Source organism: Flavobacterium chungangense LMG 26729, from assembly GCF_000735715.2.
Taxonomy (GTDB): Bacteria; Bacteroidota; Bacteroidia; order Flavobacteriales; family Flavobacteriaceae; genus Flavobacterium; species Flavobacterium chungangense.
On sequence record NZ_JASY01000023.1, the window covers coordinates 1 to 57,513 of the forward strand.

Sequence of the window (57,513 nt, forward strand, 5' to 3'; positions counted from 1 at the left end):
GAGTACAGCAAAGAAAATGCGATGACCATTTATATTATAGGGGAGTTATTATCCAAACGTTTTTTACAGACCATTCGCGAAGAAGAAGGCGGAAGTTATGGCGTAAGTGTTGGCGGTACCCTCGAACAGATTCCAGCACCGGCTTTCAGTCTTGCTTTGACATTTGACTGCAACCCTGAAAAACAGGAAAAATTAATGCAGATTGTATGGAAAGAATTAAATGATTTGAAAACGGTTCCGGTAAATGCCAATGATTTGGAAGACATCAAAAAAGCACTTTTAAAAAACAGGGAAGAGTCGCTTAAAACCAATTCATTCTGGAACAGTACCCTTTATAACAACAGCTTAAATGAGATTCCGTTTTTGCAGGATGAAGAATATAAAAATTTAATTTCTAAAATTAATCAAAAAACTATTCAGCAGTTTAGTAAGCACGTTTTGGATAGTTCTAGTAGTGTTGAGGTAATTATGAACCCTGAAAACACATCAGGAAAGTAAGAGCTTTAACATACATTTTTTTTTATTTTAATTAGTTTTAAAGGCTGTCTGATAAAGACAGCCTTTTTAGTTATACTCAATATATCTTTAAATAGGTGAAAATAATTCATCTTTTTATTAAATTTATAGAACTAACTCACCATGACCAAGAGAGTGTATGCAGAAAAATTCTTTTCCATATCGTATCCTTAATAGTCCTAAGAGCTGAACTATTAGAGCATCTTTTTACATCTTGTAACCAACTTGATGAAAAAATTTCAGAAGTTGTAGAAAAAAGTACTCCATATCCTCTTCCTGAAAATAAATTGTGAGATTCAGTTTTCAATTCTTACTTATAATTGGCAAAGTGCTTTAAACAAAAAGATTGTAAATTTTATCCTAAAGCATTAAAATTTATCAGGATAGTATTCACTATTGCTATTAAAATTAGTTTTATCTTAGCAGAGATAAAAATATTTTAGATTTGATTTTTTTTTAGAAATAAAAATAAAATTGACCTAAAACAAGATGATTTTTCTGATTCATAAATGATTTTAAATAAAATCAAAATTATTAAATTTATCCTGCACAAAATGAAACATAATTACAGTCTTCTATTGGCTGACGATGATGAGGATGATTGTGCTTTTTTTAAAGAAGCACTTGATGAACTCACACTTCCTGTTACTCTTATAACAGTTAATGACGGTGTAGAGCTTATGAATCATTTGACTATAACAGATTCAGATAATTTGCCAGATTTGCTTTTTCTTGACTTAAATATGCCACGTAAAAACGGGTATGAATGTCTGGCTGAAATAAAAGAAATCAACGAGCTAAAAGAGCTTCCGGTGATTATTTTTTCAACTTCTCTGGATATGGAAATTGTAAATACAATGTATGATAAAGGTGCTTTATATTATATTCGCAAACCCGGTGATTTTTCCAAATTAAAACAAGTGATAGGGAATGCACTTAAAGTAACAGCCGAAACCAATTTTAAAAAACCTGAAAGAGAGGATTTTATTCTTCAGCCCTAAATATTTACCTGGATACGCATGACAAATAAAGAGTATTATTTTCTTCAGGGTGGAGGCGAAATGGGAGAGCTCATTCGGAATAAAGATTGGAGCAAAACACCATTAGGAACTCCGGATATCTGGCCGCAAAGCCTTCGTACTTCTCTCGGTATTATTTTGAACTCAAAATTCCCAATGTTTTTATGGTGGGGCGATGAACTTACTTGTTTTTACAACGATGCATATCGTCCAAGCCTTGGAAATGAAGGTAAACATCCTGAAATATTAGGACAAAAAGCAGAGGACGCCTGGCCTGAAATCTGGCCAATTATATACCCTCTTATTCAGCAGGTATTAGCAGGAGAGGGATCTACATGGAGTGAAAATCAGCTTATTCCAATATACAGAAACGGAAAGATTGAAGATGTCTATTGGACATTCAGCTACAGTCCGGTACACGATGAATCAGGAAAAATTGCCGGTGTAATGGTAATTTGCAGTGAAACAACAGAAAACATACATTCTCTTAAAAAATTAGAAGAAAGTAACAACCGCTATCTAAACAATATCATTCAGGCTCCAACTGCAATGTGTGTCTTCAGAGGAAAAAATCATGTTGTCGAAATTGTAAATGACATGATGCTTGAGATTTGGGGAAAAAGCAAAAATGAAGTCATAAACAAACCTATATTTGAAGGTTTGCCTGAAGCAAAAGGCCAAGGTCTGGAGTCAGTACTGGATAAAGTTTATGAAACAGGAGAAAAATTTGTTGCAAATGAACATCCTGTCAATCTCCCCCGAAACGCAAAAATAGAAACTACTTATATCAATTTTGTATATGAGGCATTAAAAGAAGCCGATGGAACTATCTCAGGTATAGTAGCCATTGCTATTGAAGTTACAGAACAAATTATATCCCGTTCAAAAATAGAGGAAAGCGAGCATAAAATAAGGGCATTGGTAGAAAATGCTCCATTTGCCATTGCAGTTTACACTGGTGAAGAAATGATTATTGAGCTGGCCAATGAATCTATTATCAATATCTGGGGAAAAGGAAATGATGTAATTGGAAAATCATTTATGGATCTTTTGCCTGAGCTAACCAATCAATTGGTGTTTGAGCAGATTAAAAATGTTTATAGAACGGGACAACCCTTTCATACAGAAAATACACCTCTGGATTTACTGGTAGATGGAAATTGGGGAACTTATTATTTTAATTATCAATTTACGCCATTGTATGATTTGAAAGGAAATATTTATGGCGTAATGAATACCGGACTTGACCTGACAGATCTTAATTTAGCTAAGAAAAGGATAGAAGAAAGTGAAGAAAATTTACGCAGTATGGTGCTGCAATCTCCAATAGGTATTTGTGTATTGGATGCAGCAACTTTAGTAACCGAAATAGTAAACGACAGTTTTATTGAAATAGCCGGAAAACCTTATGATGAAATAGCCGGTAAATACTATTGGGATGCATTCGCTGAGGTAAAATCGTATTATGAAGAGGCTCTTAAAAATGTAGTGAACAATGGTATCCCTTTTTATATCAATGAGGTAGAAATGATACTTGTTCGATATGGAAAAGAAGAAACTATATATGTAACCTTTGTTTATGCCCCACTTAAAAATATAGAAGGAGAAGTAAAAAAAGTAGCTATTTGGGTTTTGGATAACACCCCTCAGGTAAAAGCAAGACGCGAAATTGAAGAGGCTAATAAACAATTCCGTAATACTGTAAAACAAGCTCCGGTTGGAATTACCATTTTAAGAGGTCAGGAGCATATAGTAGAAATGGCCAATGAAGCTTATCTGAAACTGGTTGACAGAGACGAAGCTTCTTTTATAGGCAGACCGCTTTTTGATTCTTTGCCTGAAGTAAAAGAAACAGTTAGTTCCCTATTAGATGCTGTTTTAAATACAGGTATTCCATATCACGGTAACGAAGTACCGGTTCCTTTGAAAAGACAAGGAATTGAGGATGTTTGCTATTTTGATTTTCTTTACCATCCGCTGAAAGAAGAAGACGGGAAAATTTCGGGTATCATTGTAACAGTAACTGAAGTAACTGAAAAAGTAGAAGCAAAAAACGAAATAGAGCAAAACGAACAACGACTTAATATTATAGTAGAAGCCAGCGAGCTTGGTACCTGGGAATTGAATGTAAAAACAAAAGAACTTATCTATTCCAACAGATATCTCGAAATCATTGGCGGGTATAAAGAGTATGTAGAATTAACGCATGAACAGTTACTTAAACATGTCCATCGGGATGATCTGCATATTAGAGAAAAAGCCTTTAAACATGCAATTGCATCAGGACATCTTTATTATGAAGCAAGGGTAATATGGACTGATGGGTCTGTTCACTGGGTAGAAGCAAAAGGAAAAGTTTTCTACGATGCAGATAACAAATTAGAAAGATTATTAGGTACTGCCAGAGATATTACAGAACTAAAAAAACACCAGCAGGAACTCGAAGAAAGCGAACAAAAGTTCAGACTTCTTGCCAGTTCAATGCCTCAGCATATTTGGACATCAGATACAGACGGTCATTTGAATTATTGTAATAAATCGGTTTATACCTATTCCGGTTTAACGCCAAAACAAATAGCTGAAGAGGGCTGGCTGCAAATTGTACATCCTGACGAGAGAGCTGAAAGTTCAAAAGTATGGATGGAGTCAATTGCTACCGGAAAAGATTTTTTATTCGAACACCGTTTCAAAAGACATGATGGTGTTTATCGCTGGCAACTAAGCCGTGCAAGCCCGCAAATAGATGAAAACGGAAAAATACAAATGTGGGTAGGGACAAGCACTGATATAGAAGATCAAAAAACCTTTACCAATGAATTAGAAAAACTGGTAAAAGAGCGTACAAAAGAACTTAGTTTGATAAACGAATCTTTGAGAAAAAGTGAGGAACGTTATCATTTAATGGTAGAGGAAGTACAGGATTATGCCATATTGTATCTAAATCATGAAGGAATAGTTGAAAATTGGAATATAGGGGCAGAAAAAATAAAAGGATACAAAGCAGAGCAAATAATAGGGAAATCTTTTTCAATTTTTTATACAGAAGAAGATCGAAAAAATAACCTGCCTAATAAACTTTTACAATTAGCCCGTGAAAGAGGAAAAGCAGTACAGGAAGGCTGGCGCATTAGAAAAGACAGAAGTCTTTTTTGGTCAAGTGCGGTTATAACAGCTATTCATAACAAAAAAGGTGAAGTTATCGGATTTTCAAAAGTGACACATGACCTCACAGAAAAAAAGAAAGCTGAGGATAAACTAAAGCTAAATGCATTGGAACTCGAGCAAAAAAATATAGAATTGGAGCAAATGAATAAGGAACTCCAGTCTTTTGCTTATATCTCCAGTCACGATTTACAAGAGCCTCTAAGAAAAATTCAGACTTTTGCCACACAAATTATAGATAGAGAATCCGATAACTTATCAGATGTTGGAAAGGATAAATTTCAAAGGATGCAGAACGCGGCAAAGCGAATGCAAACATTGATTAATGATCTCTTGGCTTATTCCAGAACCAATGTACAGGAAAGAATATTTGAAAAAACAGATTTATCAGCAATTATTGATGAAGTAAAGGAAGACCTGAGAGAAGAATTAGAACTGCACCATGCGGTCATAGAAAAAGGGAAAACGTATGTAATAGATGTTATCCCATTTCAGTTTAGACAGCTTTTGTATAATTTAGTAAGTAATTCTCTTAAATTTTCTAAGCCCGAATTACCGGCATCAATAAAAGTTAACAGCAAGATAATTAAGGGAGTAACATTGACTCATAAAAATGTAGTCCCTGATATTGACTATTGCCATATTAGTATTTCAGATAATGGTATTGGTTTTGATCAACAATACAGTGCAAAAATATTCGAAGTGTTTCAACGTTTACACGGAAAAATGGAATATACAGGAACAGGAATAGGATTGGCTATTGTTAAAAAAATCGTAGAAAATCACAACGGATTTATTACGGCAAGTGGCGAACAAAATAAGGGAGCTACTTTTGATATTTATATTCCTGTAAATCAAAAGAAAGAATAGGCTTTTCAAATTAAACAGTCTTGTATGTGATAATATTGTTTTTTGATTAGTTTTGGAGAAAAACCATGGAATTTAGTTTATCGTTTCGAGAGACTTTTTAATTCTGTTTTTTTCAAATCAATTGAAAAAACCTTCATATAGTTTTAGGGAAATTTGCCTTCTGTAACAGAAGCTTTTACGTATTAGGCTACTAATTTTTCGTTTTACTTTTCCTGTTACCTCATCCAGAAATATCATTTTCCAATAGAGCAGATTTTGTGATCTAAAGAAAGATTTTTTTAAACCTGAGTTCGATTAATACAGCACAAAATTTGTTTACAAATAAATTATATCAGTTAATGTTCCTGCAAGGTCTTTTTTGACATCTTGCAGGAATTTTATCATTAGTATGCATACCTACAAGGTTTTTTAAACCTTGTAGGATATGTAATAAATATAAATTATTGAAAATAATCGAGTTCAGGTTTGAAAGAGCCTATATCCATTTGATTCAACGCTCATAAATTATTCCTAAAGTATTGAATTAGTTCAACAAATTAAATGAGGATTTCTGTAAAATTTGTACCACAAATTAAGTAACCCCTTTTAATCAATTAATTATGAAATTTAAAAAAATTGCTTCACTGCTATTAGTATCAATTTTTTTTACTGTTTCCTGCAGTAAAGAAGACAGCAGTGCCGATCAAAATGAAAATGCGATAGCTATTCTTGATTTTGCTCCCAGTACAGCCAAAGTTGGTAATTGCGCTGAAGTTCCCGGCTGGGCTTCAGAAAATGGAAACACAACAGGTGGCGGAAGTTCTTCGGAAACACCGGTCACCACTTATGCTGCCTTAAAGACAGCAATTGAAAACAGTAATGTAAAAGTTATCAAAATATCAGGAACCATTGAAATTCCTGAAACTTCTACAGGAAGATTATTACTTCAGGGACAGTCAGGAAAAACGATATATGGTGCAAGTGGTGCAAAATTGGTATCAAAAGATCAGACTACAGCAAATTCAGGGATTATTAATATTAAGAACTGTACCAATATTATCATCAGAAATTTAATTTTTGAAGGGCCGGGAGCTTACGATACAGATGGCTGGGACAATGCTATTATTGATAATTGCCAAAATGTTTGGGTGGATCATTGTGAATTCAGAGATGGAGTAGATGGAAATTTAGACATTAAAAATAAATCTGATTTTGTTACAGTTTCTTACACTAAATTCAGTTATCTGAAAACGCCAAAAGCGGGAGGTCCAGGCGGAACGGACGATCACAGATTCTCAAATTTAATTGGTTCAAGTGATACGGCTACCGGAGATCGTGGAAAATTAAGAATCACTTTTGCCAGATGCTGGTGGGGACCTGGATGCAAAGAGAGAATGCCAAGAGTAAGATTTGGAAAAGTTCATATCATAAACAGTTATTTTAACAGTTCAGTTAGCAATAAATGCATCATGGCAGGCTTTGAAGCAGATATCAGAGTTGAAAAAAATGTTTTCGAAGGTGTTACCAAACCTATCGATCTAATGACGGGTTTTACAGCCATCACAGAACTTGACAATAGTTTTCCAAATACCACAAATACTGTAAGTGGGAGTAACGCTTTTACACCCCCATATACTATCGTTACACTTCCTACAGCTTCTGTAAAAGCTGATGTTACCGCTAACGCAGGTGCCACTTTTACAGGAAATATTTGTGGTTCTTTTTAATTAAATTTTACCCGTGGGTGTAATTATAGAACATAAAAACATAATAATGTACGCATTAATTATGGTAAAGAAATTGTATTGAATTAGCCTTTTAATTACCCGACGGGTTAAAATTTAAGAAGCATATATTTCAGTTTTTTGAGACTGAATATATGCTTCTTTTAATTATTCATAAAAAATGAAGCTAAGATTCTATTTTACAAAAAAAATATATAATGATGTAGTTGTATTTGCTACGACTATTCTATTGTTTCTTTATTAAATCAAGTGCAATAGCCTTGTCTTCTAAAGCTTTTTCAAGAAGCTCTATTTTTTTTTGATAAATTTTATTAAGTTTCACAACTGCATCCATTTCCTTAGTTTTTTCAACACCAGTTTTATCAAATATAGAGCTTTGGAAATTAATAATGTCATCGATATCTACTTCTAGAATAATAGCTATTTTTAGTAATCGGTTTTGCCCTAAAATAGTTTTACCCTTTTCAATCTTGTTATAAGCCGACTGTGTTATCCCCAATTGACCAGCCATATACTCCTGAGTATAATTTTTTAACTCTCGTATATTTTTAATATTGTTGAGTATAGAGTTCCACATATTGGTACGGGTTGTAATAGTTATATTTCACAATACACAAAATTAGGCAGATTTGTGCTTCAAGATAGTGAAACTTACCTCAAGGTAACTGATAAAAGTAAAATATTATTTAGCCATTGTGTCATCTGAATTTGTAACAGTTTTTCTTTTTTTAATCACACATTTACAGCTGAATCCAATAGATAATTTTTCTACAGCCCCTGTAAGTTCTCATAGTATCATTTTTGATTATATTAAAATAAAATTTAAGCATAAATACCTTACATGATAAGTAATAAAAAAGGATATTTTTGATTACTTGATTATTACCCCAAACATAGCTACACTAAATATTTAGAACCAATGACTATAATAGATGAAAATATCCCTAAAGGAAAGTATAGGGAAGAAAGAATTTTGAAATGTAAAACAGAAGTAGTCCCTATTATGGACGCCATTTATATTATAACCGGCAAATGGAGAATTCCTATTACGATAGCACTCATGGAAGGGAATAGAAGGTTTAGTGAGATTATGAAAGAAATTCCTAAAATCACTTCAAAAGTATTGGCACAACAATTAAAGGAAATGGAGCTTAATGGATTCGTTGAAAAAAAGATTTATAAAGACAGTGTAATAAGAACGGAATATGAACTCACTGAATATAGCTGGTCGATAAAACCTGTTATATTGGCACTAAGAGATTTCGGTATCAAGCATCGTGAAAAGTTAAAACAGGAAGGTAAAGTGTTGTGAAAAATTATCTTTTTCTCAGATGCTTTAAATTAGCTCTTTAAGAATATAAAGGATAATTTTCCATTTAGCCCAGGAAGTAAATTATATGTATTAGGTGGCTCAGATGATCTAAATCGATTATTTCTTTGCAAGCTCATATAGAGTTTTTTCAAATCTGACATTACATAATATTTCTAACTACTTAGAAATATTATGTAATTTTATGTTCCTGAAATCAATTGGAGAACTTTCATAATTTAATGAAATTTTACCTTCTTTAGAAGAAGCTTCCTCACATTCGTTTACTAATTTTCCGTTTAGATATTGCGTTATTTTACCGTTTAACGATTTGATTACAATAGAGTTCCATTCGCCGTAAGGTTTTTCGTTTTCAATAAATTTGGGAGAAGTTACACTCGCACCCGCCTCAATTAATTTACCGTTTACCTTAGCGTTTACCTGATCTAAAAAAATAAAGTCACCAGTAGTGTTCTCTTTTATCTGAAACTGAATTCCTTTTGGCCAAATTTTGTCAGGTGAATCTGCAGGTATGTTGTACATAACACCGCTGTTTTTCTTGTTTTTGGTTTTAAATTTTTCTTCTATATTCCATCTGTACTCTAAACTAAGTTCAAAATTCTTAAAGCTTTTTTGAGACATTAGATAGCCATTGTTTTCGCCATACATACGTATCATTCCATCTGAGAAATCATATGCTTTTGAAGGTTCGAGCCTTTCTGTGCTGGTTTTTGTAAACGCATACCAATCATTCATGGTTAAGCTTTTTTGTTGAACAGCACATGAATTCAAAATTAAAAGTAAGGCAAAAGCAGAAGTTATTTTTTGGAACATAATAAATTTAGGAATTAAAAAAAGAAATTTATCTAATAGTTGTTTAATACGGTAAAAATAAGAAATAGAAAACTTAAGGAGTTTATTTTATTTGAAAACATTACTTTAAATATATGGTAATTGATGCTAAATGGCTAATGGCAAATTGTTTACTGAACCTGATTTGTATCACTGATACCAAAGTGTAAATTTTTGTTTGACCTTTATGAAAGCAATGTTCGAATTGTAAAATCAGTTTATTTTTACCCTGTATGATCTCTGCACAAACAATGCAATTTAGTATGTGTTTTTTTTATTTTCATTGAAATATGAGGTTGCTTTTTTGTTTCTTTTGGAGAAAATAAAATTCTTATCACAAGGGGGGATACCATATTAAATTTAATACAAAACATACATTTAAAAGCAACCGATTGTTTTTTATTTCATTTATTTTGATGCCTTACTTTAAATTAGAGTATTTTTTGTTTTTAACATTTTATGTAAGTATTATATGTTTTTATGTAGATGTGTTATAATATTTAGTAATATTTTGGCTTCAAAATAAGTTTTAAATTTTCAAATTTTTCTAAAAAACGTATTTTTATTATTATTTTAAGATTATTCGTATTTTATTTTGTAATATTCATTTTTAAATGTTTTAAAACCGTTTTTGTTATGACTTGTGTAATTATTTTTACAAAAAAATAGTTATAATTTATAAAATAGCACGTTTTTTTAAGTAATCAATAAAAACATTTTACACAACCGATTGTGTGTTTTTTTAATTTATTTACATTTGTTTGATCAGGAACATATAATTGCCTCAATAAACTATTTAGAACTAGTTCTTGATCATAGCTAAGCAACCAAATTTTACTATTAACCAATTAAATTAAGGTAAGTATACCCACTTTACACCGAATTTTTGATTTTTCAGTTTTTAGTGGATTATTGGTTGAGTTTCTCAAATATACTAAAATAATTAAGCCTCTATTTTGGTAGAGGCTTTTTTGTATGAATTATTTTGCTATTTTTATATTTCTAAAACATAATCACATGGAATGCAATACATATATTTCTAAGTTTGTTAGTTCTGTCTATAAAACATTTCCTAAAGAAAATGAAGAGCCATATTTTAAACACAAATTAAAAATAGGTGTTACTGATACAAGTTATAATGTTACAGTTGTTACTGAGTTTGCATTTAATGAACTTGTGTCCGTTGCTCATAATTTTTATGTTGTATTTTTTAAAGATCAAGAGGCTTCTTTAAACAGTATATGGACTGAACTCGTTTACCAAAGTTTTTCAAGACAAGCAGAACATATTTTTATAAAGTATAATCATACAATAGAATACATCCCTAACTTTTTTCAGATTTATAAGGCAATCGAGGCAAAACCATTTGAGAGTGATTTGGGTACGATTTAGGAAAATCTGGTTTTTCATATATACTCCATTGAGTGCAGTAACTTACTCCTTTTTTAAATTCCATTTTATTTGATATTAAAAAGCCCTGCATTTCTGTAAGGCTTGGCTGTTATTTCTTAAAATGCCGTGCTTTTAAAAGTGCTTTATTAAACTCTGATAAAGGTTCTTTTTTACGTCCTTTTTCTATGTCTTCAAAAGTTGCAGTTTGTACTGTCTTTCGTTTTCCGTCAAATAGTAACGGCAGTTCTATATTTTCAACCTCTGATAAATCTTCTTGCAAATATATTGCTACATCTTCAAGACTGAAATACCATTGTTTTTCAAATTCCGTTTTATGTATGCTTTCATCTTGTAAAAGCTTTTCTTTTTCTAATATTTTAAGCATTCATCAAATCTTTGTATTTAGTTCTTATTTGAGAGTTCAAAAGTAGTGAATTAAATCTCTCGTTATTTTGCGAAGTTCTCAAATTAAATCTGAAAACAAATTCATCAACATAGTTTTGCATGTGTTTTTTGCTCCACCAGTTGTAAGTTCCGTTATACCCTCTTTTTATAATACCCCAAAATCCTTCCATTGAATTACTGTGTATCTCAGGATTATCAAAGTTAACATATTGTTTCTTTCCATGGTCAACTACGTGATGGTCATAATGATTTTCTAATCCTCTGTACCCTAACCACTCATCAGAAATTAAAACGCTGTCTTTTACAACTACTGATTTAATAAACGGCTGTATTGTTTCGCTCTTAGTATTGTTTCCGACAATGCATTTTACTTTACTGTGAGAATGAATTATCTTTTTACCGTCTATGATTTCAGATTCTCCTCTTTGTAGTACTCCTATAACAGGTGTTTTATCTTTGAAACTTCTACCTTGCGATTGAGGTACTTTTTTGTCTTTGTGTCTGTTTTTATTCTTTCCGCCGAAAAAACTTTCATCGGCTTCACAAATACCCTCAAATTTGTCATCAATATCATTTTCAATACCAAAACATTTTCTGATTCTCATAAGCATAAACCAAGCAGATTTTTGACTGATTTGTAAATCCTTACCAAGTTGTACAGAACTGATTCCCTTTTTATGATTGGTAACTAAAAAGATAGCCATAAACCATTTAGGTAATTCAATCTTGGTATTGTCAAATATTGAACCTGTCTTTACTGTAAAGTACTTTCCGCTTGTTTTGCACTTGTATTTATTGCCTTTGCATTTATATACAGTACTATCTTCATGAAAAGGGCTTACTGGCTTGTTATTCCAATAAAGTGCCTCTAAGTGTTCTATACACTTTTCCTCCGTTGCAAACTCTCTTGCGACTTCGAGTATTGAGTTAAAATCCTTATTAAACATGGGTCTACGTTTTTCTTTCAACAAATTTAGCACTTTTTTACACTTAAACAAAATATTAGTGTAATTAAATGCTATTTTTATTCGTTAAAGACCTGAATACAAATGTACTTAGGATATTTTGCAGTCACAAATTACTTACTTTTAGAAGAATTTGTTACTTTTACTGCTGATTAAAATATTAGCGTTAGCTATTATCATGGTATCGAAATCTGGACAATTTCAAAAGCACCACACGATAATAAGACTATGCTCATGCTACGGCGTGGGCGTAACTTATCATGGTGCAAGGTTTGTCCAGAACCCCGATTCTTGGTACGGTTACAAACCCACGCTTTTTTGTACAACAATTTCACTTAGGGTTTTAGTGATACTAAATCTAAAACCTATGAAAAAGTATCTTTTACTTCTGTTCTTATGCACTTCGGTTTATTCTCAAACTATCTCTGAAAAATGGAACTCTTTGTATAGTCGCTATGATTATACAGATAGTAGCGGTAATCTTGTTGGCTATAAAGGATATAATTCCCTAACTGAATCATGGGAATACACTAATACTAATACTCCCGACCCTCGTGTGTCTCAATATAACGAACCACAAAGCCCTATAGACTTTCAAATTTTAGAAAGAGCTTTGGCGGCAAATCAGGCTCGCTATGAAAAGAATCAAGCAATTAGACAAGCAAGATATAATGAAGGGTACAAAAAAGTAAAGAGTACAGTAGATTATTATAGATATAAAATCGGTGATACAGAATCAGTCCTGTCTCATAGATTTGAGAATGAAGTTGTTAAACAAATAAACGATAAAAACTATGATTATTCACGTATTGATACAGAGCCAATTATAAGATGGATTTCAGATAATTACAAATATATCCTAAAAACAGAAATTATAAAAGACCTTACTCCAAGTAAGGGAACTGCTATCGATACAGCACCTTTAATGAAATATTACGGTGGATATAAAGTTAGCATGATAAGAGAGTTTACAAATAAGAATGGAGAATATATTGTAACAAACGTCGATACTGATTCGGAAAATTATTTTTATCTTTCTAAAGAGGCTTTGTATTTTAAAAAGTCAACTACAAAGTGGCAAATTAGAGAGTTAACGCTTAAAAGATATGACCAAGATTTTAAACATTATGTTTACGATACTCCGTACGGTAATGTGTTTATAGATGAAGACTTTAAATTAGTCACTTTATTAGACGTTGTCAACGGTAAACTTCTACGCAAATATGTTTATAATATTGGAAAGTATGATAGTCAAGTATTTCCGCAAAAATAATAACTAAAACCAAAACAAATATGAGTGAATTAAAATACCAAAACGAGGATTATACACTAAAAATTCCTAATGATACGGTAGTAGGGATATCGGGCACTTATCCTGCGTTTCGATTTAGACTTCAAGAAATTGATAAAAGCGAATTAGAAGGAAAGGATTTAATTTGTTTAATCTCCACAACAAGTGTATTAAATGGAGGACTGCTTAGAACCTATAATCATGCAGTTTTTTGTAATGACTTGTGTGATTTCTTAAATGTGGATACAAGTAGATACATTGACCCTCACTATTTTTTCATATTAGAGTCACAGGAAAATTCTGCCGATGTTATTGCAGATATTCAGGCTAATCGTTCATAAAAAACAAGAGCTTTTGTCTAACATTATATAGTTTACATTAGGGTCGTGTTGCCCTGCTTGGTCTACATAAAACCTTAATGGTAAATTTTGTTCTACTGCTATCTCGTTTACTTTTTTCATAATTTGAATTAGAGATTGATATAGTGGTTCATTTGTTTGAAATTCATTTTCCATAATATTAAGTATTAAAAAAGCCACTTCATTACAGAGTGGCTTTTGTTGTTAGTGATATGTGCTGAATTGTTTTATTAGTTGTTAGTATCTATGTTAATAACTAACTTCTTAGGCGCTATTAGGGTCTTGTCTGTGATATAAGGATGTGGTACATTTACAAAACAAAGAAAAAGCCAATCTTACTATTGTAAGAGGCTTTAGAAAGTTCTTTATTTATTATTTAACTTAATTTCATAAAACTATGAAAAACAAACAGGACTATTGTGAAATAGACCGCGTAGAAATTAATCCTACGCCTAAACCGTCCAAATGGACAAAATCAACTACTATGATTAAAAATATTGCATCTTTTGCGGGATCAATAAAAGTAATAGTTGAATTTATTAACTACATCTTACATTTATAAGATGAGATTTAAAAAGATACTCAGTAGTTGACGCTACTGGGTTTTCTTTTTTAGCGTCATTATGGAAATCCATAATTTTGCTTTTGAAAGACATAACTCTATACAAATGACTTGCACAAATGTACAACTTAAATGTATAAATTGTACACTATTAATGCACTATTTGTACACTGTAAGTGCATCTTTTATATAAAGGTAATTGAATTAACGTATTAAGCTACTTGTAAAATGTTTATATTTGATTTGTGTTGCGCATAAAAAATTAATGTTATGAATCATACTAAATTTTATAAACAATGCGCAAAAACAAACACAGAAACAAAGCTTTTAAGATTAACCTGAATATCAATTTACGATTCTTCTGGTTCTTCTTTTAAACTAAGTTATAGAGCAGGTAGATATTATTTGCTCTTTTTTAATTTTTAAATTTTCTATTATGGATGAAGACCAAGCACAAACTATGATTGATTTACTAGTTGAAATTAGTAATAAACTTACTGAGATATCAGGTAAGTTAGCATCGAATTATGAAGCGAGTAATGTAGTAGATAAATTAGATGATGTCGTTACAAAACTAGGCTATATAGATTCTAATACTTCTAGTTAATTTTAACTGACTGATAAATATCAGCTTCTACTTTTCTGAGAATCTCTTTAGCCTCTTTTAAAGTTAATCCTTTTAAAAGAGTAATGATTTCTTTTGCTTTAATTTCTGTTTGATTTTCCATGATGTTATATAAATAAAAAATCCACTCAAATAAGTGGATTAGATTAGTAATTTGTTTTTAAAAAATTCGGTGTAAAGTGGGTATACTTACCTAAATTAATTATTTATGACTGACTTATTTATTAATAAAAATAAATTAAAACTCTTAAAGAGTTTTGGGTTTTTAGGCCTGATGTTTTTGTTTTCTATAACAGCAAAAGCGCAAACAACAGTTACTGGAGTTGTATCTGATGTAAACGGACCAATACCGGGAGCGAATGTAAATGTTAAAGGCACAAAAACAGGTGTTGTTACAGGGTTTGATGGAAATTATACAGTAACCAATGTTCCTTCAAATGGAATACTTGTAATTAGTTTTTTAGGCTTAAAAACTAAAGAAGTACCTGTTGATGGTAAAAGCAAAATAGATGTGATGCTTGAGGAAAATTCAAATGCATTGCAGGAAGTAGTGGTGATAGGGTACGGAGCGCAGCGTAAAGAAGCAGTTACGGGGTCTGTAGTATCTATAAAAGGAGATGCTTTGCGAGAGGTACCCTCTGCGAATGTTACACAAGCCCTTCAGGGACGTTTGGCAGGAGTTCAGATGACACAAACTTCAACAAAACCCGGTGCTACGATGCAAGTACGTATTCGTGGCACCAGATCTTTAACAGCAGAAAATGATCCGCTCGTGGTTCTGGATGGTATACCTTTTTCCGGAACATTGGCAGACATAAGTCCTGACGATATAAAAAGCATTGATATTTTAAAAGATGCATCGGCTACTGCTATTTATGGTTCAAGAGGTGCTAACGGAGTCATATTAGTTACTAGTAATAAAGGAACAAAAGGACAGAAAGCACAGATTACTTATAATACTTATACAGGTTATAAAACAGCAGTTAAATATCCTATGATGGAAGGTCCTAAATATGTTGAGTTTCGAAAACTCGCAGGAAAAAATTTAGTAAATGGTGTTGATGAAGCAGATAATGTAAATACGGACTGGCAGGATTTATTTTACAGAACTGCTATTGTAACCAGTCACGATATTGCGGTTACAGCCGGAAGTGAAAAAGTGAATTATAATTTTGGCGCTAATTATTATAAAGATGAAGCAGTTATTCCGGGATCTGAATATAATCGTTATTCTGTTCGTGCCGGTTTAGACCAGGAACTTGGGCTATTTCGTATTGGTTTTTCATCAAATAATAATTACAGTATAACAGATGGGGCCAGTTTAGGAATGTATGGGGTTCTTAGCATGTCACCAATAGCAAATCCTTACAATCCGGATGGCTCATTAAAAAGAACGGTAAGAATGCCTCAGGACGAAAACTGGGTTTACACCAGAACGAGTATGAAAAATCTTGGTGATAAATGGATTGATAGAAATAAAGTTTTCGGGACTTATAATTCTGCTTATGCCGAGTTAAAAATTCCGGCAATTGACGGATTAAAAGTCAGACTCAATATTGGAGGTAATTTACGTACAAGCAATACAGGCAGTTATACGGGAATTGGTGTTTTTAATTCAAATGTAAATAATCCTAATGTAGCTTCTATAGGCAATGCCCTTACTACAAGCTGGACTATAGAAAGTTTGTTAAACTACGATCATACATTTGCTCAAAAGCATAAGGTTAGTGCACTGGCAATGTATTCTGCTGAGCAGACATCTTACAACAGTTCATCGATTTCAAGAAAAAATATTGCAGGTGATGGTTTTCAGTATTTTAATCTGGGGCAGACATCAACAGGAGATAATAACGATATTACGATCGATGGAAACAATCAAAACTATACACAAAGCGGTCTTGTATCTTATATGGTACGCGGAATGTATTCCTATGACGATCGCTATATGATAAGCGCAACTTACCGATCTGATGCATCATCCAGGCTGGCGCCTTCTAACCAATGGCATAGTTATCCTGCTGTGTCAGCAGGATGGAATATTCAGAGAGAATCGTTTATGAATACTGTTAATTGGCTTAATTCACTAAAATTACGTGCAGGCTACGGTCAGACTTCAAACCAGTCAGTTGCTCCTTATGCTACGTTGGGAAATTTAAGCACAAGACCCTATAATTTTGGAAATACAAATGCAACAGGATATTATGTTTCAACATTGCCTAATCCTGATTTGGGATGGGAATATTCAATAACAACAAATTTTGGACTTGACTTTTCAATTTTTAAAAACCGTCTGTCAGGTACAGTAGAATATTATACAACAGATACTAAAGATCTTCTGTTAAGTGTTAATTTACCGGTAACGTCCGGTGTAAGCAGTTACGTAGGAAACGTGGGTGCAACGCAAAATAAAGGCTGGGAACTTTCACTAAATGGAGTTATTTTAGATAATTACAATGGATGGACATGGGAAGCAGGAGCTAATATATATAGTAATAAAAATAAACTGGTTTCTTTGGCATCCGGAACAACAGAGGATAAAAATAACTGGTGGTTTGTAGGGAAGCCCCTTAATGTAATTTACGATTATAAGAAGGTTGGTATTTGGCAGACTGATGCAGAAGCTAAACAATATGAAGGACCGGCAGGAGCAGCTGGTATGATTAGAGTGGCCTACACTGGTGAATATAATGCTGACGGTACACCAACAAGATTAATTGGTGCTGATGACAGACAGGTTATGAATGCTGATCCTGACTTTCAGGGTGGATTTAATACCAGAGTTGCCTACAGAGGATTTGATTTGTCAATTGTCGGGATTTTTCAAAGTGGTGGTATTTTAAACAGTACACTTTATGGTTCAAACGGTTATCTTAATATTAATGACGGAAGAAGAGGACAGATCGATGTAGATTACTGGACTCCAACGAATACCGACGCACAATTTCCGCTTCCGGGAGGGCCAACAGAAAGCAATAATCCAAAATATGGTTCTACTTTAGGATATTTTGATGCTTCTTATGTAAAACTGAAAACGATTACTTTAGGTTATAATCTTAAAAAAGACTGGATAAAAACGGCTGGTATGGAAAGACTAAGACTTTACTGCACCATTCAGAATCCATGGGTTATATATTCTCCATATCATAAACTGTCAGGTTTGGATCCGGAAACCAATTCGTATGCCAATGATGGGGCAAATATGGCGGTGGCCTATTCCAGAAATTTAAGCAGGTTACTAACTGTAGGGTACAACACGCCGCAATCTCGTAATTTGATATTGGGTCTTAACATTACATTCTAAAATTAAATAAAGATGAAAAAATATATAAAAATAAAAACATGTATAAGTGCAGCAATACTTTTATTGGTACTTTTTGGCTGTACAAATGATATATTGGATGAAAAACCACGTGCTATTTTTACACCGGATTATTTTTCAACTCCAGAAGGTGTAATGGGAGGGATAACTTCTATGTATGGTCACTTGCGTTATATGTATGGCAATGGATATTTTTTAAATGTAGGACAAATTGCTACTGATGAATCAACATGGGGACAGAATTCAGATGGGAATATTAAAAATCTGGATTATTCCGGAGTTGGAATTATAAATCCTGCAACAAGTAATACCGGTGCAGTTTGGAACAATGCATTTCCAAACATTAATACAGCCAGTGGAGTTATTGAAAACGGAACCGCTATTGGAATTATTTCACCGGCACTTATTGCCGAAGCCAGATTTTTTCGTGCTTTTGATTATTTTTTATTAGTGCAGACCTATGGAGGCGTGCCGCTTGATTTGGGAGCAGGCGAACTAAAATTCAATTCTTCTACATCCCGATATTCGGTTCGTAATACTGTGCCAGAAGTGTATAGTAAAGCTATTTTTCCGGATCTTATCAAAGCGGTTGCCGATTTACCTGTAGCTGGTCGTGTTACAGGTGGGCTGACCAAAACGACTGCAAGACTTTTTTTGGCAAAAGCATATCTTACTTTTGGATGGTGGCTTCAAAATCCTAAAAATATCCCTACTTATCCTGCAGCAGATCGAAAAGATCTTGATGGACACGATGCTGCATGGTATTTTCAACAGGCATATGATGTAGCAGTAACAGCTATTAATGATCCGGGTGATTTTGGGTTACAGCCAACATTTTATGAGGTAAATGTGGCTACAAAAGACCGTAATAAAGAAATGTTACTTTATGCAGATCATACACAATCCAGTGCAATTTATAATGGTGGGGATCTAAGTTACAGCGGAGGTGGTTTTAGTACAGATTATTTTGCAGGCTGGTTTGAACAATTTAACTATACAGGTGTTAGAAGTTCTACAAGTAAAACAATCTGGTTATCAGTAAGTTCTGTTCAGCGTGAAGCAGTACAATCGCTAGGACGCCCATGGACAATGTTGGCACCGCCTATTGAAGTATTTAAAAATACTTTTGCAGATAAAACAAATGATTCTCGTTATGATGGAACTTTTACAACATCATATAGAGGAAACTGGGCTAAGGCCGGAATCACCGCTGCAACTTTATACAATGCAAATTTTTTACCCATAGCCAATGGAGATCCGGTAGTAACGTTTCTGGATACAGATGTTTCAGGAGTTGATTATTCTAATGCTGTTTATAATAGTTCTATAGGAGCAGGAGTATTGCCAGGAAGAGCTGATTTCGTAATTGAACCTGGAGTTATTTCAAGAATATGTTATCCCGGAAACTGGAAATTGGGGCCATATCGTACAGATAACGGAACAGGATTGGGATCTCCTAACGGAAGTAGTACACGCCCTTTTCCTGTGGCTAAATTTTCTGAATTATATTTTATTGCGGCTGAAGCAGCTGTAAAAGGAGCAATTGTTCAGGGAGGTAAAACGGCTCGAGATTTAATCAATGTTATTCGTGCAAGAGCTGGTAAATGGAGTTTTAATAATAAAGCAAATGTAGCTCAGGTGCAGGACAATAGTGCTGCCCTCGTTGCTGCAACACCGGCAGTTATAGATATTAATTATATTTTAGCTGAACGTTCCCGTGAATATTTTGGTGAAGGTTACCGCTGGTACGATTTAACCCGCACACAAAATTGGATAGAGTACGGAAATTCATTTACCATAGCGGGGGCAACAAATCCGAATGACTGGAAAGATCACTCTGTAAAAATATTCACACGTACCATTACGGCAAAGGATTATCTGCGTCCAATACCAACTAGTCAATTGGATGGCATGGAAATGTCTGCCGATGAAAAAGTAAAATATCAGAATCCGGGTTATTAATAGAAAATGATAGAATTTCAAATTTGTTTTAGAAGATTATAAGTGTTTAGTGTTAGTTAGATAAAAGCCGGGAGTTTTCTTTCGGCTTTTTGATATTTATGCTAAAACGTTTCCTGGCAATTGATGTTTAAAGAATGTTTTTCTATCAATTGAATAGTTCAGAAGATAATTGTGTTAGAATAACTCGACCTGTTAAATTTAAGGAGTTTAGGATATAAAAATCGCTCAAAGTAGTTAAATAGGGGCAATATTAATAAATTATTAAATGAATAAAAGACAAATAATTTCAATTAAGGTTTATTATACTTTTGTAAGCATCTTCTTTAACGATTAAAATTACATTATGAGCTCTAATTTGATAGTAAGGTTACGAGAGGGAGATGATTCTTGCTTTAGAGAAATCTATGATTTATATCATTTTAAAGTATTTTGCTTTGTAAAAAAATATACTGCACAACTTGCAGACTCAGAAGATGTGACGCAAAATGTGTTTATTCATCTCTGGAAATACAGAACAAAATTAGACTCAAACACAGATTTAGAAGCAGTTTTATATAAAAGCTCGAAACAGGAAATTTCGAAATGGTATAAAAAACAAAACCGAATTTTTTCAGTTGAAAATGATCAGTTGATAAAAGAGTTAGACAGTGCGTCTGAATCTGATGATGATATCAGTTTAAAATTGGAAAAAATAGAATATCTGCTGAACAAAATTCCTGCAAAAAGGAGAAAAATATTCAATCTTCATAAATTTGAAGATCTCAGTTACAAAGAAATTGCATTAGAAATGGATATGTCACCAAGTGCGGTGGCAAATCAAATTTCTAAAACATTGCAATTTCTTAAAAAGAATTCAGTCAAAAACCATGAACTTTATTGGTTTGCTTTATTTCTTATAAATCAATCAGAAAATATTTTATAATTAAGCATCCTAAGTTGATTACTTAACCAGTAAACTTTCTCTTTGTTATAACTTTTAAAATGCTTTTTACTTTACATTGACTACATTAAATCGTCTCTTTTGTTAAGAAAACATTAATAGTAATGTCAGTCCGTGATATTTAAAACATTGGAAATCTAATGTAGTTGAATCGACAAGATTCGAATGTAAATTTCCAAATGCTAAATGCTAATAAATGAGATCCGGAAAACTAAGAGAAGAATGGAATGCCATACCAAATAGAGGGATTCTTCCTGGCGAAGTAAATGCCCGTATGTGGAATAATATACGGAAGAATACAATTGATAAATATAAAAAACTTTATAATTGGGCCGCCGTCGCTTGTGCTGTATTCATTATTTCTATTACAGGATATTATAATTTCAATCAGTTTCATTATGCTAAAAATCAAACTGCTTTCGTAAAAACATTTGAAAAGGATATTAGGCTTGTGATTTTACCTGACGGTACCCGTCTTTGGCTCAATGAGAATTCAGAAATTGAATATCCTTCTAAATTTTCAGGAAAATATCGAAATGTAACTTTAAGAGGAGAAGCTTTTTTTGAAGTAAAGCGCGATGTAGCACATCCTTTTATTATTAGTTCAGGAGCTATAAAGACTACAGTATTAGGAACTTCATTTAATATTAGGGCCTACAGTAACAGTCAACCCGAAGTAAACGTAAGAACAGGGAAGGTAAAAGTAGAGAGTGAGCAAAACAGTGTTTTACTTTTAAAAGGCGATAAAGCAATTTATGGCTCCGGAACAGCCGTACTTAGTAAGCAAAAAGCAAATGTTTTAGAACCGGCATATAAAAAAGTTCTAATATATGTAGATGACTTGACTCTCGAACAAGTTGTAGCCACCTTAAAACGGGATTATGATTTTAACGTAAATTATGTAGACGAAAATTTAAAGAATCTTAAAATGCAGGGAACTCTCGATACCCGACAAGGTTTTTACGAAACACTTCAAACCATTTCGTTTGCATTAGAAATTAAAATTAAACCTACCGGAAATAATACTTATTTAATTAGTCAATAATTAGCTAAACATATCATTATCTACATATCTCTCAGCTTAATATATTTTGAGCTGATGATAAAGTATTAAAATGACCGAAATGAATTAACCCTAAATAGCATATTAAAATTAAATATAATAACTAATAATTATCAATTATGAACAATGATTTTTCCAGGCAATTTGCCATTTGGATTTTGTTTTTCGGTTTCCTGTTGGGAACACAAATTATTTATTCACAAACCGGAACAGTATCGGTTGATTTTAAAAATGCGTCGCCTCAAAAAATTATAGATAATTTAAAATCTCAGACTCCGTATCAATTTGTTTATCAAAAAGATCTGGATCTTAGTTTACCTCTTGTTACCTTAAAAAAAGAAAATGTTTCTATTGATGAAATTTTGACGGATCTGGAAAATCTGACAAGCCTAAATTTTAGAAGAAATGCAAATAACATAGCCGTAAATAGTAAAGATACAGACAAAAAAAAAAAGAAAGGAAAAATAACCGGTAAAGTAGTGGATGTTAACGGACTGTCACTGCCGGGTGTAAATATAAAAGTTGCAGGACTAAATTATGGAGTGCAATCTGATATTGATGGTCATTATGTTTTAGAACTGGAACCGGGCGAATATTCCGTTGAGTTAAGTGCTATTTCGTTTCAGACCCAAAAAATTACGGGCATAAAAGTATTTGAAGAGCAGGAAACGCCTTTAGTGGTATCATTAAAAGAAGATGCTCAATCATTAAAAGAAGTTGTAATTGTTCAGGATTATAAAAAAGCTACAGCCTCTGTTGAAGGAATGCTGCTGCAGCAAAAAAAGGCAGCACAGTTTTCTGATGGTATCTCGGCAGAGCAGATTGCCAGAACACCGGACAGGGATGTAGCGAGTTCACTAAAACGCATCACGGGTGTTACTACAATTGGGGATAAATATGTAGTAGTGCGTTCTATGGGCGAACGATGGAATCAGGCTGTCATGGATGGTATTGTATTACCAAGTACAGATGCCTACCAGCAAAATTTTTCTTTTGATATAATCCCTACTTCAATTGTAGAGAGTATTGTAGTGAGCAAATCAGCAACTCCGGATATGTACGCCAATTTTGCAGGCGGTTATGTAGAGATAAAAACAAAGGATATTCCTAAAGAAAATTTTACCAATTTCTCTATAAGCACTTCTTACAACAGCCGAAGCACCTTTAAAGAACGATTAACAAAACAGGAAGGCGATTACGACTATTTGGGTTTTGATGACGGACGACGTGATTTTCCTAATAAATTTAATCTTTATGATCTTCCGAAAAGTGAGGAGGCTTCTGGTGAATTTTTTGAGAATTCAAAGCAATTCAATCATGATAATTTTACCACTTATAAAACGTATGCGGCTCCGGGTACCACACTTCAATTTGGTATAGGGCGGGTTTACAAATTAAAAGAAAATAACAAATGGGGATTTACAGGATCTTTTATATTTAAGAATACACAGGAAAAACTGGATATCGAGCATACCCAGAGAGGTAGTTATAAAATTAATTCGGAGTTTTTAGCCGAAAACGATGCTAATACATACTCTACTTTTACAAAATATGGCTTTAAGAATTCAGGGGCCAATTATAATTATACCTCCACATTGGGCGGTATGTTTAATGCGGCAATTCAGTTAGACAACCATAAAATTACAAGCCGCAATACGATAATGCATATATATAACAATCAATTAACCCAGATTACAGGCTGGACTCAGGGTAATAGCATTGAAAATATATTAAATGGTAGTGAACTTGCCGGGACATCAGAAACCAATTATCCGGTTTATACCACTTTTATCCAGAATAAAATTGAAGGAAATCACAAATTTGAAAAACTCGAAATCAATTGGTATGGTGCGTATGGAAATGTTACAAAAGATACCAAAGATGCAACATTTTTAAGCTCAGCAAAGAGAAAGGTTGGCGATGATGAGCTGGTTGTTTACACAGTTTATAATTCTGATGATTTAATTAAAAGAAGCAATTTTACGAATGATGAAGTGAATTATAATTGCGACATTAATTTTAAATACTCCTTTAATTTTAGTGATGCGTTTACAAACGATATCAAAACAGGTTATTTCGGGACTTATAAAAAAGCTACTAATCAACAGAATTCGGCCCTTTTAGCAGTCGTTGGGCAGGGGACAGACAGAGTAGATATTTATGGCTCTTTGGCCAAATATTTAGACGGCTCAAATTATTATTATGGAGGTTTTGGCTGGACCTCTTTTGGTAAATATGGGAATCGGTATGTTGGGGATATAAAAGTACATTCGCCATTTTTAATGCTGGACAATAAAATGGGACGGTTTTTAAGATTTGTGTGGGGGGGCAGAGCAGAAAGCTATATATACACACAAATTGAGAGTCAGTCTATATCTGCCGGTGATTTTAATAAGGAACAAAAAGATGAAAAAATATGGCAATTTTTACCCTCAGCCAGCTTAATCATTAGCCCTGTCAATAAAATGAATATACGATTAGGATATAATAGGTCTGTTTTGAGGCCTCAATTTTCAGAACGTTTGGCAATGCCGTATTATGACCCAATTCGTTCTTCTTTTATATATAACAATACAGGTGGATTGGTTTCGAGTGTAGCCAATAACTATGATTTTAAAATGGAATGGTTTCCTTCGGGTGGTGAAATTTTGTCCTTTGGAGTATATCATAAAAACATAGACAATCCGATTGAAAGTGTTAGTGCCTTGAATACTTCGGGTGTAAGGGAAATTTTCAATATGAATTCTCACAATGCAAAACTTTGGGGTCTTGAATTAGAATTTTACAAAAGCCTTTCTTTTTTAGGGGAAGGAGAAACCCTAAAAGACCTGTTTTTATACGGAAACGCAACCGTAAATGCAACAAAGGTAATATCCTATAAAAATTTAGACGGAACAGGAGGTACTTATGAGGCAAATAGACCTTTGTATGGTCAGTCGCCCTACAGCTACAACATAGGCTTAGATTATGTTGGGGAACGATTAGGCTTTAGCCTTAGGTACAATGCAGTAGGAGATCAATACCTGCTGGTAGGATATGATTATGACGCCGAGGAAATTCGTAAACCCTATGCTATAACTGATGCTCAAATAAGCTACAAATTTTTTAAGGAAAGAAATCTGGAGTTAAAATGCAGCCTGAAAAATTTGTTTGATTCTGGTATAGAAACTTACAATAATACCAACAGTTACAGTAAAATAAATGATAACGCTGCTTCCGGAACTATTCCGCCAAGGGAGAAAAGAAGTCTGGGAGCCGAAGCAACAGATAAATACGATGAAAACATGGATCAGGAAATGTTTAAAGCTAAAAATGGCAGGACTATAAGCTTATCGGTTAACTATTCATTTTAAGCAAATGTAAAGATGCTGTACATTTTAAATCAGGCAGATTAAGAAACCGTTAACAATAAAAAAAGCGATGATATTTTAAATTTTGAAAAGCTAATGTATATAGTTATAAGTATTGGATTTCTTTTTGCTTAGTGCATGAAGCAAAAAATAAAAAAAATACTTTAATAATGTTCTTTAATAATTTCTTCAAAAGAATAAGAGTACTTGTTTTAATGAAAAAAATAAAAAAGATGGAAAGCAAACCTTTCACTGCGTTAAAAAAATCCTATGAGTGAAAGAAGGAAAAGTAGGTATAAACCCTGATGGTAAAGCAGGAATTGTTTATTAGAAGATTTTACCAAAAAAAGAGAAAGACCTAAGGAAAGATATTTTGCTGCTCTCTCCAAAGGCCTAATGTATTAGCGGCAAATATAGCAATAATTAAATTATTATGAAAAAATTATTTATGTTCGCAATGGTAGCTCTGGTTATGGGTTCTTGCCAAAATGATGATGCGTCATCTACGGATTCTTCTTTTTCAATGAAAGCATCCGGTGCTGATTATTCGGGATATCCTGCAACAGTTGAAACTGTAAGTGGTGATATTACAACAAACACTACCTGGACAAGCAACAAAGTTTGGGAGATTGATGGTGTAGTACGTGTAAAATCTGGTGCTACATTAACAATCGAAGCAGGTACTTTTATTAAAGCAAAACCATTAGCTGCCGGAGTTGCTACAGGAGTCCTTGTTATTACTAAAACAGGTAAAATCGATGCTCAGGGTACAGTAAATGCACCGGTTATTTTTACAAGTTATAATTTATTAGATGGCAATGTTAATACCGTTGCTGCTCCTGGCGATTTTGGAGGTGTTGTTATTTTAGGGGATGACCCGGTAAACAATGGTCTTGCTACTAATATTGTTGAAGGATTAGGTGATCAGCCTAATGTGTCTGATTTCTATTACGGAGGGACTAGTAATACCCACAATGCCGGGGCATTACATTATGTTCGTATCGAATTTGCTGGACGTGTTTTATCTAATGATGTCGAAATAAACGGTTTAACTTTTGGTGGAGTTGGTGCACTTACAGTTGTGGATCATATTCAGGTATCGTACGGTAAGGATGATTCTTTTGAGTTTTTTGGAGGAAGAGTAAATGCTACTCATTTAGTTTCCTTTGCAGCTGACGATGATAACTTTGATTTTGATCTTGGTTATACAGGAACAATTACAAAAGCGATCGCAATTGCCAACAGCAGTTCAACGCATAGTACAAGTGGTACTCCTGCAGTTCCGGATTCTAATGGTATTGAATTAGATAATAATCCTGGAGGAACTACTACCACAATTATCACACGTCCGGTTCTTAATCAATTATCTATCATTGGGGTAAGCTCTACTACAGCAGCAGATGTATACGAAAATGCCATACATGTACGCAGATTAGGACAAATTAGCCTTATAGATGCAACGGTTACAGGTTACAACTCTGGTATCAGATGGGATAGCCCATCTTTACCAGGTGGTTCATCATGGACTAGAATTTCTATTCATGGTTTTGATAATCCTGTATTGCCTGCAGGTACTTCAATTGCTGGATTAGGAAACAGTACATCAACTGCAAACCCTGCTACTGCATGGGGTCTTACTCAGCCATTTTTTAATAATGGTACCTTAAATTTTACAGGATCAACAGGTGCATTTAAAACTGAGGCTAACTGGACTAATACCTGGACTAAGTTTACTAATTTTTAATAATTGGTTAATTAATTAAATATTTTAATTCAGCATGGGCAGAATTTCTGCCCATGTTTTAAAAATAAAAAAATGAAAAAAATAATACTTTTAGGCATGTTTACTATAATTTCTGCAATTTCATCGGCACAGGTAACGGTATGGGAAGATGATTTTAATGATGCAGATATATCCGACTGGACATTATTGGACAGGGATGAGGATGGAATAAAGTGGATAGCCAGACAAAATGTAAATCTGGATGAAAGTGGCAGTACAGTTGTAGATGGAGATTTTAGTATTTTAGGAAATTACGTAACAGATCTAAATACACTTGAAACAATTAGTCGTTTTGTGGAGAACTGGGCTATTACACCTGTTGTTAATTTATCTCAGCATGCAGGAAAAAAAGTAGAGCTTGTTTTAAATGCACAAACCATGATTTATGATTCCAATCAAAATGTATTGGTGTATGGATCTACTTCGACAGATCCGGATACATTTACACTTTTAGGTACAGTCACTTTATTAAGACAAACGGTGGATGAAGAAGAATTTCAGGATTACACGGTAGATATTTCTCAATTTGCAGGAGAGGCAACAGTTTATATCGCAATAGCAAATGAACCAGCTGAAAATTCTAATTTTTTTGGATTAGAAATAGATAAAGTTACCATAACAGCCGGAGGAAACTTAGGTATTGAAGATCAAATAGTGGATAAAAATGCTTCGTTCCTGAAACAAAATCCTGTAGCAGAAAATTTAGAATTGCAATTAGGCGATCAATATGAGGCAGGCACCACTTCTGTACAAATTTATAATGCAGGAGGAACTTTGGCAAAGCAAACAGTTTATAATAACGAAAACATTACTGTAGGCGATTTATCGCAGGGATTATACTTTCTAGTTTTAAAAAACGGCACAAGGTCACAAACAATAAAATTTATTAAAAAATAAAATAGGCAGTACTTTATTGAGTATAAGCTGCCATAATTAAAATTCATGATATGAAATATAGCATTGCAAGAGTATTTTTCTTTCCCCTTATACTGGCGGTTTTAGGAGCCTGTGCAAATGACGAACTGACTCCTTATTATGACCAAAGAACACAAGAGCCTGGTAAAGTTTCTATACACGGATATAACGCATTAAACGATTCTATTCAGATTGCCGTAAATGGTAAGTTTGTTGAAATTGGTAAAGAAAAAAATAATACCGCTTTTGTAAAAAAAATAGAAAAAGATTATGAGTTTGTTTTTTACGAAAACGAAATAAAAAAGTTTGTAATTACTAATAAAAAAACAAAACAGATAATAGCAACCTATCAATTTACGACAGAGGAACCAAGCAGTTCTCTGTATTTCTATGCCAAGGATGATGTATGGTTAGATGGTATTTCAAATATAAAACCGGGTACTTTAAGCCAGTCAGGTTATACAGGATTTAAATTTGTTTTTCCATCCATTAATAAATATTCTGCCAGTGGTTATACAGGTTTCCTGGATGGTATGATCACAAAAAACAATGGACAGTTATTAGGTATTGTAGAGAATATCAATAAAAATAGCCCAAGCACATTTATTGAATTCCCATATAGCACTCCTACAGGTATAAAAATGGAGCTCGTTAAGCATGGTACCACAGAATCTTACATCCCTGGCAAAAAAGTGATTGTATCGCTGACTATGACAAATAATAAATCCAAATATATTGTTCTAGAAGAGAAGCAAGATGTAGACGGTGCATTCTCCGGTGTAGAAGGGGTGATTAATTTAGCGGACTATTTTAGTTTTTAATTAGCGACCGGATTTACTGAATCGGATATTGCTTTGTAACAACACTTTAAAATGAAATACTCATCTCATATTCGAATACTTGCTTTTCTTTTCCTGATCCTTTCCATTCTTTCCTGCCAGAGTGATGATAGCCCAGTTTCATACGAAAAGGGAAGTAATCAATACACAAATATTTGGATTCACGAACAAATGAAAAAATATTATTACTGGAATGAAGATTTGCCTGTTTTAACCAATTTATCATTAGGTCCAAAAGAATATTTTCAAAAGCTTTTAAAGACTGATGATGTGTATTCATATGCTTTACACCCGGAACTGCCAGAAACTGTACCACAAAGTTTAAGACAGAAATTTGGATTCGATGTTTCGTTTATGCAATATGAAGGCAGGGTTTATGGGGTAATTTTATATACATTATATGATTCTCCAGCCAAAAATAACGGATTATTTAGAGGTCAGTTGATAACTAAGGTTGATGATGTAGAATTGAATTTAAGTAATTACGACAATATTTACAAAAGTATGAGAGGAGCAGGGCAACTAAATTTACAAATTGTTTCATATTCAGCTCAATCCGGTTTTTCTAAAGCAAAACAAGTTTCTTTATTACAGGGTTTTTCTTTTTCTCAGCCTGTTTTTCATCAGGTAATTACAGAGAATAAAATTAAGATTGGCTACGTAGAAATTCCACATTTTGATGTGGGTCAGGCAAACCTTTTTAGTCAGATTTTTCAGGAATTAAAAAATCAGCAAATAAAAGAACTGGTTTTAGATTTACGTTACAATGGAGGAGGAGATATTTCTTCTGCTACGGCATTAAGTATAATTTTGGCTCCAAATATAAAATCGGGTGATCTTTTTATTCAGTTTGAAGGTAATGAAAATGGCGGTATAGTAAAACAGTCTTTTCAACAGTCTTTGGAAAGTAATGAATCCAGTGTAAGTTTTGATGCTCTTAGAAATGTACACCCAAATATTCAGAAATTATATGTTTTATGCAGTAAACGAACTGCATCTGCCTCAGAAATTATTATCAATAACCTAAAACCTTTTATGGAGGTAATCACAATAGGAGAGAAGACAGTTGGCAAAGATGTGGCGGGGTTTCCTATTGAAGATGACAGACTATTAGGTAAAAGAGGCTGGATTTTATATCCTTCTATCTATAAATTATTCAATTCAAGACATGAAGGGGATTATTCTAAAGGTATAAATCCTTTAGTTAATAGAGATGAACTTCAGAATCCTGAAATTTTTCCCTTGGGAAATCATTCTGAAGTTTTATTAAAAACAGCAATAAATACAATGTCAGAAAATACTGAAAAAGTAAAAAATACGGTCTCAAAATCGTTACCGTTATCTAAAAATTACACGGATGTCGATCCGTTATTAGTTACTCCATAAAAAATATTTTTTTTAGAATATCAGAATATATGTTATGCAGGGAATAAACTCAAAAGAGCATCGAATTTTATTGGCAGCATTTCACAAATTTGAATATATGTCAAAAATGGCAGCCGAAAAGATTGAACAGGAAGAAGATGCAGAAACGCGAAAAGCAATGAAAGAACTGGATGCATTATATGATAGATTTCAGGTATTATTTGCCGAATTGGAAAAATGTACCAGAGATTATGAGATCAAAAAAAAATCTGTACGCAGTATGATTAGCAGAAGTATTCGAAAATTAATACAGCAGTGCAAAAGTGACAATGGTATTGTATTATGACCTTTAAAATAAATCACCCCTTCCTGTTGATCTTCCTAAAAGTAAGGTTAATTCTCGGCAGTACCTCTCTTGCAGTTTTAGGGACCTGATGCTGCCAGAAACTGTTTGTATTTCCGGCCATAAGTAAAAAAGAGCCATGATGAAGAGGAATCTCTAATTGTGGGATTTCCTTTCTGAATTTATGACGAAGTCTGAACATTCTGGTTTCCCCAAAAGTGACCGAGGCAATATTCATGTTTTTATTACTGCTTACAGTTTTGTCACTATGCCATCCAACTCCGTCTTTCCCATTTCTGTATAGATTAAGTAATACGGCATTAAATTGTATTTGAGTTTCATTTTCAACACGCTGACGAATGGTTTGTAGTTCTAATGGCCAGTATGGATTGGGGTGGTATTCGTCTAAATCATCATCTCTGTACCATGAAACCATTCGGGGGGCGGTAACTATTTTATCGTACATCGGCATATCATATTCATGCCATTGGGTTTCGTTCAGTAGTTTATCATAATAGTAATCTGATTCTTGTTTCGGGAAAAAATTGTCGATTAACAGTAAGTCAGCATCAGGAACGTCAAATACCTTTTTCCCTCCTGTACCGGTCGAAAATAATTCAGTATCATTAAATAGTCTCATTTTCTTTGTTTTTGAGAGAAACAAAATTAGTTCAGATAATAACAATTTTTAATATATTTGTTGTTATAAATTATAACATAATTAATTATGTCGCTATTTTCAGATAATATTAGAACCTTACGGGTAAAGCAAAAAATTTCACAGGAAAAACTGGCAGAGAATTTAGGGATAACCAGAGGCAGGTATGTTAAATACGAAGATGGAACCTCAGAGGCGCCTTATGAAATTTTAAAAAAGATAGCACAGCATTATCATATCAGTATCGACTTATTACTTTCGGTCGATATACGTAAAATTAGCGTAGATGATTTATTAAAGCTGGAAGACAACAGATTAGTCCTGCCTATACAGGTAGACCTGCAAGGAGAAAATTTCATTGAAGTAGTGACTCAAAAAGTAAAAGCAGGGTATTTAAATGGTTATGCAGATCCGGAATACATCGAAAATCTGCAGCAAATCTCATTGCCATTTTTGGGGCCTGGAAAACACAGAGGGTTTCCTGTAGAAGGAGACTCAATGCCCCCTCATGAAGACGGAAGTATAATTATTGGCCGTTATGTAGAAAGGTTAGGAGAAGTACAGGACGGCAAAACGTACATACTGATTACTAAAAATGAAGGAATGGTATACAAGCGCCTGAACAAAAATAAAAAAAATGCCTTGGTCTTAGAATCCGATAACAGCTTTTATCCTCAATATGAGGTAAAAGTTTCTGATATTATCGAAATTTGGGAATACAGTTGCAGTATCGGCCGTACAGATAAAAAGCAGGAATTAAGCGAAATAGAGAGCATGAAAGAATTACTTCTGGAAGTAAAAAGAGAAGTAATCGAATTGAAAAAAAATAATTCAAATGAGTGTTAATCGGAAGATTGGGGACATATACGCTCTAATATCTCTGATCTGTTTAATGAACCTTTAGGACTAAATTCTAATGGTTAAAACATTATATTCGCACTCTTGAATAGTATCACAAAAACAGTTATAAATGGAAAATATTACCGTAATTATCATGTTATTATTTGGCGTTGCATTCCTGAGTCTAATAAGCAAAAGATATAATTTTCCTGTTCCGGTAATACTTGTGCTATGCGGAGTTATTATCAGTATTATCCCGGGTCTTCCTGTAATTGCCCTAAGTCCCGAAATCGTTTTTATTATTTTTCTTCCGCCACTTTTATATCATGCCGCATGGTATACCAGTTGGTCTGATTTTAAACAAACCATTCGGCCTATAACTTTGGCTGCCGTAGGGTTAGTCTTTTTTACGACTGTTGCAGTTGCAGTTGTCGCACATATGTTAATCGATGACATCTCCTGGCCCCTGGCTTTTCTTTTAGGAGCGATTGTTTCACCTCCGGATGCTGTATCAGCAACTTCAATAACAAAAGGCTTGGGGTTGCACCCCAGATTGATTGCAATTCTCGAAGGAGAGAGTCTGGTAAATGATGCCAGTGGTCTGGTAGCATATAAATATGCTCTGACAGCAATTACAGCCGGAAATTTTGTGCTTTGGGAGGCAGGATTAAATTTTGTTGTAATGTCGGTTTTAGGAATCGCGATTGGATTAGCTGTTGGTTATATAATGAGTTTTATTCATAAAAGGTTTGTCTGTGATGAGGTTATCGAAGCCACTTTAACTTTATTGACGCCTTTTGCTTCTTATCTAATTGCAGAACATTTTGAGGCTTCGGGAGTTTTGGCCGTAGTAACAACAGGACTTTTTCTGTCGGCAAGATCAGGAACGATTTTTACACACGAAAGCCGAATCATGACCGGAACAATCTGGAGTGTTTTAACCAACATTCTAAATGGGTTAATCTTTATCTTAATCGGATTGCAGTTACGGCAAATTATTTCGGGTATTGGCGACTATTCTGGCTGGTCTTTGTTTATTTGGGGAACTTCAGTAAGTGTTGCCGTGATTTTGGTTCGTTTTTTATGGGTAATTCCTGCCACCTTACTTCCAAGACTCATCAGTAAAAAGATTCGTCTGAGAGAAGAATTCGATTACCGAAACATGATTATTTTTGGCTGGTCCGGAATGCGAGGTGTAGTATCCATGGCAGCTGCACTGGCGCTTCCGCTAATGATGAACGAAACAGAGGAATTCCCTTTGCGAAATCTTATTATTTATCTTGTATTTTGTGTGATACTTTCGACCTTGGTCATTCAGGGATTTAGTTTGCCCTGGCTGATTAAGAAATTAAAAATAGAACGTTATTCCATAATTGCAGAAGAATATGAGGTTCGAAATAGTATCGTTTCCCAGACTATTACGCACATCGAAGATAATTTCTCGTTACTCAACGATGACTTGCTGCACAATATTAAAAGTAAATATGAAGTAAAATTCAATCGCCTCCAGAAAACAGAACTTCCGGCCAACTTCTTTGGAAAAGGAAATCTGATAGGAGGAGAGATCTTCAATGATTTTACCAAACTTCAAATCGATCTGTTAAATGTAGAGCGTAACAAATTGGAGTTGATGCATAAAGCAGGTTCTGTAAATGAGGAAATTTTCCGTAAGATGGAAAAAGAACTGGATCTGGAAGAAACCAGGTTGTGGATGGAAATGTATGAGGAGTAGCTACTGGCTATTATAATTTAATTCTTTGAAATAATTAAAAAGCTGGTATGATTGTGAGGAACCGAAGCTCTTTGTCTTTAAAATCTTTTCATTTTAGTTACTACTCATAGGGTTCGTTCTGTTATAATAGATTAAAATATTGTCTGCCTAAATAATACAATAGATAGATTAAACATGGAATCAATAAAAAAAAGAAAAAGCATGACTTTTTATAAATCATGCTTTGGGTTATTATAATGTTACAGCATATTCCTTAATCCATTTGACTTCATCATTTTCTAAAACAACAATCATTTTATCGCCATCTTTCACTTCTCCGGAAATTATTTTCTTGGCCAGTGGTCTTCGTAAATGACTTCTGATGATGCTTTTTATGGGTCTTGCACCATATTTTGCATTATATCCGTTTTCGGCAAGATAAAGTTTAGTTTCCATCGGGATTTCAACTTCGATTTTCATATTTTTGAGTAAATCTGAAAACTCTTTTTTAAGATGGATTTCAAATATTTTTAAAGCATTTTCTTTGCTGATAGGCGCAAAAGGTACAATTTCTGTCAATCGGCCTAAAAATTCCGGTCTGAAATAATTAGCCATGATTTCCATTAGTGAAGATGAACCCGGAATTTGACCATTATTGAACGTTTCTACAATATGATCTGACCCAATATTTGAGGTAAAAAGAATAATAGCATTAGAGAAATCTCCTTCTTTTCCAAGTCGGTCATGTAATTTTCCTTCGTCCATAATTTGAAGGAATACATCATAAACGGAGGCATGTGCTTTTTCAATTTCATCAAATAATACAATAGAATACGGTTTTTGTCTTATTTTATTCACCAGCAATCCACCTTCTTCATAGCCTACATATCCCGGAGGAGCTCCGTAAAGCAATGCTGCCGAATGTTCTTCTTTAAATTCAGACATATCAAAACGTATAATGGCATTTTCATCCTGAAAAAGAAACTCCGCCAGACTTTTGGCTAACTCTGTTTTTCCCGTTCCTGTTGGTCCTAAAAAAAAGAAGGATGCAATAGGTTGTCCCGCTTTGCTCAATCCGGATCTTGATTCTAAAATTGATCCTGCTACTGTTGCAATACAATGATCCTGCCCAATTACTCTGCGGTTTAAAACATCTTCAATATTATTTAGTTTTTGTTTTTCTTCTTCATTTAATTTCCCCGCAGGAATACCTGTTTTTTGAGCAATTATAAGAGATAAATCAAAAGCCTCAATATGAATACGTTTGTCCAGTGCTCTTTCTTCAAGAGTATGGATAAGGTTTTCAATATGTTTAATGATAGCTTCAGAAGTTTCAAAAGCTTTTGGCTCATTTTCATCATCTGCAATCATTAAAAATGTCGTTTTACTGATTAAATCAGAAAGGAACCAATGGCATTCTTTCAATAATTGATCTTCAGGCAAATCATTATCATTTTGTTTTAAAAGCGATAATTTATCCAAAAGAGACTGCTTTTCCTTTAAATAAGTTTCTCCCGATGTCTTTAAAACTGACATGGTATGATCAATAAGATTAATAGCAGATTCGGGTAGGCTTTTCTCTTTTAAATACCTTCTTGATAATCGTATTGATTCTGTAATGGTTTTATTATCAATTTGTATTTTATGATGTTCCTGATACGGTTTTATCGATTCCCGAATCATTCGGAACAACGTTTCATCATTCGATTCTTCTAATTTTACAATTTCAAACATTCCGGAAAGTCCCTGTTCTTTTTCGATTCTTTTGGAATATTCATCGATTGTAGAAGTAGCAATGATGTTTAATCCTTTTGCTAATTCACCTTTCAATACGTTGGATACACCTGAATCTCCTCCGTTTTTATCTAATAGGGTATGAATTTCTTCGATAATTAATATTGCTTTAGGAAATTGTTTTAATTCCTGAATACAATTTTTTAATCGGTCTTCGATTTCGCCTTTGTAGGATGCACCGGCTATCAGAGTAGATAAATCCAGTTCAAAAAGCTGCACTTTATTTAATACTTCAGGAACCTGATTCGCAATTACATTTTGAACAAGCGTATCGATCAATATTGATTTACCGATCCCTCTGTCGCCAATTAATAATACATTGGGTTTAGAAAATCGGCAAAGAATTTCCTTCATCGTATTTAACTCTGTTTCGCGGCCAATCGCCAGAATTCTTTTTTTCTTTTTTTCAGAATTTTTATGGATGCAATATTTACTTAAAAAACCTTTTTTTACTTCTTGATGAGGAATGTTAACGTTAGGCTCGGCGATTGCAAGATTTTCTAATAATTCGTTTCGGGAAATAGGATAGGTCTTCATTTGGTCGAAGTTAAAACCTACTCCGGGAGAGCTCAAAGCCACTAATATGGCATAAAGACTAATTTCGTCTTCATTTAAAATTATACGAACCGATTCTGCTTCTTTTATAATTTCATCAATCAGATCACCTGGCTCCGCATCTGAAATATTTGTAGTTTTTGGCTCATCCTCCATGCGAACTTCAGACCATTCGTCAAGATAGTAAACATCCTTGCCCATAGCCTCAAGACGTTTTAATAGAGATAAATCCCTGTTAAGGATGGCTTTTAGCAAATGTGATGCAGAGTAAAACTTATTGGAATTGTTTTTGGCAATTTTTTTAGCAATTTCAAGTGCACTGAGTAATTCTGTACTGAAAATATTTTTTTCTTCCATCCTTATTAATCTTTAGACCAGATCAGGTATTTTTTTACTTTATAACTAATGTTTAATCCTTTGATGCAATTGTTTTGTTTGTCTTTGTTAAGACGGATTGATTCGATCCTTATTTTCTTTCCTTTAATGGCAGCGCATAGTTGAGAGAAAGTCAATAAATCACTGTCATTTTTTACAATTGGGATATCTAAATCATCACATAAATACTCAGAAAAATCATCTTTTACCTTGCTTCCTTCAGCTACTTTGTTAAGCAAAATTTCAAATTGGTCTTCAGAAATTTTGGGTGCTTTTTTTATTGGTATAATGCTGTCTTTTTGTGTTTTAGTTTTAGGAGCTACAGGAACATATTGTAACATATCTTCAAGAGGATCTTTTTTTGCGGCACCTCTTGGGAGTGAAAAGGCTTCTGCTTTCTTTTCGTACTCATAAGAAGTTATATCAAGAGGATTTGTTTTTTTTATTACTTTGGGATGTACATAAATAATCTTCTTGGCCACTAAGCCAAAGTTTCCGTTTACGACAAGTGTAACTGTTTTTTCACCAGGTGTTGAAAATGTATAAACCGGATTAGCAGATGTGTCATCAATCCCTTTGTTCTCTCCAAAAGCCCATTCCCAGGTTTTAGCATCTTCAGAAACAGAATTAAAATAAGTAGGCTGACCAACTGTAATTATTTTTGAGGTAATTATTTTAGGAGTTCCTATTTTATCAATTTGATATTTGTCTGTAAGTACGATCTCTTTGTTATGGATGCATTCTCCGTTTATCGTCAGGGTTATTAAATATTTTCCGGGATTTTTATAAACGTGAAAGGTATGTTTTCTTAAATCCGGTTCTGAACCGTCTCCAAAATCCCATTTCCATGATTTTGCATTTGGCGTCTTATCAAAAAACTCTATAGATTCTTCGGTTCTTGAGTTTTCTGTTAAAACATAAAATCGTACATCTTCGCAATCAACATGATTAAAAAGTTGAATTAAAAAAGCAATAATTCCAATTAATAGTAGGATTACAAAGAAAAATATAACCCTGATATCGATATTTTTTTTATTCATGTTTTTCTAAAGGCTAATATTAAGTAAGATATTTTCTATAAACACGCTGGCAAAAATAGTTTTTATTATTTTATAATTGTAAAAATAATTAGTATAATTTTTATAAATTTCATAACAATTCTTACAGAATAATTTCTTACGTTTGCGACCTCAATGTTTGTGAAGTATAATTTCATGAATAAAAAACATAATAGCTGATAATACCACTACAGTCAGTTTTTGATCCAAAAGATTAATAGGTTTAAGATGATTTCATCATTGCCATAAATTAAGAATGGCAAAACAATAAGTATTTTTTTATGAATAAAACAATTGTATTAGTACTCATAATGCTGTTAGGCATAGGCTGTGGTAGTAAGAAATATATTTCTCAGGTTCCTTTTAAATATGATTATTCTTTGGAAGCATTGAAAAAGCAGGCTAAAATGGAAGAATCAGGTTTGAGCAATAAAACAGTTGTAAATGATAATTCAGAAAATTTGAGCGATGCTGTTTTGGCTCTAAAAGAAAAATATTCGATAGTGCTGGGAGTAGTGCCAAACAAGATTACAAATTACAAATTATATTCATACCTGGATCCCTGGGTCAATACGCCTTATAAAGAAAAAAGCTTTTCGGATAAAGGGATTGACTGTTCTTATTTTGTTCAGTCATTGTATAGTGAAGTTTATAAAGTTACACTCCCTAAGGATCCTGCCGGAATGTGGAAATCAAAATCAATACAGATTTTTACGGGAAGAAATTTTTTGGCAGAAGGAGATCTGATTTTTTTCAGATACGATAAGGATCATCCTATTTCTGATGTTGGGATATACCTGCATAACGACAGAATTCTGGCCTGTACCAACAAAGGATTGGCCATTTATAATTTTAATGACGAATATTTTCAGTTACGCTACATAGGAGCAGGAAGAATCAATGAGGACACAAAGAAAAAATAATATGAGTCTTGAAGATCTGGTTCAGGAAATAGCGAATATTTCAGACGACATAAGAGCCGAGGTAATTGCTAATGAGCTTCTGGAGAATACCTCTGTTGCTCAGGATGAAATTATGATTTCTAATCAGGGGCAGTTTTCACGGGCTTTCAGAAGTGATATTTTAGGAGCAGGTATTAAGGATGATAATTACGATAAACGTGAATATCTTAATATACTCTTGTCGAGAGACAGTATTTATGATACGCTGCCTGAAGGATATATACACAGTTTAAAAGAGAACAATGCTGATAAATCTGTTCAGCAGATGATCAGAGAGCATAAACACCAGAAAAAACAGGAAGCAGAAGCGCGTAATTTTTTTAGCCCTTTTGAGAATGAAATTTTTCATTACAAAACTAAAATAGAAGGTGTTGAAAGAGATTTTTTATACAAACTCAATTCAGGTAAGTCGTTAGAGTTTTTCTATGATTTTTGGGGTCTGCCTCATATTTATCCGGCGGTGTTAGTCTCAAAATTCATTCGGCTTTTGCCTTATGCATACAAAATTGTTGGAAATATTGATTTGGCATGTAAGTGTTTATCAACTATTATAGATGAAAAAGTAAGTTTTGAAACGACAACATCAAAAGAACTTAGTGAAGAAAAAGAGCAGATTGTATTAGGCGAAAACAGATTAGGAGTCGATTTTATCAGCGGAAAAAATTATACGGATTATTCTATGAATGTAACCATAGAAATAGGGCCGATAGTTAATCAGCCTTTTCATAATTATATTAACGAAGGAGATATAAAAAAGTTTATAGATTGTTTTTGCGAACATTTTTTTCCGATGGAAGTTGAGGTCAAAATAGTCTTATTGATAAATAACGAAATAGAAAAGTTTAATTTTAATAATGAGCCTGTGTTGGGCTATACAACACGACTTTAGAAATGGTAAAAAAGCATTTAGGAGCACTTATTGACGTTAGGCTCATTGTATTTTTGGTTGTAATTATAGCCGTAAGTGTTTTACTTACAATGGTTTTTAGTGATAAAGTAAAAGAATTTGCAGTAAAATATAAAAAGAAATTTTATATCTATATTTTCTCAGCTGTACTTATTTATGCGCTGGTTGGGTTTTTAGGCTACAACAAATTATTTACTGAAATATCTGATGAGTTTCTTTTCTATCAGATCGCTTCCTTACTATTCGGAACGCTGCATGTTTACCTGTACCGCATTTATTTTAATGAATTTAATCAAAAGCTGGTTGCTAATGAATTGCTGTTTGCATGTTTGATAATGCTTTATTCAAGTGTATTGTTCATCATTATTTATACGGCATTAAGTGGTATTGGACTTACTTTTTTAATGTGCTCGCACTTTCTGGTTTTTATAGTCCCTACAGGAGTTTACGCAGTGTTTAATTATATGCTGCAGATACCTCCAAAAGAATACGTTACATGGAAAATTCCGGAAAGAGAAAACCCTTTTCCGGTTATAGAGAATGTAGAAATGAAAGACCTTTTACTGATTACTTTATTGATTCAAAAAGATGCTGATAGTGAAACCTACACTTCCCTTAGATCAAAAGGCCCGGTAAGAATTGATTTTGGTGCTTTGTTTTACCATACCGTTACTGGCTACAATAAACACAATGCCGAGAGTAAGATACAATTAAAATATAAAGGAGAAAATTGCAACTGGGTATTTTTCCTTCAGCCAAAATGGTATCAGGCAGCCCGATACGTAGATGCTAAATATACATTAGGAATGAATGGTATTACAGAGAACTCGGTTATTATCTGTAAAAGGCAAAAAGAAAAAAAGGTTGAAATAACCAAAAAAGATAAAACAGAAGATCCGGAATTTGTATATGGTGCAAATGCAGGAATGAATTGATAAAATTTAGATGTATCTGAACAAATGTATTATATAGAAGAAGCAGAAGTTTCATTTCACGGCAGGCACCGCACTTATAAAGTTAAAAAAGGAGATACCCTGGAGAGTGTTTCCCTTGAACTTGGTATTGCTGCAAGTGAACTCAGACGCTATCATAATATGTATTGTGAGATTCCTGATCTAATCGAAGCAGATTTTAAAAGGCATTTAGAGTTTTTGATTTTGGCTCCGGAAAAAAGTGAAGCTTCTAAAAATGATATAATTGATGAAAAACCTAGGGAAGTAAGTTTAGGTAAAAATTACAGATTACCCTTTACGCCGGAACAAGTCGATCAAAGTTATAAAGTAAAATATACTTATGAGAGTGAAGCTGGTATTGATGTTACAGAAATGCAGATCAATGTAAAATGGATTGCTGCTGATAAAAATAAATTTCATCTTTTTGAAATTAACAGAGGATCTGATATTTATATAAACGGTAAAATTCCCGATACCATGATCGACGGATTGGCAGCTAAAACTGCAGAAGTTTTATATCCGTTAAAAATTGTTGTGGATGAATTTGGTAAATGGGTTGATATTTATAACCATGCTGAAATTGAAGGCCGTTGGGGTAAGATTAAAAGTGAAATTTTAGATTATTATGAAGGTGAAGTAGTTGAAAAGTATATAGAGCATGTAGAACGTACGCTTGAGAGTTCAGAGAGAGTATTGAGATCACTTCGTTCTGATTATTTTTTGAGGGCTTTTTTTAATGGTATTCATGTAGGGTATACAGCTGATTATGAATTTGAGAAAGATTTGTCATTTCCGTTACAAAAAGAAACAGAATCTGTGTTTAGAGTACAGCATAAAATGGCTCCCAATTTAGATGACGCGGGTTATATTAGAATAGAGCAAAAAGGAAATTATACAGATTCGGGGTTTGGTTTTTTATATGGGCATGCTCATTTAAAAGTGAATTATAATGCCGTTTACTTTCTAAATTCCGATGCTTACACTATAGAAAAAATGAATCTGGAATGCAATATTGATAAAGTTGAAGCTATAAGAACAACGATTGAAATAGAGCTTTTGAAAATGGAAAAAAGGGCAAACTAATTAAAAATTAAGGAGAGTAATTTTTTGACATCCAAATAAGGTAAGGTTATGAGTGCAAAACATGTAGTAGTACAGGGAGCGACCGTAAAATGTAAGTTTAGTGTAGAGCCTAAGTTAGATAAGCTTAAGGTAAAATCACATAGTAAGCATTATGCGAATGACAAAGATGCAGCAAATAAACTCATAGCAACCGATAAAGAAATTGGACAGACATTAGAGAAAAATACTTTTGGTAAATGTAAAATGCAGCCCAACGGAAGCGGCGATTACCTGCCATGTCAGGCAGTAATTACCAAATGGAGTAGCTTTTATGAAAAAGTTACCTTGTCTAATAAAGGAAAAATATTACTGGAAGACAGCAAAGCCACCTGTCCTATTGGAGGTGCTGATTGTATCACGGTTGACAAACACGGGCAAAAAGCAGAAATGGGTAAACAGAATGTAAAGAATGCCAAACCCGAAGTCCAAAAGCAAATAAACCCGATGGTAGATATAGAAAATCTATTTGCAAGGGAGCATACAGACGAAGGGATATTATATAGTTAAAAAGTAATTTCATTATTTTCTAAAAACATAGAAATGGCAAAAGGGGTAAAAAAAATAAAGAAGTTATCAAACAGCTCTATATCTGGTGATTATTATAAAAGTGGTGATGTAATTTGTGTAAATCCAAATCAAGAGGCTTCTTTTGTCGTTGGCGAATGGTTTAATGAAACTACTGAGGAAGAAAGAAGAAATATCAACTGGCTGTGGATGGATCATAATAAGATAAAAAGTTTTAAAGAAACAAGAAAACCAACAGGAGAACCTTATGGCCTTACCTTTCCTAAAAAACTATGTGGGAAGTATGCCTACTACTTAGAAACCAGTTTATCTGGTGAACATGATCCAAGAAACACTGGGATATATGTATTTGGTAAATGCGAAAAAAAAATAACTTCTGCCTCTTGGAGTAAAAAACAAAATACAGCAGATAATAGTGAAATAAATTATGGACAGGACTTATTTATTACATTAGAAACAGAGGGTTTAAATGGTGACACATTAAAATTAGAATTGTATAGTCAAAAAGAGTCTAAACTTATAGATACTATAAAAGGAAATTGCACTGATGGGATTTTCAAAGGTAAGTTCAAAACTATATCTTATAGGAAATTTCCAGGGTTGCCTGGAGTTGTAGAACATTTTTATGTAAAAGTAATTAATATTGAAAATGAGTATATTAAAAGTGCAAGTGGAAGTGACAAAATACTTTCGTTTAAAATAATAAAAAATAATAGTATAATTACAATACCCGTATTTGAAGCACCAACTAATACAGCTCCTTTGACAGTGGCTGAAATCCCTGCAGTGGAAGTAGTGAGAACAGAAGGTATTTTTGCTACTTATTTTGCTAAACAAGAATTTTCGTTGGAAACTGCAGAGACTGCAGGTCAGCATACATATATATTTAAAAATCCATATTCTAGCATTAACAAAGATGTAATTGCTCCAATCATCAAAAAAAGAGTAGATGCAGAAGTAAAAGCAGATAAAAAATATGCCAAACTTGATGATATTAAAAATGCACTTACAACCGGTCCTTATGCAATTGGGGATCCTGTTTCTTTTAATTTGTGCAAGTTAGGAGCAAACTATATAAAAATAAATAATGCCCCACTGGAAGAGGAAGTATATGTTGTTGCAAAAACATTTTTATTAGATGGAAAAGAAGTTTCAATTACAATAAAAGAAAAAGAAGCCATTGTGGTAGATGCAGATGCAGCTGTAACTGTTTTAGAAGCCAAAGAAAATGGAGAAGAACTTACCATACTAAAAGCAACTGTTGAAAACGGCATCGCAAAGGTAAAAGTGAAATTACGCCCAAAAGCCGATGAAGATTTAAAAATATGGAAAGAAAAACTGCTTAAAGGAAAAAAAGAAGAATCTTATACCTATACATTTAAAAGTGAAGAAACAACTATTACAGATACAAACAAAAAGCAATTTGCAGCAATAATACTAAAAAATGCAAAAGAAGGAAAACAAGGCAATACCAAGATAGCAACCGGAAAAACAGCCTTTGTAGACGATGTAGAAAAAGCTTTAGAAAACAAAACTTACAAGGGTGGTGATCCTATTACTTTCGATACCTATAAAACACAAACCGAAAGTCTATGGTTAAAAGCCGAATGCCAGGGTGATACTGTAAAACACGAAAAGGAGTTTTTGAAAAGAGATGGGGAGTATTTTGTGATTGGAAAGAAATGTGAGTGTGAAGCGCGAGTAAGAGCTTTTATGAGAATGTTGAGAGTTGGTGAAGGGACTGGAGAATTAATAAAATCTTATGATTACAATAAAAAAGAAATTATATATATAGCTCATGACTTTCAAAAAGCATATACTACAGCGTATAATAATCATCAAATAACGGATCTGAGTACGCACCCTCAACTAATATATGATGGAGATTCATCAGCTGCTGGGGCATACCAAGTCATGCGATATGTATGGTGGGAAATATCTGGCTTTGAAGTTGTAAATAAAAGGAAAACAGGTAAATATATTGAGGATTTTGACATTTTAAAAAAACATAATATTTCTAACTACAATGCTGAATCACAAGATAAAATTTGCCTTTTAATTATAAAAAAGCAGCGACCAAATTTATTAGAAAAGATTATAAAAAATGATATTCAAAAGGCAATTCAAGAAGATGGGTGTTTCATATGGGCAAGTTTACCTGAAGACGAAACACATAGTCATTACAAATTAAATGGCGAATTACAATCTGCAACTCCAATTATTGATTGCTTAGAACATTATAATAAATTTTTAAAAGAAGAATTGGCTGACAAAAGCCCACTTCATTTAAAAAAAGGATTTCTACAAGAGCTTGGATATAATTGTTGTAGGGAAAGTGAAAAACAAGGACAAATTTGCTCAGTATGTAATGAAAATCATTATGATATTGCAAAATCTGAAAATTGGATTCACCAAAAGCCGAGTGAATGTTGGCAAGCAAGTATTGACATACTTGCAAAATATGGTTTGAAAAATAATAGTGGTTATCCTCAGAATAGAATTATTATGGCAACTCAAGAGAATACTTCTTTAATAGCAAAAGATACCCAAAAAGGATTAGATTATCTGGATTCACAGTTAAAACTAGGAAATCCAATAGTGGTAGGACTTGACGATAATTTAAGAAAGAGCACGTATAATTCACATAAAGCCACGGAACATTTTTTTGTAATTGTTGGAAAAGGTTGTGAGAAAGGCCAGGTTTATTATCGTTTTTTTGACGTAGGATCTGAAGCATTAGAAGAGGGGACAGCTGAAAAAAATAAATTATATTTATTAGATAACAAATTATTATCAGGAAAGAGCTTTGGAGGTACTCATAATTATACTGTTACAGAGATAAGAAGAAATTATTAAATTAAACAAAATGAAATTAAAAGTTATATTCAACATAATGTTATTATCTATTATAATTTCATGCAAGGATAAAATTGATAATAAAAGCATTGGTAATAAAAGTGAAATTAAAAAAGAATATTCCAAAATTGATGTTGAGGGGCATACATTTTTTAAAATTACTGAAACTGATTCTGGAAAAATATTATTTAAGCCTTGCGGAGCAAATTTTGAAAAATATATAATGTTTGGTGATAGTATTTTTCATCATTTAGGTCAGGAACATTTTATGTTTAAAATTACGTCCAAAGAAATTTTAGAAAACCAAATTAATTATAAATTAATTTATAAATATAATCTTGAAGTTCCAGATACTGCGGATAGTCTTATAAAAATAATTCCATTAGATAAAAATCAAAAATATTGGAAAATAAATAATGATATATTTATCGATAGTATTTTTTCTAATACTATTCCAATACATAAAGAATTGCCATGTGATGAATCTTGTTATGATTGTCCAGTTATTGATAATTTCAAAAGCAACAAAAAAATTACAGGAACTTGGAAAGTTAATTGTGAAAATGGAAATGGAAGTATTCAAATTGAAGAGGGTAGTGCATTTTTAGAGATTATGTTCAATCAAATTTATATTGATATGATTGAAATTAAAAGTGATAATTCTCAAAAAGAAATCACATACAAACTTAAAGAAAAGCCAGAAGATTTGGGGAGTTTTGCAACAAAAATGGATTGGAATAGTTTTGTTAATGATAAACCGATAGCTACAATTAAACCGATAAATGATAAAACAATATATTTTTATTGGTATGGTTTTTATAATAGTAGAACCAAAAAGAGAGAATTTACCGAATGTGAATTTCAACAAGAAATTAATGAAAAAAATGGAAGCAATATAGTTTTAGTAAAATGTAAATCTGACGAATGAACAGGTTTGTTTTTTAATCTAGCATAATGAAATTAATTATTAATTAAAAAAAAGAACATGAAATATTTTTTATACCTGTTTTTTTTAATTCAGATTCAAAATTCCAAATCAGAGACCGTTTCAACTTCAACTATTTCATCCAATAAAGAAATAAAGGTTGAAGACACCATTCAAGATAATTATTTTATAAATTCTATTGATAAAATTGCTATTGGGGAAAAAATTAAAGACGAAAATAAAATAATAGAATTAAATGCCACATTAAAAAACACCTTTGAGAGGGAAGTAGTTAGACCATATATGTGGGATATTTTCGTTGCAAAAAATCACACTTTATTACAGTTTTATAATTATAAAAAATTTATAATCAACCACATGAAGTTTAAATCTTATTATATAAAAATAGATTATGAAGATGGTGATTATGAAAGTATTCTATTGGTTAATGAATCTCTAGATAATGAGTATAATAGTATGATAGTTTACGAAAAACTAGTATCCGAAGAAAATCATTCAAGAATTACACAAATTACAGGCGATAGAGTTCAAATTATGTTTAAAAGTCCTAGGCAATCCGAAAATTTAGATTTTCAGGTGAAAGATGGGATGTTTTTAGATTATTTTGACTCTGCCATTGTTGATAAAAAATGGGGGGATAAAAAAATATTGATGGGAAATGTGTTTTTTGAGTATGGACTTAAAGGAAAAACAAATAATCATCTTAAAAATGGTGATTGGGTTGAGGTAAAGTATTCATTTGATTATGATCAGATTATAATTGAAAATGGTAATTATATTAACGGATTAAGAGATGGTGAGTGGTATTTTTCTCCTGAAGGACCTGTAGATATGATAAAAAAATTCGATAAAGGGAAATTTATTTCAAAATCACATCGTTAAGATAAAAAAATAATAGGATTTTAACATAAAGAAAGTTCCTTGACATATTGAAAAGAAAAGCCCCAGCTAGCAAAAAAATATTATGTTTTGTTAGCTGAGGGAAATTTATAAAATGAAAATTCACTATTCCTGAGAATTATATGAAAACAAAATTTGACAATAATGGCGATAAATTATAGTAGAATAAAGCAAATAGTAAAAGTATTATTAGCTTGCTTTTTTATCATTTCTTGTAATGGACAAGTTAAAAATAAAAAGAAGCACGTTATAAAAGAGGATAAAAAACAAATTGAAAATATAAATAGCGAACAACCACCTGTTAATTTTTTTGATCAAAAATATTTCAGTGGATATATGATATCATTTGGAGATGAAGATATAGCTGAACATCCATATCGCTATTATTGTAATTATGAAAATAAAGAAGTACAGTGGTTTGCCATAAGTTATGTGCCAAAAGATATTTCATTACAGAATTATTGGCTTAACTATATTCATGGTTCTAATATCGATGAAATTCAACAGAGTTCAGTAATTGAAAAATTAGTGAATAAAGACTTAACTTCATATAATATTTTTGCAGTTTATATTCCTAAAAAGTATTTAGATATATCAAATGGAGAATCTGAAGATGCAATATTTTTTAAAAATAATACTGAAGTCTATTTTTATTTATATGATCTATCTGAAAAAAAATGGAAATTCTTAAGTAAAGTAAAAACAAATAGTCCATTTATTGGGAAACGGGATTTTTTTTATAAACAGTTTCCAGAATTATTTTCTTTTGATAAAGTTTTGAAATTAAATGAGAATAGAAAAATTGCATATTCATATGATTATGATTTGGATCAAGACGGAATAAAAGATAAAATTATACTTTATACAAATGACGAAGAGAAAGGAGAGTTTGAGAGAATTCATTTTGGACTTCCAATGGAAATAAAAAAGGGGTTGCCTGATAAAACTTATCAAACCTGGTGTAATAATAATTCGATAATACGTAAAAATAATTTTAATTGTGCCGCAGAAGGATTTAGTACAATAGTCTCTAAGAATAACTATTTTACAATAGAAAGCCAAATTTGTTCAGATTATATTGAAATATCGTCCTACCTTACCTTTAAAGTAATTGGGAAAAATATATTACTCTACAAATACAGTCAAACTTATTTTGATAAAGCTGATCACGACAGAATAATACCTCAAAGAACTTGGGGAGTTAAGGATTTTCATAATGTGAATTTTGAAGATGTTACAGATGATTTTCTAATTAAGTTAATTCAAGTAAAGCCAAAAAAATAAATAAAAATATATTTAAGCTCCTTGACATATTGAAAAGAAAAGCCCCAGCTAGCAAGAATTATTATGTTTTTGTTAGCTGAGGAAAATTTATAAAATGAAAAATTTACATTATGAAATATATTAAATACATTTTATTTTTTTATTGTTCTCCTCTTGTAAAGAGAAGCAATTAGATTTAATATCTAACCAACCTAAAATTAACCTAAAGTCAATGAATGATACATTGATTAGTAATATTTATTCCCAAATACCAATAAATTGCGATGGTGAACAATTTGCTCCCACGAATTGTGGGAATAAGGAAAAGAATTTATTTTATAAATTTTTAATTGCTAATAACAAATCAGTTATTGAATTTAAATATAAAAATAAAACTTTTAATCATTTACTTACCGAATCCATCTCAGAGTTAGGGATTAATAGTTTTCTCTTTGAAAATGAATCAAAAATGATTTTAATTATAGATTCTTTTTTAGAATATGGACATACTTTTTATGTTTATCAATTTAATATAGATAATATAAAATATATTGGTAGTAAAAGCTTTGATGTGAAACTTGATAAAAATGAAATAGAATTAAAATATAATTTCGATGTATCAGAAACAAATAATAGGTTAATATTAAAATTAGGTAGCGGATACGATGATATAAATTTAAATATAGGCGATTCTTTCATATTACCTTTAAAAGAAAATTTGGGGCATACAGAGTCACCGATCGAAAATAAATGGTTTGGAGTATATAAAGGGTCCTTTTTGCAATTTAAAGAAGAATATAATGATCCGAGAAGTTGGGCTACTGTTTATATAAATATAAGTAAAGACTCTATAATATATGAATTGCATAGTTTAAAAGAAGAAAATTCAAAATTAGAACTAATTGACAAAGCAACAAATTCGGTAACTTTTAAAATGGAGAATGGAAATACTTTAAAAATATCTAATATAAATAATAGAGGAAAATACATATTAGAAGGTTCACAAATAGTTAAATTAATTGCTGGAAAATCTAGTCTCGATTTAACAAAGGAAGAAAATTAACAATCTTTTGAGTATACCAGATATTACCAATTTGCTATAAAGAGAATAAAAGAGATAATCAGTTAAAGATTCTAAAATAAAAGATGTTGTCAAATTCAGACATACAAATTTCAGATTAAGCGTAGCGGGAGAAAGGAAAAACATCTCTTCAAATTTAGAAGATATCAAATAAAAAAAGAATAAGGCTTTTTGAATATGATTAGGATAATTTGCGAATAAATTATTTTTTTTAAGTTTAAACTTGTTTAATTAAAATAATTAACCCAAAAAATCTTTAAATGATACGATTAACATATATAATAACACAAGTAATTTTAATAAAAAAGTATAAATGAAATTTAAATTAGTAATCCCTTTTTTAGCTCTGGCTTTTAGTAATAATGTAGGCGCACAAGATATATCTGTACAGGTATTGTCAGCAGTCGAAAAAGATAAAGTGATTAGTAATGCAGAAGTAATGATTCAGAGAAATGGTGAATCATCAGCAAAGAGTTTGACAAATAATCAGGGTAGAACCACAATTAATAGTGGATTTCCGGATGATTCAAACACATTATTGATTATCAAAAAAGACAACTATTCGAGTTTGGTGGTGAAATGTCCATGCAACGATATGACGTATGCGTTGAGTCCGTATATGAAAAATTTAGACGGAATGAGAATCGTATTGAACTGGGGTAAAAATCCGTACGATTTAGATTCACATTTAACTTTTCCGGGGAATCACATCTTTTTTCAGCATCAAATAGGATCTTCCTCTAATCTGGATGTAGACGATACTGATAGTTACGGTCCGGAAACGATAACAATTGAAAACAAAAGGTTTGGAGAGACCTATCATTATTTTGTTCACGATTTCAGCAATAAGGATAATCTCAGCTCAAATAAATTGTCAGCCAGTGGTGCAAAAGTCTTTGTATATGTAGGGCAGTCGTTGGTAAAGACCTATTACATTCCTAAAAATAAGACAGGGAATGTTTGGAATTTATTCAAAATAAATGAAAATGGAGAAATTGTCGATATCAACAATGTTATTTCTAAAACTACCCAGGATATAGGAATCAATTACGCTGATAATGACAGAGAGGAAGAAGTATATGTTTCAAATGAAGATAAGAAAAGAGCACTCCAGTTAAACAGAAATGGGGATCAGGCCTATCAAAATAAAGATGTAGATGCGGCTTTGGAATTTTATAAGCAAGCGATAGAATACTATCCAACATTTGGTCAGGCATACGGAAATTTAGGTCTTATGTATATCAAAAAAGGGTATAAGGCAGAAGCGATTTACGCAAACAGAAAAGCAATAACGTATGCATCGGGCAATTCAATAAACACTACAAAAGCCAGTGCTTATTACAATATTGCTAAAATTTTTGAAAACGAAAATGATTTTGAAGAAGCCTTAAACTACTACAAACTCGCCAAAGAATTAAAAGAAAATACAGTTTATGATAATGCCATTATCAGAGTTAGAAATAAAATAGCACAATAAAGCTTTGTTTAAAAAAAATACATAAAAGATATGATAGAAAAATTAAATCATTTTCCCGTAAACTGGATTGACGGGATGAAAATAAACAAAAGCCATTTCTTATCCATGCAAGACAATGTTTCTGAATTGGTAAATGATGCAATAGGAATTCATACCACACCTATGAGTTATGGATTACTGGATTCCGGAAATCAAAATAAGGAGGCTACAAAAATCACGCTTGGAATTGACAATCACAAATTACTGCGCGTTCGTGTAGAAGAATGTCATGCCATTACGCCAAACGGTTCAAGAATTGAAATCAGCAGGAGCAGTACAGACACATTAGACCTTCAGGTTCCATATCCGGAGGATACTTATGAAATCAAAGAAGGAGAACAATTGGTATTGCTGGCTTGTATATCGGTTAATTCTAAAAAAAGAATTCCGTTTGGAGAGCCCGATCCTGAGGAAGTTCCGCCAAGATATCCATATACGCAACCCGAATATAAACTTCACTTAATTAAAGCAGAGGAGTTTCGATCCGGAATAGGTTATGGAGGTTTTTATCTGGCTATAGGTAAAGTTTTAATAGGCGATACGACAATCCTTGACGAAAATTATATTCCGCCATCAGTAACTGTTGCCTGCCATCCAAAACTGGTTGATATGCATGCGCAGATTGCACGTATGTTTGGACAGATAGAAATTTACTCAGTTCAGATTTCTCAAAAGATTAATCGTATTCAGCAATCTGGAATTTTGCCTCAGACTGTAATTCAGTTAACAGATACAACCAGTTATTATTTAGGAAGTTGTCTTACGCAGTTTCGTTGGTTCTCGCTGCATCAGCATCCTGCCGCAATGCTCACTACCGTTGTATCATTTGCAAGAGTGATCAAAAACTTTATTGATTCAAAATCGGGAGCGGGTAAAGAGGAACTGTTAAATTATTTTGCCGAATGGTGCGATATGTCGCAAGGAGAGTTGGAAATGCTTTTTACATCCCTTATTAACTCCGGATACGATCATGTACATATTGATAAAACGACAACGCTGGTCATGAACTTCCTAATTAAAATTGAGAAGTTATACGAAACCCTGAATAAACTGGATTACATAGGTAAGAAGAAAGAAAATATCGAATTATTTGTTGCTGAAACAGATCAGAAAGATATTGTTCATACTTCTAAACGACACAGTTTCTTCATTAAAGATTAAAAAATAATTACGAATAATAAATATGGAAGTATTAAATAAACAAGAACGTCAAAAAGCATTTATAGCTTTTTTAATAGCCTTTATCCTCACTTTTTCAGTGATGTTAATTGCAGTATCATTTAATTTTTATATGCCAAAAGCAGAAAATAAATTGCTTAAGGCAGAAAACGAAATGATGAAAAGGGAATACGATTATCAAACCAATTTTTCGGTAAAAATTGACAGTATCAGAATGACGATTGATTCGATCAATTCACCAAAAGTAGATAATGATTTTCAACAGCGTCTGGCGAATGTTATGATTGCCAATATGTATCAGAAAATTCCAAAAGACACTACAGACAATAAAAAGCTGTATAACAATATTATTCTCGCATACAAGAATATTATCGACTATAAAAAACAGATTAGAAGCCTTACACACAACTCACACCTTATAGACAGTTTGAACCAATCGGCAAAAACGTATAAAGAAGAGTTGGAAAAAGTAAGCAGGGATTTGGACGTCTGCCGTCAGATTTATCAAAATCAATAATTAGAATTTAGAGTAAAAAGAATTAATAGAATAATCACTAAAATTAAAAATTATGTTATCAAATTATGGAATTGGAGGTAATGAAGTAAAATTAGATGCTGATGAAGCAATCATTGCTATCCCTCAAAACAGAACACTTGTAGCTCAGAAATTAACAGTTGATGCGCCTATTAAACCAGAATTGGTTGAAGGAATTACAAGTATCGAAAAAGCATTTGAACACTTTAAGCCAGAAGTAAAAGTAAACTTTGAAACTGCTGAAGGTGCAACAAAAGTAGAAGCTTTAAATTTTAAAAACCTGGGAGATTTTGGAATAAAAGGAATTACATCACAAAGTAATTTCCTGTCTGAACTGGAAACAGAAAAAGATCAGTATCAAAAAATCATCCGTCAGTTAAAATCAAACAAAATACTGAAAGCGGCTTTAGAAGACGGAGAAGCAAAAAAAGCTTTATTAGAAAGTCTTGGAACACTTATCAATGAACTAAAACAAAATAAATAAAATTTTAAAAATACGAAGAGATGTCAAATAAAGAAGCATATAAAAATAACGACAGCGATACTGCAGTATTAGAGCCTAGAGTAATTGCCGGAGCAGGTTCAATTGAAAAAAATGTTGAAAAACTGGCTAAATACGGTGGTTTTGATTTATTGGAAATGTCAATTGAAGGAATTCAGAATCTTAATCCAGAGAGAAAAGCAAGAAGAAAAATTTTCCTTGGAGAAGTAAATAAAGCAAAAGAAAGAGAAACGCTTTTAAAGACTTTAGAATTATGGTCTTCAGTTTTAAGCAGCAACGATGCTTTGACTGATATGGTGGCACAAAGTGAAGACAAAAGCAAAGAATCTGAAGCATTGTTGAAAAAGAACCTGGCGAAAGCAGTTGAGGATACAAGAGAAATCGAGGCAGCTTACAGAACAGTTGCATTGTTCTTCAAAAACACAGAAACTGATAAAGTAAAAAATGTGACGATTGTAAATGCTGATTTAGAGCAATTAAAAGATCTTGACAATACACGTTTTATCGATGCAATTCATTCTGAACTGGTAGACAATTACGATCGTTTAGACCTTAAAAATAACTACGGTATTTTGGTAATTCCTGGTTATTTAGGTTCAAACAAAGTAATCGAAAAATGGGCAAAAATTGCACATGAGAATAAAGTAATGCTGGTTACAGATTTCGAGCACCTTGATGAACCGGATGATGTAATGGAAATGTTTGATGCAGCTTCTTTAACAGGTGGAGATGTGTACCGTTCTAACGTAATTATGACTTGTAACTGGTTAGTAGGACGTGGCAGATTTGACCAGATTGGAGAAAATGAAGATTTACATATAGCTCCTTCTGCAGCACTTGCAGGAAAAATTTATAAAACGTTGATGTCTCAGGTTACAGCCGGTAAAAAATTCGGTGGAATCAACGAAGTTGACGGAGTAAAATTTGACCTTAAGAAAAGTGAAATCGCAAACCTTGAAAACTTAGGACTGGTTCCTATGGTAAACGAGTACGGAAAAGTAATGGCTTTCTCTGCCAAAACATTATTCAGCGGTGATAATTTAGGATTGCAAACCTACTCAGTTGTTCGTGTTTTTGATTACGTTACCAAAGTATTAATGGATTTCCTTAACCGTCGTGCTTTCGAAAACTTTACAGCAAAAACGCGTAAAGAAATCATGAATCAGATTGTGGCTTTCCTTGACGGAATCACAGGTCCTGACAAATTGATTGAAAATTTTGAAATCCGCAGATTCGAGCAGGATCCAATTCAAAAAGACAGAATTTATATGGATATCCATATGAAACCTTATTTCCCAGCAAAAAACTTCCTTATCAAAATGGATGGACACAAGGGAGATGATGGAACTGAATGGGATACAGATTACGAACAAAAATAATAGTAATAGCTCTATAAAAAGGAAACATATTTTTATGTTTCCTTTTTAAACAAAACATTGATCTTTTGAATGGTCAAACCAAATAATTCAAATTTATGAACCTACTTAAAATTTTCCTTGCAATCATTGTATTGTTAACAGCTTCAAATTCGGTTAAAGCTCAAAAAATGCCTGTATTAAGTGAAATAAACTGCCCTGTTTCGCAAAATGACTTATTGCTTTCGGGGAAACTTTTTGCAAGTGCACCTCCAATTTTGTTAAGAGTTTTTAATGAAGATTCTGAATACGCAGTATTGCAGCTTGGGAAAAGAAAAAGTAGATTGTATCTATACTTCAAAATATTCACAGATAATGTTTGTGTAAAACAGGAACAGCCATTAGAACTTTATTTTAAAAATGGAGACATGTATGTTTTAAAGAATTCGTTTGCAGTAAACTGTGACGGTACAGCTGTTATGGAACTCACAGGCGCAGATATAAAAAAGCTTAATGCTAATACGATTAATTCGATAAAATTTTACACTCTTAAAAGAGATTATGAATTTAGTCCGAGTGCTGCCGATAATCAGAATTTCAAACACTATCTCAATTGTTTAAAAGTGTATAAGATTAGAAAAAAGTAGCGTTAGTTTAAAATTTCAAATAGTTTATGGACAAACTGTCTTTTTTCAAATAAAATTTAAATTCATCACATAAATAGCTAAAATATGCCATTTCCAGAATTAAATCTTTCATTAGGACTTACAGATAACAAAGGTTCTGTTTTTTATGCAGGCAGCGGAGAAGGCGATGTGGTTGTCAGAACAGATTCGGCTTTAAAGAAGCATACGATAAGTATCATAATTTCAGAGCAGGAAGTGGGAACAGTAAATCTCAAAACATTTTTTGAAAGCTCTGAAATTCCTGTAGAAATTGAAGTTCCAACGTATCAAATGATTGTAACAGATGATAAAACCAATGAAAAAGAAATATATAAAGTTACACGTGATACATTTTTCTATAAAGAGAAAACCACAAAAAAAGGAATTTGGAGTTTTTTTGGACTGAAATTTTTAGCTCCAAAGAATTTTCTTTTTGAAAATATCCCTTTTGAGCCTTTAAAAGAAGAAATAGAAGTGTTTGATATTTCAAAATACAGAAAATTAAATGACGATGAACTCTGTTACACTTTTCAAAAAGAAAATCAAAACATTCAGCTTTTTGCCGGCGATATCAATACACTGAAAATTGAAAAAGGAACGAGCTATTTTATTATTGTTGACGAAAATAAAGGCAAACGTTTTATTGGTGATATTTTGTATCGTGAGAAATTTTTGAAACTTACTCCAAAAGTAACACTTAGTATTATTAAGCGAAAAAAAGTTTCTAAAGCTATAGAAACAGGATATAACGGAAAAACGGACAGGGTAATTTATATTTAAATTGAGGAGAATATGAAAGGAGCTTTTTATAAACTGCCGATAGATTTTAATGCTATCATTCAGAAAAAAGAATTAGAAAAAACATCGATAGAACATTCGATTGCCCAACAAATAATTTTGCTGGCCACGACGACATTTGGAGAATGTAAATTTGATGAAACTTTTGGATCTAAAATATGGGAAATCGATTTTGATTTGCTGATGAATGAAAATACATTGAAAGAAATAATCTCCAAGACCATGAAACAATCCCTGCTGTTTCACGAAGTCAGAATTAAACTTAATGATCTCAGGGTAGAATTGTCAGAAGAAACTTTTTATGTAGATGATATGAGCAGAGCCAAAAAAAGGGTCGATATCATCATCGATGCAACGATTAAAAGCACCAACAGAAATTTTGATTTTAGAGGATATTTCTTTGTTGGACCCTTATCTTATAAATAAAAATTCAAAGTAAATAAAATTGTATTAAAACATTTTTAATTGTAAGAATTATTTTTATATTTGCCACATGAATAAATAAATTAATAATTAAAAAAAATTCTATTATGTCGTTTTTAACATCGTTGTCAGTAGCCGGAAAGGATTACAAAGTATTAAATGTGAGTTATGATTTAGCTCAGGAAACAGATGCTTCAGGGCGTCCATCTACGGTAACACGTGGAGGAAGAATTATGCTTGAAGTAGAATCTACAGGAAGTACTGAATTGTTTGAGTGGATGACCAATAATTTCGAAAGAAAAGATGGTTCTGTAAAATTCATCAAACGTGATTCTAATGCTACTTTAAAAGAGCTAAAGTTTACAGAGGCTTACATGGTTAAGTACAAAGAAAACTTTGATCATAACAGTGCCACTCCTTTAACGGAGACTTTTATGATCTCAGCACGCAAAATTTCGATGGGCGGAGGAGAATTTGATAATGCATGGGTGTAATCCTTTGGACTTTATCAAACTTTTTTAAGCTTGAAACTATTAAAGGAAGTCCTGCTATGGGACTTCCTTTTTTGTTTAAAAAGCACTAAATCTATTTTCATATCTTTTAATAACCTAACAAAATCTAAACATGAGTTTTTTATCTAAATTAAATATAGACGGAGAAGAATATAATGTACTTGAATTCAATGTAAGCTTCAAACAGGAAATCGACAATACGAGCAAACCTACCGGAAATGCCAAAGGCGGAATTATAAAAATGATTATTGAAGCTACTCAAAACAGCAATTTTCTGTCCTGGATGTTAAACGGAGATTTAACAAAAGATGGTAAAATCATTTTTTACAGAAGAGATGCTATGAGTAAAATGAAAGAGCTTACGTTTACTAAAGCATTTTGTATTGGTTATGACGAACAATTTACGAGTACTACCGAAGTACCTATGAAAATTACTATAGAATTAGTGGCTAAAGAATTGACTTTTGGTGATGCTAAATTTTCTAACAACTGGATTGCCTTAAGCTAATTGTAAAGAACCAATAAATAGTAGTATTATGGGACATTTTTCAGAACAGGTACATATCAGCATAGGGAGCTTTACCCAAAATGT

At 32.6% G+C, this 57,513-nt stretch carries 49 protein-coding genes; 41 read left to right on the forward strand and 8 right to left on the reverse strand.

From position 1 onward, the window contains the following. The 4 genes from JE46_RS21745 to JE46_RS21765 form a co-directional block, all read left to right on the forward strand. A partial coding sequence (locus JE46_RS21745; RefSeq protein WP_035137008.1) for an insulinase family protein occupies positions 1 to 498 on the forward strand: 498 nt, incomplete at its 5' end. 572 nt (positions 499 to 1,070) lie between these two features. Further along, positions 1,071 to 1,517 carry a response regulator gene (locus tag JE46_RS21755; protein ID WP_031457402.1) on the forward strand — a complete coding sequence of 149 codons (447 nt, stop codon included), beginning with the start codon at positions 1,071 to 1,073 and terminating at the stop codon, positions 1,515 to 1,517. 18 nt (positions 1,518 to 1,535) lie between these two features. Then, positions 1,536 to 5,567, forward strand: coding sequence for a PAS domain S-box protein (locus JE46_RS21760; RefSeq protein ID WP_031457403.1), 4,032 nt, complete (start codon positions 1,536 to 1,538; stop codon positions 5,565 to 5,567). A 599-nt stretch (positions 5,568 to 6,166) separates the two neighbouring features. Then, entirely contained in the window at positions 6,167 to 7,273 is a 1,107-nt protein-coding gene (locus JE46_RS21765; protein ID WP_031457404.1) for a pectate lyase family protein, read from the forward strand. A gap of 244 nt (positions 7,274 to 7,517) precedes the next feature. Here JE46_RS21765 and JE46_RS21770 read toward each other — a convergent pair whose 3' ends face one another. Beyond that, positions 7,518 to 7,868, reverse strand: a complete 351-nt coding sequence (locus tag JE46_RS21770; RefSeq protein ID WP_035137010.1) for a helix-turn-helix domain-containing protein — start codon at positions 7,866 to 7,868, stop codon at positions 7,518 to 7,520. A gap of 342 nt (positions 7,869 to 8,210) precedes the next feature. Here JE46_RS21770 and JE46_RS21775 point away from each other — a divergent pair, with 342 nt between their 5' ends. Next, entirely contained in the window at positions 8,211 to 8,603 is a 393-nt protein-coding gene (locus JE46_RS21775; RefSeq protein ID WP_051872978.1) for a winged helix-turn-helix transcriptional regulator, read from the forward strand. Between the two features lie 177 nt (positions 8,604 to 8,780). Here JE46_RS21775 and JE46_RS21780 read toward each other — a convergent pair whose 3' ends face one another. Further along, a complete protein-coding gene (locus JE46_RS21780; RefSeq protein ID WP_157505973.1) occupies positions 8,781 to 9,356 on the reverse strand; it encodes a 3-keto-disaccharide hydrolase in 576 nt (191 codons plus the stop codon). A gap of 1,113 nt (positions 9,357 to 10,469) precedes the next feature. Here JE46_RS21780 and JE46_RS21785 point away from each other — a divergent pair. Next, positions 10,470 to 10,844: a hypothetical protein gene (locus JE46_RS21785; RefSeq protein ID WP_031457408.1), complete on the forward strand. Its 375-nt coding sequence runs from the start codon at positions 10,470 to 10,472 to the stop codon at positions 10,842 to 10,844. Positions 10,845 to 10,953: 109 nt separating this feature from the next. On the opposite strand, the gene JE46_RS21790 is transcribed toward JE46_RS21785, so the two are convergent. After that, a complete protein-coding gene (locus JE46_RS21790) occupies positions 10,954 to 11,229 on the reverse strand; it encodes a hypothetical protein (RefSeq protein ID WP_031457409.1) in 276 nt (91 codons plus the stop codon). After that, positions 11,222 to 12,196, reverse strand: a complete 975-nt coding sequence (locus tag JE46_RS21795) for an IS1595 family transposase (RefSeq protein WP_031457410.1) — start codon at positions 12,194 to 12,196, stop codon at positions 11,222 to 11,224. Before JE46_RS21795 ends, JE46_RS21790 begins: the two co-directional genes overlap by 8 nt. A gap of 385 nt (positions 12,197 to 12,581) precedes the next feature. On the opposite strand from JE46_RS21795, the gene JE46_RS24330 reads away from it, so the two are divergent. The 3 genes from JE46_RS24330 (at position 12,582) to JE46_RS24160 (ending at position 15,033) form a co-directional block, all read left to right on the forward strand. Continuing rightward, complete coding sequence (locus tag JE46_RS24330) at positions 12,582 to 13,487, forward strand: hypothetical protein (RefSeq protein ID WP_167343460.1); 906 nt, start codon at positions 12,582 to 12,584, stop codon at positions 13,485 to 13,487. 20 nt (positions 13,488 to 13,507) lie between these two features. Further along, on the forward strand, positions 13,508 to 13,846 hold the full coding sequence (locus JE46_RS21805; protein ID WP_031457412.1) for a hypothetical protein: 339 nt from the start codon (positions 13,508 to 13,510) through the stop codon (positions 13,844 to 13,846). Positions 13,847 to 14,862: 1,016 nt separating this feature from the next. Next, positions 14,863 to 15,033, forward strand: coding sequence for a hypothetical protein (locus tag JE46_RS24160; protein WP_157505974.1), 171 nt, complete (start codon positions 14,863 to 14,865; stop codon positions 15,031 to 15,033). Here the strand turns inward: JE46_RS24160 and JE46_RS24645 are convergent. Next, positions 15,026 to 15,154, reverse strand: coding sequence for a hypothetical protein (locus JE46_RS24645; protein ID WP_262494113.1), 129 nt, complete (start codon positions 15,152 to 15,154; stop codon positions 15,026 to 15,028). The two genes, JE46_RS24160 and JE46_RS24645, sit on opposite strands and share 8 nt — an antisense overlap. A 105-nt stretch (positions 15,155 to 15,259) precedes the next feature. Between JE46_RS24645 and JE46_RS21815 the strand changes: the two genes are divergently transcribed. From JE46_RS21815 to JE46_RS21860, 10 genes are all read left to right on the forward strand, one after another. Next, on the forward strand, positions 15,260 to 18,352 hold the full coding sequence (locus JE46_RS21815) for a SusC/RagA family TonB-linked outer membrane protein (RefSeq protein WP_031457414.1): 3,093 nt from the start codon (positions 15,260 to 15,262) through the stop codon (positions 18,350 to 18,352). 12 nt (positions 18,353 to 18,364) lie between these two features. Further along, positions 18,365 to 20,332, forward strand: a complete 1,968-nt coding sequence (locus JE46_RS21820) for a RagB/SusD family nutrient uptake outer membrane protein (RefSeq protein ID WP_031457415.1) — start codon at positions 18,365 to 18,367, stop codon at positions 20,330 to 20,332. Positions 20,333 to 20,675: 343 nt separating this feature from the next. After that, positions 20,676 to 21,254: an RNA polymerase sigma factor gene (locus JE46_RS21825; protein ID WP_031457416.1), complete on the forward strand. Its 579-nt coding sequence runs from the start codon at positions 20,676 to 20,678 to the stop codon at positions 21,252 to 21,254. A gap of 214 nt (positions 21,255 to 21,468) precedes the next feature. Continuing rightward, a complete protein-coding gene (locus JE46_RS21830; RefSeq protein WP_031457417.1) occupies positions 21,469 to 22,317 on the forward strand; it encodes a FecR family protein in 849 nt (282 codons plus the stop codon). 137 nt (positions 22,318 to 22,454) lie between these two features. Continuing rightward, positions 22,455 to 25,688, forward strand: a complete 3,234-nt coding sequence (locus JE46_RS21835) for a TonB-dependent receptor (RefSeq protein WP_031457418.1) — start codon at positions 22,455 to 22,457, stop codon at positions 25,686 to 25,688. Between the two features lie 430 nt (positions 25,689 to 26,118). Then, entirely contained in the window at positions 26,119 to 27,429 is a 1,311-nt protein-coding gene (locus JE46_RS21840) for a hypothetical protein (RefSeq protein WP_031457419.1), read from the forward strand. Positions 27,430 to 27,501: 72 nt separating this feature from the next. Beyond that, positions 27,502 to 28,365 (forward strand): T9SS-dependent choice-of-anchor J family protein, encoded by an 864-nt coding sequence (locus JE46_RS21845; RefSeq protein WP_031457420.1) that lies wholly within the window; start codon positions 27,502 to 27,504, stop codon positions 28,363 to 28,365. A 50-nt stretch (positions 28,366 to 28,415) separates the two neighbouring features. Then, entirely contained in the window at positions 28,416 to 29,204 is a 789-nt protein-coding gene (locus JE46_RS21850; protein ID WP_236010779.1) for a hypothetical protein, read from the forward strand. Positions 29,205 to 29,255: 51 nt separating this feature from the next. Beyond that, entirely contained in the window at positions 29,256 to 30,608 is a 1,353-nt protein-coding gene (locus tag JE46_RS21855; protein WP_031457422.1) for a S41 family peptidase, read from the forward strand. 34 nt (positions 30,609 to 30,642) lie between these two features. Further along, complete coding sequence (locus JE46_RS21860) at positions 30,643 to 30,933, forward strand: hypothetical protein (protein WP_051872979.1); 291 nt, start codon at positions 30,643 to 30,645, stop codon at positions 30,931 to 30,933. Between the two features lie 13 nt (positions 30,934 to 30,946). On the opposite strand, the gene JE46_RS21865 is transcribed toward JE46_RS21860, so the two are convergent. Then, positions 30,947 to 31,570: an alpha-ketoglutarate-dependent dioxygenase AlkB family protein gene (locus tag JE46_RS21865; RefSeq protein ID WP_031457424.1), complete on the reverse strand. Its 624-nt coding sequence runs from the start codon at positions 31,568 to 31,570 to the stop codon at positions 30,947 to 30,949. An 87-nt stretch (positions 31,571 to 31,657) separates the two neighbouring features. On the opposite strand from JE46_RS21865, the gene JE46_RS21870 reads away from it, so the two are divergent. Continuing rightward, positions 31,658 to 32,434, forward strand: coding sequence for an XRE family transcriptional regulator (locus tag JE46_RS21870; protein ID WP_031457425.1), 777 nt, complete (start codon positions 31,658 to 31,660; stop codon positions 32,432 to 32,434). A gap of 124 nt (positions 32,435 to 32,558) precedes the next feature. Further along, positions 32,559 to 34,160 (forward strand): Na+/H+ antiporter, encoded by a 1,602-nt coding sequence (locus JE46_RS21875; RefSeq protein WP_031457426.1) that lies wholly within the window; start codon positions 32,559 to 32,561, stop codon positions 34,158 to 34,160. A gap of 231 nt (positions 34,161 to 34,391) precedes the next feature. Here the strand turns inward: JE46_RS21875 and JE46_RS21880 are convergent, their stop codons facing one another. Then, positions 34,392 to 36,845: an AAA family ATPase gene (locus JE46_RS21880; protein WP_031457427.1), complete on the reverse strand. Its 2,454-nt coding sequence runs from the start codon at positions 36,843 to 36,845 to the stop codon at positions 34,392 to 34,394. 5 nt (positions 36,846 to 36,850) lie between these two features. After that, positions 36,851 to 37,903 (reverse strand): PKD domain-containing protein, encoded by a 1,053-nt coding sequence (locus tag JE46_RS21885; RefSeq protein WP_031457428.1) that lies wholly within the window; start codon positions 37,901 to 37,903, stop codon positions 36,851 to 36,853. Between the two features lie 299 nt (positions 37,904 to 38,202). Here JE46_RS21885 and JE46_RS21890 point away from each other — a divergent pair, with 299 nt between their 5' ends. The 20 genes from JE46_RS21890 to tssD (JE46_RS21985) all read left to right on the forward strand — a co-directional run bounded on the left by JE46_RS21890 (position 38,203) and on the right by tssD (JE46_RS21985) (position 57,429). Continuing rightward, positions 38,203 to 38,844, forward strand: coding sequence for a C40 family peptidase (locus JE46_RS21890; protein ID WP_031457429.1), 642 nt, complete (start codon positions 38,203 to 38,205; stop codon positions 38,842 to 38,844). Between the two features lies 1 nt (position 38,845). After that, on the forward strand, positions 38,846 to 39,772 hold the full coding sequence (locus JE46_RS21895; RefSeq protein WP_031457430.1) for a type VI secretion system baseplate subunit TssG: 927 nt from the start codon (positions 38,846 to 38,848) through the stop codon (positions 39,770 to 39,772). Positions 39,773 to 39,774: 2 nt separating this feature from the next. Continuing rightward, entirely contained in the window at positions 39,775 to 40,725 is a 951-nt protein-coding gene (locus JE46_RS21900; RefSeq protein ID WP_031457431.1) for a TssN family type VI secretion system protein, read from the forward strand. 24 nt (positions 40,726 to 40,749) lie between these two features. Further along, positions 40,750 to 41,826 (forward strand): LysM peptidoglycan-binding domain-containing protein, encoded by a 1,077-nt coding sequence (locus JE46_RS21905; protein WP_031457432.1) that lies wholly within the window; start codon positions 40,750 to 40,752, stop codon positions 41,824 to 41,826. Between the two features lie 48 nt (positions 41,827 to 41,874). Next, positions 41,875 to 42,372, forward strand: coding sequence for a DUF4280 domain-containing protein (locus JE46_RS21910; RefSeq protein ID WP_031457433.1), 498 nt, complete (start codon positions 41,875 to 41,877; stop codon positions 42,370 to 42,372). A gap of 33 nt (positions 42,373 to 42,405) precedes the next feature. After that, positions 42,406 to 45,246, forward strand: a complete 2,841-nt coding sequence (locus tag JE46_RS21915) for a lysozyme family protein (protein ID WP_031457434.1) — start codon at positions 42,406 to 42,408, stop codon at positions 45,244 to 45,246. A gap of 10 nt (positions 45,247 to 45,256) precedes the next feature. Beyond that, positions 45,257 to 46,174 (forward strand): hypothetical protein, encoded by a 918-nt coding sequence (locus JE46_RS21920; RefSeq protein WP_157505975.1) that lies wholly within the window; start codon positions 45,257 to 45,259, stop codon positions 46,172 to 46,174. A gap of 57 nt (positions 46,175 to 46,231) precedes the next feature. Next, the gene (locus JE46_RS21925; RefSeq protein ID WP_031457436.1) at positions 46,232 to 47,074 is read left to right on the forward strand and encodes a hypothetical protein; all 843 of its coding nucleotides are present in this window, start codon (positions 46,232 to 46,234) and stop codon (positions 47,072 to 47,074) included. 162 nt (positions 47,075 to 47,236) lie between these two features. Beyond that, positions 47,237 to 48,376, forward strand: coding sequence for a hypothetical protein (locus tag JE46_RS21930; protein ID WP_031457437.1), 1,140 nt, complete (start codon positions 47,237 to 47,239; stop codon positions 48,374 to 48,376). 211 nt (positions 48,377 to 48,587) lie between these two features. Further along, the gene (locus tag JE46_RS21935) at positions 48,588 to 49,418 is read left to right on the forward strand and encodes a hypothetical protein (RefSeq protein ID WP_031457438.1); all 831 of its coding nucleotides are present in this window, start codon (positions 48,588 to 48,590) and stop codon (positions 49,416 to 49,418) included. A gap of 331 nt (positions 49,419 to 49,749) precedes the next feature. After that, positions 49,750 to 50,913, forward strand: a complete 1,164-nt coding sequence (locus tag JE46_RS21940; protein ID WP_031457439.1) for a tetratricopeptide repeat protein — start codon at positions 49,750 to 49,752, stop codon at positions 50,911 to 50,913. A gap of 30 nt (positions 50,914 to 50,943) precedes the next feature. Beyond that, the gene (locus JE46_RS21945) at positions 50,944 to 52,113 is read left to right on the forward strand and encodes a hypothetical protein (protein ID WP_031457440.1); all 1,170 of its coding nucleotides are present in this window, start codon (positions 50,944 to 50,946) and stop codon (positions 52,111 to 52,113) included. Positions 52,114 to 52,135: 22 nt separating this feature from the next. Beyond that, entirely contained in the window at positions 52,136 to 52,648 is a 513-nt protein-coding gene (gene tssO, locus JE46_RS21950; protein WP_031457441.1) for a type VI secretion system TssO, read from the forward strand. A 52-nt stretch (positions 52,649 to 52,700) separates the two neighbouring features. After that, positions 52,701 to 53,150 carry a hypothetical protein gene (locus JE46_RS21955; protein ID WP_031457442.1) on the forward strand — a complete coding sequence of 150 codons (450 nt, stop codon included), beginning with the start codon at positions 52,701 to 52,703 and terminating at the stop codon, positions 53,148 to 53,150. A 20-nt stretch (positions 53,151 to 53,170) separates the two neighbouring features. Continuing rightward, on the forward strand, positions 53,171 to 54,547 hold the full coding sequence (locus JE46_RS21960) for a DUF5458 family protein (RefSeq protein WP_031457443.1): 1,377 nt from the start codon (positions 53,171 to 53,173) through the stop codon (positions 54,545 to 54,547). Between the two features lie 95 nt (positions 54,548 to 54,642). After that, positions 54,643 to 55,170 (forward strand): hypothetical protein, encoded by a 528-nt coding sequence (locus JE46_RS21965; protein ID WP_031457444.1) that lies wholly within the window; start codon positions 54,643 to 54,645, stop codon positions 55,168 to 55,170. Positions 55,171 to 55,254: 84 nt separating this feature from the next. Beyond that, positions 55,255 to 55,968: a hypothetical protein gene (locus JE46_RS21970; protein ID WP_031457445.1), complete on the forward strand. Its 714-nt coding sequence runs from the start codon at positions 55,255 to 55,257 to the stop codon at positions 55,966 to 55,968. A gap of 12 nt (positions 55,969 to 55,980) precedes the next feature. Then, positions 55,981 to 56,412, forward strand: coding sequence for a GPW/gp25 family protein (locus JE46_RS21975; protein ID WP_031457446.1), 432 nt, complete (start codon positions 55,981 to 55,983; stop codon positions 56,410 to 56,412). Between the two features lie 104 nt (positions 56,413 to 56,516). Next, a complete protein-coding gene (gene tssD / locus JE46_RS21980) occupies positions 56,517 to 56,903 on the forward strand; it encodes a type VI secretion system tube protein TssD (RefSeq protein ID WP_031457447.1) in 387 nt (128 codons plus the stop codon). 130 nt (positions 56,904 to 57,033) lie between these two features. Further along, the gene (gene tssD, locus JE46_RS21985) at positions 57,034 to 57,429 is read left to right on the forward strand and encodes a type VI secretion system tube protein TssD (protein WP_031457448.1); all 396 of its coding nucleotides are present in this window, start codon (positions 57,034 to 57,036) and stop codon (positions 57,427 to 57,429) included. Positions 57,430 to 57,513 lie beyond the last annotated feature (84 nt).

Coding starts and splice junctions, on each gene's coding strand:
- JE46_RS21755 (WP_031457402.1), top strand. CDS start 1,071: ATGAAACATAATTACAGTCTTCTATTGGCTGACGATGATGAGGATGAT.
- JE46_RS21760 (WP_031457403.1), top strand. CDS start 1,536: ATGACAAATAAAGAGTATTATTTTCTTCAGGGTGGAGGCGAAATGGGA.
- JE46_RS21765 (WP_031457404.1), top strand. CDS start 6,167: ATGAAATTTAAAAAAATTGCTTCACTGCTATTAGTATCAATTTTTTTT.
- JE46_RS21770 (WP_035137010.1), bottom strand. CDS start 7,868: ATGTGGAACTCTATACTCAACAATATTAAAAATATACGAGAGTTAAAA.
- JE46_RS21775 (WP_051872978.1), top strand. CDS start 8,211: ATGACTATAATAGATGAAAATATCCCTAAAGGAAAGTATAGGGAAGAA.
- JE46_RS21780 (WP_157505973.1), bottom strand. CDS start 9,356: ATGAATGATTGGTATGCGTTTACAAAAACCAGCACAGAAAGGCTCGAA.
- JE46_RS21785 (WP_031457408.1), top strand. CDS start 10,470: ATGGAATGCAATACATATATTTCTAAGTTTGTTAGTTCTGTCTATAAA.
- JE46_RS21790 (WP_031457409.1), bottom strand. CDS start 11,229: ATGCTTAAAATATTAGAAAAAGAAAAGCTTTTACAAGATGAAAGCATA.
- JE46_RS21795 (WP_031457410.1), bottom strand. CDS start 12,196: ATGTTTAATAAGGATTTTAACTCAATACTCGAAGTCGCAAGAGAGTTT.
- JE46_RS24330 (WP_167343460.1), top strand. CDS start 12,582: ATGAAAAAGTATCTTTTACTTCTGTTCTTATGCACTTCGGTTTATTCT.
- JE46_RS21805 (WP_031457412.1), top strand. CDS start 13,508: ATGAGTGAATTAAAATACCAAAACGAGGATTATACACTAAAAATTCCT.
- JE46_RS24160 (WP_157505974.1), top strand. CDS start 14,863: ATGGATGAAGACCAAGCACAAACTATGATTGATTTACTAGTTGAAATT.
- JE46_RS24645 (WP_262494113.1), bottom strand. CDS start 15,154: ATGGAAAATCAAACAGAAATTAAAGCAAAAGAAATCATTACTCTTTTA.
- JE46_RS21815 (WP_031457414.1), top strand. CDS start 15,260: ATGACTGACTTATTTATTAATAAAAATAAATTAAAACTCTTAAAGAGT.
- JE46_RS21820 (WP_031457415.1), top strand. CDS start 18,365: ATGAAAAAATATATAAAAATAAAAACATGTATAAGTGCAGCAATACTT.
- JE46_RS21825 (WP_031457416.1), top strand. CDS start 20,676: ATGAGCTCTAATTTGATAGTAAGGTTACGAGAGGGAGATGATTCTTGC.
- JE46_RS21830 (WP_031457417.1), top strand. CDS start 21,469: ATGAGATCCGGAAAACTAAGAGAAGAATGGAATGCCATACCAAATAGA.
- JE46_RS21835 (WP_031457418.1), top strand. CDS start 22,455: ATGAACAATGATTTTTCCAGGCAATTTGCCATTTGGATTTTGTTTTTC.
- JE46_RS21840 (WP_031457419.1), top strand. CDS start 26,119: ATGAAAAAATTATTTATGTTCGCAATGGTAGCTCTGGTTATGGGTTCT.
- JE46_RS21845 (WP_031457420.1), top strand. CDS start 27,502: ATGAAAAAAATAATACTTTTAGGCATGTTTACTATAATTTCTGCAATT.
- JE46_RS21850 (WP_236010779.1), top strand. CDS start 28,416: ATGAAATATAGCATTGCAAGAGTATTTTTCTTTCCCCTTATACTGGCG.
- JE46_RS21855 (WP_031457422.1), top strand. CDS start 29,256: ATGAAATACTCATCTCATATTCGAATACTTGCTTTTCTTTTCCTGATC.
- JE46_RS21860 (WP_051872979.1), top strand. CDS start 30,643: ATGCAGGGAATAAACTCAAAAGAGCATCGAATTTTATTGGCAGCATTT.
- JE46_RS21865 (WP_031457424.1), bottom strand. CDS start 31,570: ATGAGACTATTTAATGATACTGAATTATTTTCGACCGGTACAGGAGGG.
- JE46_RS21870 (WP_031457425.1), top strand. CDS start 31,658: ATGTCGCTATTTTCAGATAATATTAGAACCTTACGGGTAAAGCAAAAA.
- JE46_RS21875 (WP_031457426.1), top strand. CDS start 32,559: ATGGAAAATATTACCGTAATTATCATGTTATTATTTGGCGTTGCATTC.
- JE46_RS21880 (WP_031457427.1), bottom strand. CDS start 36,845: ATGGAAGAAAAAAATATTTTCAGTACAGAATTACTCAGTGCACTTGAA.
- JE46_RS21885 (WP_031457428.1), bottom strand. CDS start 37,903: ATGAATAAAAAAAATATCGATATCAGGGTTATATTTTTCTTTGTAATC.
- JE46_RS21890 (WP_031457429.1), top strand. CDS start 38,203: ATGAATAAAACAATTGTATTAGTACTCATAATGCTGTTAGGCATAGGC.
- JE46_RS21895 (WP_031457430.1), top strand. CDS start 38,846: ATGAGTCTTGAAGATCTGGTTCAGGAAATAGCGAATATTTCAGACGAC.
- JE46_RS21900 (WP_031457431.1), top strand. CDS start 39,775: ATGGTAAAAAAGCATTTAGGAGCACTTATTGACGTTAGGCTCATTGTA.
- JE46_RS21905 (WP_031457432.1), top strand. CDS start 40,750: ATGTATTATATAGAAGAAGCAGAAGTTTCATTTCACGGCAGGCACCGC.
- JE46_RS21910 (WP_031457433.1), top strand. CDS start 41,875: ATGAGTGCAAAACATGTAGTAGTACAGGGAGCGACCGTAAAATGTAAG.
- JE46_RS21915 (WP_031457434.1), top strand. CDS start 42,406: ATGGCAAAAGGGGTAAAAAAAATAAAGAAGTTATCAAACAGCTCTATA.
- JE46_RS21920 (WP_157505975.1), top strand. CDS start 45,257: ATGAAATTAAAAGTTATATTCAACATAATGTTATTATCTATTATAATT.
- JE46_RS21925 (WP_031457436.1), top strand. CDS start 46,232: ATGAAATATTTTTTATACCTGTTTTTTTTAATTCAGATTCAAAATTCC.
- JE46_RS21930 (WP_031457437.1), top strand. CDS start 47,237: ATGGCGATAAATTATAGTAGAATAAAGCAAATAGTAAAAGTATTATTA.
- JE46_RS21935 (WP_031457438.1), top strand. CDS start 48,588: ATGAATGATACATTGATTAGTAATATTTATTCCCAAATACCAATAAAT.
- JE46_RS21940 (WP_031457439.1), top strand. CDS start 49,750: ATGAAATTTAAATTAGTAATCCCTTTTTTAGCTCTGGCTTTTAGTAAT.
- JE46_RS21945 (WP_031457440.1), top strand. CDS start 50,944: ATGATAGAAAAATTAAATCATTTTCCCGTAAACTGGATTGACGGGATG.
- tssO (WP_031457441.1), top strand. CDS start 52,136: ATGGAAGTATTAAATAAACAAGAACGTCAAAAAGCATTTATAGCTTTT.
- JE46_RS21955 (WP_031457442.1), top strand. CDS start 52,701: ATGTTATCAAATTATGGAATTGGAGGTAATGAAGTAAAATTAGATGCT.
- JE46_RS21960 (WP_031457443.1), top strand. CDS start 53,171: ATGTCAAATAAAGAAGCATATAAAAATAACGACAGCGATACTGCAGTA.
- JE46_RS21965 (WP_031457444.1), top strand. CDS start 54,643: ATGAACCTACTTAAAATTTTCCTTGCAATCATTGTATTGTTAACAGCT.
- JE46_RS21970 (WP_031457445.1), top strand. CDS start 55,255: ATGCCATTTCCAGAATTAAATCTTTCATTAGGACTTACAGATAACAAA.
- JE46_RS21975 (WP_031457446.1), top strand. CDS start 55,981: ATGAAAGGAGCTTTTTATAAACTGCCGATAGATTTTAATGCTATCATT.
- tssD (WP_031457447.1), top strand. CDS start 56,517: ATGTCGTTTTTAACATCGTTGTCAGTAGCCGGAAAGGATTACAAAGTA.
- tssD (WP_031457448.1), top strand. CDS start 57,034: ATGAGTTTTTTATCTAAATTAAATATAGACGGAGAAGAATATAATGTA.